The sequence below is a fragment of the Kitasatospora sp. NPDC002965 genome (assembly GCF_040611255.1).
In the GTDB taxonomy this organism is placed as follows: domain Bacteria; phylum Actinomycetota; class Actinomycetes; order Streptomycetales; family Streptomycetaceae; genus Kitasatospora.
This window is the reverse complement of record NZ_JBEXNT010000014.1, coordinates 57146-110001: the sequence shown is the minus strand read 5'-3', so window position 1 is coordinate 110001 and position 52856 is coordinate 57146. Positions and strand designations below refer to the sequence as shown.

At 73.3% G+C, this 52856-nt stretch carries 45 protein-coding genes, 1 tRNA gene and 2 riboswitches (1 of these 48 cut by a window edge); of the genes, 26 read left to right on the top strand and 20 right to left on the bottom strand.

Annotated elements, in window-relative coordinates; all coding sequences use genetic code 11:
• Nucleotides 1–89: 89 nt before the first annotated feature.
• Complete coding sequence (gene cobN, locus ABZY91_RS09100; RefSeq protein ID WP_355400948.1) at nt 90–3716, bottom strand: cobaltochelatase subunit CobN; 3627 nt, start codon at nt 3714–3716, stop codon at nt 90–92.
• Nucleotides 3717–4026: 310 nt separating this feature from the next.
• A riboswitch (cobalamin riboswitch) is annotated at nt 4027–4112 on the bottom strand.
• Nucleotides 4113–4290: 178 nt separating this feature from the next.
• Between cobN and ABZY91_RS09095 the strand changes: the two genes are divergently transcribed.
• The 5 genes from ABZY91_RS09095 to ABZY91_RS09075 all read left to right on the top strand — a co-directional run bounded on the left by ABZY91_RS09095 (nt 4291) and on the right by ABZY91_RS09075 (nt 9849).
• Nucleotides 4291–5646 (top strand): hypothetical protein, encoded by a 1356-nt coding sequence (locus ABZY91_RS09095; protein WP_355400946.1) that lies wholly within the window; start codon nt 4291–4293, stop codon nt 5644–5646.
• A complete protein-coding gene (locus ABZY91_RS09090) occupies nt 5643–6269 on the top strand; it encodes a precorrin-8X methylmutase (RefSeq protein ID WP_329880364.1) in 627 nt (208 codons plus the stop codon). Before ABZY91_RS09095 ends, ABZY91_RS09090 begins: the two co-directional genes overlap by 4 nt.
• Nucleotides 6266–7792: a precorrin-2 C(20)-methyltransferase gene (locus ABZY91_RS09085; RefSeq protein ID WP_355400944.1), complete on the top strand. Its 1527-nt coding sequence runs from the start codon at nt 6266–6268 to the stop codon at nt 7790–7792. The genes ABZY91_RS09090 and ABZY91_RS09085 overlap by 4 nt, the downstream gene beginning before the upstream one ends.
• 131 nt (nt 7793–7923) lie before the next feature.
• Entirely contained in the window at nt 7924–8157 is a 234-nt protein-coding gene (locus ABZY91_RS09080) for a hypothetical protein (protein ID WP_355400942.1), read from the top strand.
• A 162-nt stretch (nt 8158–8319) separates the two neighbouring features.
• Nucleotides 8320–9849 (top strand): UDP-N-acetylglucosamine 1-carboxyvinyltransferase, encoded by a 1530-nt coding sequence (locus ABZY91_RS09075; protein WP_355400940.1) that lies wholly within the window; start codon nt 8320–8322, stop codon nt 9847–9849.
• A 75-nt stretch (nt 9850–9924) separates the two neighbouring features.
• On the opposite strand, the gene ABZY91_RS09070 is transcribed toward ABZY91_RS09075, so the two are convergent.
• From ABZY91_RS09070 to cbiE, 4 genes are all read right to left on the bottom strand, one after another.
• A complete protein-coding gene (locus ABZY91_RS09070) occupies nt 9925–10464 on the bottom strand; it encodes a DinB family protein (RefSeq protein WP_355400938.1) in 540 nt (179 codons plus the stop codon).
• A 61-nt stretch (nt 10465–10525) separates the two neighbouring features.
• Nucleotides 10526–11275, bottom strand: coding sequence for a cobalt-precorrin-6A reductase (locus tag ABZY91_RS09065; RefSeq protein ID WP_355400936.1), 750 nt, complete (start codon nt 11273–11275; stop codon nt 10526–10528).
• Entirely contained in the window at nt 11275–12036 is a 762-nt protein-coding gene (cobM, locus tag ABZY91_RS09060; protein ID WP_329880357.1) for a precorrin-4 C(11)-methyltransferase, read from the bottom strand. Before cobM ends, ABZY91_RS09065 begins: the two co-directional genes overlap by 1 nt.
• On the bottom strand, nt 12033–13286 hold the full coding sequence (gene cbiE / locus ABZY91_RS09055; RefSeq protein ID WP_355400934.1) for a precorrin-6y C5,15-methyltransferase (decarboxylating) subunit CbiE: 1254 nt from the start codon (nt 13284–13286) through the stop codon (nt 12033–12035). The genes cobM and cbiE overlap by 4 nt, the downstream gene beginning before the upstream one ends.
• Before the next feature lie 175 nt (nt 13287–13461).
• On the opposite strand from cbiE, the gene ABZY91_RS09050 reads away from it, so the two are divergent.
• The gene (locus ABZY91_RS09050) at nt 13462–14922 is read left to right on the top strand and encodes a catalase (RefSeq protein WP_355400932.1); all 1461 of its coding nucleotides are present in this window, start codon (nt 13462–13464) and stop codon (nt 14920–14922) included.
• Nucleotides 14923–15000: 78 nt separating this feature from the next.
• Here the strand turns inward: ABZY91_RS09050 and ABZY91_RS09045 are convergent, their stop codons facing one another.
• Nucleotides 15001–15435 carry a gamma-glutamylcyclotransferase family protein gene (locus ABZY91_RS09045; RefSeq protein ID WP_329948838.1) on the bottom strand — a complete coding sequence of 145 codons (435 nt, stop codon included), beginning with the start codon at nt 15433–15435 and terminating at the stop codon, nt 15001–15003.
• A 331-nt stretch (nt 15436–15766) separates the two neighbouring features.
• Here ABZY91_RS09045 and ABZY91_RS09040 point away from each other — a divergent pair, with 331 nt between their 5' ends.
• Entirely contained in the window at nt 15767–16777 is a 1011-nt protein-coding gene (locus ABZY91_RS09040) for an EamA family transporter (protein ID WP_355400930.1), read from the top strand.
• On the opposite strand, the gene ABZY91_RS09035 is transcribed toward ABZY91_RS09040, so the two are convergent.
• The 9 genes from ABZY91_RS09035 to ABZY91_RS08995 all read right to left on the bottom strand — a co-directional run bounded on the left by ABZY91_RS09035 (nt 16755) and on the right by ABZY91_RS08995 (nt 26158).
• Nucleotides 16755–17336 (bottom strand): dihydrofolate reductase family protein, encoded by a 582-nt coding sequence (locus ABZY91_RS09035; protein WP_355400928.1) that lies wholly within the window; start codon nt 17334–17336, stop codon nt 16755–16757. The two genes, ABZY91_RS09040 and ABZY91_RS09035, sit on opposite strands and share 23 nt — an antisense overlap.
• Before the next feature lie 204 nt (nt 17337–17540).
• Complete coding sequence (locus tag ABZY91_RS09030; RefSeq protein ID WP_355400927.1) at nt 17541–18092, bottom strand: AAA family ATPase; 552 nt, start codon at nt 18090–18092, stop codon at nt 17541–17543.
• A gap of 112 nt (nt 18093–18204) precedes the next feature.
• Entirely contained in the window at nt 18205–18837 is a 633-nt protein-coding gene (locus ABZY91_RS09025) for an AAA family ATPase (RefSeq protein WP_329948834.1), read from the bottom strand.
• A gap of 54 nt (nt 18838–18891) precedes the next feature.
• Nucleotides 18892–19455, bottom strand: a complete 564-nt coding sequence (locus ABZY91_RS09020; RefSeq protein WP_329880345.1) for an EF-hand domain-containing protein — start codon at nt 19453–19455, stop codon at nt 18892–18894.
• 239 nt (nt 19456–19694) lie between these two features.
• Nucleotides 19695–20216: a hypothetical protein gene (locus ABZY91_RS09015; RefSeq protein ID WP_355400925.1), complete on the bottom strand. Its 522-nt coding sequence runs from the start codon at nt 20214–20216 to the stop codon at nt 19695–19697.
• Between the two features lie 107 nt (nt 20217–20323).
• A complete protein-coding gene (locus ABZY91_RS09010; RefSeq protein ID WP_355400923.1) occupies nt 20324–22123 on the bottom strand; it encodes an ABC transporter ATP-binding protein in 1800 nt (599 codons plus the stop codon).
• Nucleotides 22124–22154: 31 nt separating this feature from the next.
• Nucleotides 22155–23147 (bottom strand): ABC transporter permease, encoded by a 993-nt coding sequence (locus tag ABZY91_RS09005; protein WP_329880339.1) that lies wholly within the window; start codon nt 23145–23147, stop codon nt 22155–22157.
• A gap of 97 nt (nt 23148–23244) precedes the next feature.
• Nucleotides 23245–24996, bottom strand: coding sequence for an ABC transporter substrate-binding protein (locus ABZY91_RS09000; RefSeq protein WP_355400921.1), 1752 nt, complete (start codon nt 24994–24996; stop codon nt 23245–23247).
• 112 nt (nt 24997–25108) lie between these two features.
• Nucleotides 25109–26158 carry an ABC transporter permease gene (locus tag ABZY91_RS08995; protein ID WP_329948829.1) on the bottom strand — a complete coding sequence of 350 codons (1050 nt, stop codon included), beginning with the start codon at nt 26156–26158 and terminating at the stop codon, nt 25109–25111.
• Nucleotides 26159–26464: 306 nt separating this feature from the next.
• Nucleotides 26465–26561, top strand: a riboswitch (ZMP/ZTP riboswitch).
• A gap of 21 nt (nt 26562–26582) precedes the next feature.
• Between ABZY91_RS08995 and ABZY91_RS08990 the strand changes: the two genes are divergently transcribed.
• Both ABZY91_RS08990 and ABZY91_RS08985 read left to right on the top strand, forming a co-directional pair.
• The gene (locus ABZY91_RS08990) at nt 26583–28040 is read left to right on the top strand and encodes a glycine hydroxymethyltransferase (RefSeq protein WP_329880332.1); all 1458 of its coding nucleotides are present in this window, start codon (nt 26583–26585) and stop codon (nt 28038–28040) included.
• A 409-nt stretch (nt 28041–28449) separates the two neighbouring features.
• Nucleotides 28450–29451: a class I SAM-dependent methyltransferase gene (locus tag ABZY91_RS08985; RefSeq protein ID WP_329948827.1), complete on the top strand. Its 1002-nt coding sequence runs from the start codon at nt 28450–28452 to the stop codon at nt 29449–29451.
• Nucleotides 29452–29584: 133 nt separating this feature from the next.
• Here ABZY91_RS08985 and ABZY91_RS08980 read toward each other — a convergent pair whose 3' ends face one another.
• The gene (locus ABZY91_RS08980; protein ID WP_329880330.1) at nt 29585–31258 is read right to left on the bottom strand and encodes an APC family permease; all 1674 of its coding nucleotides are present in this window, start codon (nt 31256–31258) and stop codon (nt 29585–29587) included.
• A 307-nt stretch (nt 31259–31565) separates the two neighbouring features.
• Nucleotides 31566–31650 (bottom strand) — tRNA-Leu (locus ABZY91_RS08975).
• Between the two features lie 570 nt (nt 31651–32220).
• Between ABZY91_RS08975 and ABZY91_RS08970 the strand changes: the two genes are divergently transcribed.
• Complete coding sequence (locus ABZY91_RS08970; protein ID WP_355400958.1) at nt 32221–32643, top strand: ATP-binding protein; 423 nt, start codon at nt 32221–32223, stop codon at nt 32641–32643.
• Between the two features lie 19 nt (nt 32644–32662).
• On the opposite strand, the gene idi is transcribed toward ABZY91_RS08970, so the two are convergent.
• On the bottom strand, nt 32663–33340 hold the full coding sequence (gene idi, locus ABZY91_RS08965; protein ID WP_355400918.1) for an isopentenyl-diphosphate Delta-isomerase: 678 nt from the start codon (nt 33338–33340) through the stop codon (nt 32663–32665).
• Nucleotides 33341–33798: 458 nt separating this feature from the next.
• Here idi and ABZY91_RS08960 point away from each other — a divergent pair, with 458 nt between their 5' ends.
• The 15 genes from ABZY91_RS08960 (at nt 33799) to ABZY91_RS08890 (ending at nt 51627) form a co-directional block, all read left to right on the top strand.
• Nucleotides 33799–34554, top strand: a complete 756-nt coding sequence (locus tag ABZY91_RS08960; protein WP_355400916.1) for a phosphocholine cytidylyltransferase family protein — start codon at nt 33799–33801, stop codon at nt 34552–34554.
• On the top strand, nt 34542–35603 hold the full coding sequence (locus ABZY91_RS08955) for an iron-containing alcohol dehydrogenase family protein (RefSeq protein ID WP_355400914.1): 1062 nt from the start codon (nt 34542–34544) through the stop codon (nt 35601–35603). The genes ABZY91_RS08960 and ABZY91_RS08955 overlap by 13 nt, the downstream gene beginning before the upstream one ends.
• Nucleotides 35604–35694: 91 nt before the next feature.
• Entirely contained in the window at nt 35695–36432 is a 738-nt protein-coding gene (locus tag ABZY91_RS08950; protein ID WP_329880646.1) for a CDP-alcohol phosphatidyltransferase family protein, read from the top strand.
• 113 nt (nt 36433–36545) lie between these two features.
• Nucleotides 36546–37391: a glycosyltransferase gene (locus ABZY91_RS08945; RefSeq protein WP_329880644.1), complete on the top strand. Its 846-nt coding sequence runs from the start codon at nt 36546–36548 to the stop codon at nt 37389–37391.
• A gap of 187 nt (nt 37392–37578) precedes the next feature.
• Complete coding sequence (locus ABZY91_RS08940; protein WP_329880325.1) at nt 37579–38514, top strand: ABC transporter permease; 936 nt, start codon at nt 37579–37581, stop codon at nt 38512–38514.
• 70 nt (nt 38515–38584) lie between these two features.
• Complete coding sequence (locus tag ABZY91_RS08935; RefSeq protein ID WP_329880642.1) at nt 38585–39361, top strand: ABC transporter ATP-binding protein; 777 nt, start codon at nt 38585–38587, stop codon at nt 39359–39361.
• A 343-nt stretch (nt 39362–39704) separates the two neighbouring features.
• A complete protein-coding gene (hpnC, locus tag ABZY91_RS08930; RefSeq protein ID WP_329880323.1) occupies nt 39705–40634 on the top strand; it encodes a squalene synthase HpnC in 930 nt (309 codons plus the stop codon).
• A 41-nt stretch (nt 40635–40675) separates the two neighbouring features.
• A complete protein-coding gene (hpnD, locus tag ABZY91_RS08925) occupies nt 40676–41533 on the top strand; it encodes a presqualene diphosphate synthase HpnD (RefSeq protein ID WP_329880641.1) in 858 nt (285 codons plus the stop codon).
• Between the two features lie 145 nt (nt 41534–41678).
• Nucleotides 41679–43115, top strand: coding sequence for a hydroxysqualene dehydroxylase HpnE (hpnE, locus tag ABZY91_RS08920; RefSeq protein WP_355400911.1), 1437 nt, complete (start codon nt 41679–41681; stop codon nt 43113–43115).
• A 212-nt stretch (nt 43116–43327) separates the two neighbouring features.
• Entirely contained in the window at nt 43328–44359 is a 1032-nt protein-coding gene (locus ABZY91_RS08915) for a polyprenyl synthetase family protein (RefSeq protein WP_355400955.1), read from the top strand.
• Nucleotides 44360–44366: 7 nt separating this feature from the next.
• Nucleotides 44367–46460 (top strand): squalene--hopene cyclase, encoded by a 2094-nt coding sequence (shc, locus tag ABZY91_RS08910; protein WP_329880320.1) that lies wholly within the window; start codon nt 44367–44369, stop codon nt 46458–46460.
• Nucleotides 46457–47149: a 1-hydroxy-2-methyl-2-butenyl 4-diphosphate reductase gene (locus tag ABZY91_RS08905; RefSeq protein WP_355400909.1), complete on the top strand. Its 693-nt coding sequence runs from the start codon at nt 46457–46459 to the stop codon at nt 47147–47149. The genes shc and ABZY91_RS08905 overlap by 4 nt, the downstream gene beginning before the upstream one ends.
• Nucleotides 47150–47151: 2 nt before the next feature.
• Nucleotides 47152–48177 (top strand): adenosyl-hopene transferase HpnH, encoded by a 1026-nt coding sequence (gene hpnH, locus ABZY91_RS08900; RefSeq protein WP_355400907.1) that lies wholly within the window; start codon nt 47152–47154, stop codon nt 48175–48177.
• A 125-nt stretch (nt 48178–48302) separates the two neighbouring features.
• Nucleotides 48303–50228 (top strand): 1-deoxy-D-xylulose-5-phosphate synthase, encoded by a 1926-nt coding sequence (dxs, locus tag ABZY91_RS08895; protein WP_355400905.1) that lies wholly within the window; start codon nt 48303–48305, stop codon nt 50226–50228.
• Nucleotides 50218–51627, top strand: a complete 1410-nt coding sequence (locus ABZY91_RS08890) for an aspartate aminotransferase family protein (protein WP_329880313.1) — start codon at nt 50218–50220, stop codon at nt 51625–51627. The genes dxs and ABZY91_RS08890 overlap by 11 nt, the downstream gene beginning before the upstream one ends.
• A gap of 166 nt (nt 51628–51793) precedes the next feature.
• Here ABZY91_RS08890 and ABZY91_RS08885 read toward each other — a convergent pair whose 3' ends face one another.
• Entirely contained in the window at nt 51794–52066 is a 273-nt protein-coding gene (locus ABZY91_RS08885; RefSeq protein WP_329948819.1) for a DUF6343 family protein, read from the bottom strand.
• A 120-nt stretch (nt 52067–52186) separates the two neighbouring features.
• On the opposite strand from ABZY91_RS08885, the gene ABZY91_RS08880 reads away from it, so the two are divergent.
• Nucleotides 52187–52375 (top strand): I78 family peptidase inhibitor, encoded by a 189-nt coding sequence (locus ABZY91_RS08880; RefSeq protein ID WP_329948818.1) that lies wholly within the window; start codon nt 52187–52189, stop codon nt 52373–52375.
• On the opposite strand, the gene ABZY91_RS08875 is transcribed toward ABZY91_RS08880, so the two are convergent.
• Nucleotides 52326–52856 carry the 3' portion of a phosphatase PAP2 family protein gene (locus tag ABZY91_RS08875; RefSeq protein WP_355400903.1) on the bottom strand. Its footprint extends 303 nt past the window's final position, so only the last 531 of its 834 coding nucleotides appear in the window; its start codon lies beyond the right edge, outside the window; its stop codon occupies nt 52326–52328. The genes ABZY91_RS08880 and ABZY91_RS08875 overlap by 50 nt on opposite strands.

Below are 52856 nucleotides of genomic sequence, written 5' to 3'. Positions count from 1 at the left end.
GCGGGCCCCCCCCCGGGGGGCCGGGGGGCCGCCGCACGGGGGACACCACCGGACGGTGGGGGCGACGGGCGGGAACCGCCCGGGGCGGATCAGCCCTCCTCGCCCTCCAGGTCACCCTCGGTCTCCAGGAACGCCGCCTGCAGCTGCTCGATCAGCTCCGGGTCCGGCTTCTCCCAGAGCCCGCGGCTCGCCGCCTCCAGCAGGCGCTCGCTGATGCCGTGCAGCGCCCACGGGTTGGCGTCCGCCAGGAACTCCCGGTTGACCGGGTCCAGCACGTACTCCTGGGTGAGCTTCTCGTACATCCAGTCCGCGACCACACCGGTCGTGGCGTCGTACCCGAACAGGTAGTCGACGGTGGCCGCCATCTCGAAGGCGCCCTTGTAGCCGTGGCGGCGCATCGCCTCGATCCAGCGCGGGTTGACCACCCGGGCGCGGAACACCCGGGCCGCCTCCTCGGTGAGGGTCCGGGTGCGGACCGTCTCCGGCCGGGTCGAGTCGCCGATGTACGCGGTCGGCGACTTGCCGGTGAGGGCGCGCACGGTGGCCACCATGCCGCCGTGGTACTGGAAGTAGTCGTCCGAGTCGGCGATGTCGTGCTCGCGGGTGTCGGTGTTCTTGGCGGCGACGGTGATCCGCTTGTACGCGGTCTCCATCTCCTCGCGGGCCGGCCGCCCGTCCAGCCCGCGCCCGTACGCGTAGCCGCCCCAGACCGTGTACACCTCGGCGAGGTCGGCGTCGGTGCGCCAGTCGCGGCTGTCGATCAGCTGGAGCAGGCCCGCGCCGTACGTCCCCGGACGGGAGCCGAAGACGCGGACGGTGGCCTTGCGCTCGTCGCCGTGGACGGCGAGGTCGGCCTGGACGTGCGCGCGGACGTAGTTGTCGGCCTCCGCCTCCTCCTGGGCGGCGGCGAGCCGGACGGCGTCGTCCAGCAGGGCGACCACGTGCGGGAAGGCGTCCCGGAAGAAGCCGGAGATGCGCAGCGTGACGTCGATGCGCGGGCGGCCCAGCTCCTCCAGGGAGATCGGCTCCAGGCCGGTGACCCGGCGTGAGGCGTCGTCCCAGACGGGGCGGACGCCGAGGAGCGCGAAGGCCTCGGCGATGTCGTCGCCGGCGGTGCGCATGGCGCTGGTGCCCCAGAGCGAGAGCCCGACCGACGGCGGGCAGGCGCCGTCGTTGTCGGCCCGGTAGCGCTCGACCAGCGAGGCGGCCAGGGCCTGCCCGGTCTCCCAGGCGAGCTTGCTGGGCACGGCCTTCGGGTCGACGGAGTAGAAGTTGCGGCCGGTCGGCAGCACGTTGACCAGCCCGCGCAGCGGCGAGCCGGACGGCCCGGCCGGGACGAAGCCGCCGCGCAGCGCGTGCAGCACGGCGTCCAGCTCGCCGGTGGTGGCGGCCAGCCGCGGCACCACCTGGGCGGCCGCGAAGTCCAGCACCTCGCGGACCGCCGTACGGACCTGCTCCGGCAGCTCGGCGGTGACCTTCTCGACCGCCTCCGGGGCCCAGTCCTCGGCCTCCATCGCCTCGACCAGCTCGCGCGCCGCGGCCTCGGCCGCGTCGGTGGCACCGAGGGTGAGCGCGGACTCGTCCAGGCCGAGCGCCTCGCGCAGGCCGGGCAGGGCGTTGACGCCGCCCCAGATCTGCCGGGCGCGCAGGATGGCGAGCACGATGTTGACCCGGTCGGTGCCGGCCGGGGCCTGGCCCAGGACGTGCAGGCCGTCCCGGATCTGGGCGTCCTTGATCTCGCAGAGCCAGCCGTCGACGTGCAGCAGGAAGTCGTCGAAGCCGTCGTCCTCGGGGCGCTCGTCCAGGCCGAGGTCGTGGTCGAGCTTGGCGGCCTGGATCAGCGTCCAGATCTGGGCGCGGATCGCGGGCAGCTTGGCCGGGTCCATCGCGGCGATGTTGGCGTGCTCGTCGAGCAGCTGCTCCAGGCGCGCGATGTCGCCGTAGGAGTCGGCGCGGGCCATGGGCGGGACGAGGTGGTCGACCAGGGTGGCGTGGGCGCGACGCTTGGCCTGGGTGCCCTCGCCCGGGTCGTTGACCAGGAAGGGGTAGACCAGCGGCAGGTCGCCGAGGGCGGCGTCGGGGCCGCACTCGGCGGAGAGCGCGGCGGTCTTGCCGGGCAGCCACTCCAGGTTGCCGTGCTTGCCGAGGTGGACCACCGCGTGGGCGCCGAAGCCGCCGTCGGCCTGCTCGGCCGCGATCCAGCGGTAGGCGGCCAGGTAGTGGTGGGACGGCGGGAGGTCCGGGTCGTGGTAGATCGCGACCGGGTTCTCGCCGAACCCGCGCGGGGGCTGGATGAGGACGAGCAGGTTGCCGGAGCGGACGGCGGCGAGCACGATGTCGCCGTCCGGGTTCTGCGAGCGGTCGACGTACAGCTCGCCGGGGGCCGGGCCCCAGTGCTCCTCGACCCGGGTGCGCAGCGCCTCGGGCAGGCCCGCGTACCAGCGGCGGTAGTCGGCGGCCGGGATACGGACGGGGTTGCGGGCCAGCTGGTCCTCGGTGAGCCAGTCCTGGTCGTAACCGCCGGCGGCGATCAGCGCGTGGATGAGGGCGTCGCCCTCGTGCTGGCCCTCGGCCGACTCGTCGAGCCCGGGCAGGCCGGTGCCCAGGTCCATGCCCTCCTCGCGCAGCGCGGTCAGCAGCCGCACCGCGCTGGCCGGGGTGTCCAGGCCGACCGCGTTGCCGACCCGGGCGTGCTTGGTCGGGTAGGCGGAGAGGACGAGCGCGAGCCGGCGCTCGGCGGCCGGGATGTGCCGCAGGCGGGCGTGGGAGACGGCGATGCCGGCGACCCGGGCGGCGCGCTCGGGGTCGGCGGCGTAGACGGTGAGGCCGTCCTCGTCCAGCTCCTTGAAGGAGAACGGGACGGTGATCAGGCGGCCGTCGAACTCGGGCACGGCGATCTGGGTGGCGGTGTCCAGCGGCGAGAGGCCGTCGTCGCTGGCCTCCCACTGGGCGCGCGACCAGGTCAGGCAGAGCGCCTGGAGGATCGGCCGGTCCAGCGCGGCGAGCGCGCCGGCGTCCCAGGCCTCCTCGTCGCCGCCGGCCTGCGCGTCGGCCGGGCGGGTGCCGCCGGCGGCCAGCACGGTGGTGACGAGGGCGTCGGCCTCGCCGAGGGCGGCCAGCAGGTCGTCCTCGGCGCCGCGCAGCGAGGCGCAGTAGTACGCCCGGGCCTGCGCGCCCCGGTCCTCGATCGCCCGGCAGAGCGTCTCGACGAAGGCGGTGTTCCCGCTCATGTGGTGGGCGCGGTAGTAGAGCACGGCGATGACCGGGCCGCTGTCGGTGCGGGCGGTGCGCTCCAGCGGTCCCCAGGCGGGGGCGGAGGCGGGCGGCGCGAAGCCGTGGCCGGTGAGCAGCACGGTGTCGGAGAGGAAGGCGGCCAGCTCGGCGAGGTTGGCCGCGCCGCCGTGCGCCAGGTAGGCGTGGGCCTCGGCGGCGATGCCGGCCGGCACGGTGGACAGCTCCATCAGCTGGGCGTCGGGCGCCTGTTCGCCGGTCAGGACGACGACGGGGCGGGGGCCGGCCAGCAGCGCGTCCAGGCCCTCCTGCCAGGCACGGCGTCCGCCGAGCAGGCGGACCACGACCAGGTCGGTGCCGTCGACCAGGGCGGGCAGGTCCTCGGGCGTGAGCCGGGCCGGGTTGCCGAGCCGGTAGCGCACCGGTCCCTCGGCGGAGCGGGCGCTGAGCAGGTCGGTGTCGGAGGTCGACAGCAGCAGGATCATGCGAAGGCCCTCCCGGCCTCGGAGGCGCCCCGAGCCGAAGGGCACGCCGGCGTGGAATGTGACGAGTGACGAGCGACTGGCGAAGGACGGCGGAACACCGGAGCGGGGGCCCCTCCGGCCCGGCGGCGGGCAGGGAGGGCGTGCGTCAACGGCGGGTCCGGGAGCCCGGCGGATCCCTCCGGCCCGCCTGGGGCAGGGAGGGGGAGCGGCCGAGTCACGGTGGACCGGACCGCGGGAGCGGGCATGCGGCGGCGCATGGCTTTTCGAGCCTTCCTCGGGGTCCGCGCCCCGGGCCGGTGGAGGACGGCAGGAGTTCCTGGCTCCCGCGGTCTCCCGGCGTTCCGGTGGACCGCGGTCACAGTGGCGGGACCGCACCGGGCTCGCACCGGTTTCCTCCCCTGCGCCGTCGCTGGCGTGTGGGCGGCCTGCGGGGACCGCCCGCCAGCATCGTACGGGGTGTGGCTGACCTGGGGGAGTGCCCTTCGGCAAGGCGCTCTTCCGGCACCGGGTCCGGCTCGGTGCTGTGACCTTCGGTACGGCGGCATCCGATCGGATCATCGGTATGCTCGCCGCCATGCCACCGACATCCGACGCCGTCACGCCGGGCGCCGCCGTGCCCGACCGGGGGCGTGCGGACGTCTGTCCGGGGGCGCTTCGTCTGCACACCGCCGACGACGGCGCCCTGGCCAGGGTCCGCCTGCCGGGCGGACTTCTGACGGTCCGTCAGGCCGTGGCGCTGGCCGACGCCGCGGAGGCGCTCGGCGACGGCGCGCTGGAGACCACCTCGCGCGGCAACGTCCAGCTGCGCGGACTGGCTCCGGACTGCGGCGGCGAACTCGGCGAACGGCTGCGCGCCGCCGGCCTGTTGCCCTCGGACACGCACGAGCGGGTGCGCAACATCGTGGCCTCGCCCGGCCCGTCGGACGGCGGTCGCACCGGCGTCGACGTGCACGCCTGGGCCCGCGCGCTGGACGCCGGCCTCTGCGCGAGCCCGTGGGCGACCGGCCTCTCCGGCAAGTTCCTGTTCGCGCTGGACGACGGCCGCGGCGACGTCGCCGCGCTGGACGCCGATGTGACATTGATCGCAGGCCGGGACGGGACCGCCCTGCTGCGCCTCGGCAGGGCCGCCACCGCGCGCGCCGTCCCCGCCGCCCGGGCGGTGGAGGCGGCGCTGGACGCCGCCCGTTCCTTCCTGGAGGCCCTGCGCGTCTCCGGGGCAGGGGCCTGGCACCTGCGTGAGGTCCCCGGCCTGCTGCCGCCCGGCGACGTCCCGCTGCCCGACCTGCCCGGACTGCCGGTGCCGCTCGGCGCGCTGCCCGGCGGGCTCTCCGTCGGACTGCGGTTCGGCCGGGCCACCGCCGCGCAGTGGCGCGTCCTGGCCGCCGCCGCCGAGGGGGAGCTCCGGCTCACCCCGTGGCGCGGTGCCGTCCTGCCGGGTGCCCCGGCCGACCGGCTGCCCGCCCTGACGGCGGCCGGGTACCGTACCGAGCCGGGCTCGGCCTGGGACCGGGCCACGGCCTGCACCGGGCTGCCGGGCTGCGCCAAGTCGCTCGCGGACGTCCGGACGGACGCGGCGCGGGCGCTGGACGCGACGGCGGCTCCGGTCGTCGTGGTGCCGAGCCCCGCGGTGGCGGGCCCCGTGGCGCCGGCCGCCCCGGCCGGTACCGGCGTCCTGCCGGTGCACTGGTCCGGCTGCGAGCGGCGCTGCGGCCACCCGGCGGGACGCTGGGTGGACGTGCTGGCGACCGGGCGGGGCTACCGGGTGAGGGTGTCCGGCACCGCTCCGGAGCCGCCCGGCGGTCCCGCGGGCAGCCCGACGGGCAGCCCTGCGAGCAGTCCCACGAACGACCCGGTGAACGACCCGGTGAACGATCTGACGAACGAGGAGACGGCCGTGGCGGTCGCCGCGGCCAGGAGGACCACCAAGTGATCGAGTACGAGAAGGACGGCGCGTCCATCTACCGCCAGTCCTTTGCCACCATCCGGGCCGAGGCCGACCTCGCCGCGCTCCCCGCGGACGTCTCCCAGGTCGCCGTGCGGATGATCCACGCCTGCGGCATGGTCGACCTGGTCGAGGACCTGGTGTACTCGCCCGGCGTGGTCGCCTCCGCCCGTGCCGCCCTGCGCGCCGGCGCGCCGATCCTCTGCGACGTCAACATGGTCGCCAGCGGCGTCACCCGCAAGCGGCTGCCCGCCGACAACGAGGTGGTCTGCACCCTCACCGACCCGTCCGTGCCCGAGCTGGCACGCGCGATGGGCAACACCCGCAGCGCCGCCGCGATGGAGCTGTGGCTGCCCCGGCTGGAGGGCGCGGTGGTCGCCGTCGGCAACGCGCCGACCTCGCTCTTCCGCCTGCTGGAGATGATCGAGGCCGGCGCCCCGCGCCCGGCGGCGGTGATCGGTGTGCCGGTCGGATTCATCGGCGCGGCCGAGTCCAAGGAGGCCCTGGCCGTGCACCCCGCCGGCCTGGAGCACCTGGTGGTGCGCGGCCGGCGCGGCGGCAGCGCGATGGCCGCCGCTGCGATCAACGCGATTGCGAGCGAAGAAGAGTGACGAACCATCAGGACGACAGCGTGACGACCGGCCGGCTCTACGGGGTCGGCCTGGGCCCCGGTGACCCGTCGCTGGTGACCGTCCGCGCCGCCGAACTCATCGGCAAGGCCGACGTCGTGGCCTACCACAGCGCGCGGCACGGCCGTTCGATCGCCCGGTCCATCGCCGAGCGTTACCTGACGGTCGGTCAGATCGAGGAGAAGCTGGTCTACCCGCTCACGGTGGAGACCACCGACCATCCCGGCGGCTACCGGGGTGCGCTGGACGACTTCTACACGGAGGCCGCCGACCGGCTGGCCGCCCACCTGGACGCCGGCCGCGACGTCGTGGTGCTGGCCGAGGGGGACCCGTTCTTCTACGGCTCCTACCAGCACATGCACAAGCGCCTCGCGGACCGCTACCCGACCGAGGTGGTGCCCGGCGTGACGTCGGTCAGCGCCGCGGCCGCCCGGCTGGGCATGCCGCTCACCGAGGCCGACGAGACGCTCACCGTCATCCCGGGCACGCTGCCCGAGGAGGAGCTGACCGCGCGGATCGCCGCCGCCGACTCCGCCGTCGTCATGAAGCTCGGCCGCACCTTCCCGGCCGTGCGCCGCGCCCTGGAGCGGGCCGGCCGCCTCGACGACGCCCAGTACGTCGAGCGCGCGTTCATGGAGGGCGAGCGGACCGCCCCGCTGGCCTCGGTCGACGCCGGGACCGTCCCCTACTTCGCGGTCGCCGTGCTGCCCAGCAGGGTCGCGCCGCTGGAGCCCCCGGCGCCGGCCCTGGAGGGCCCGGGCAGTGTGACCGTGATCGGCACCGGCCCGGCCGGCCCGCTCTGGCTCACCCCCGAGGCGCGCGGCGCCCTGTCGGCCGCCACCGACCTGGTCGGCTACACCACCTACCTGGACCGGGTGCCGGTGCGCCCCGGTCAGGCGCGGCACGGCTCCGACAACAAGGTGGAGTCCGAGCGCGCCGAGTTCGCCCTCGACCTGGCCCGCCGCGGCCACCGGGTCGCGGTCGTCTCCTCCGGCGACCCGGGCGTCTTCGCGATGGCCACCGCCGTCCTGGAGGTCGCCTGCGAGGAGGCCTACCGCGAGGTGCCGGTCCGGATCGTCCCCGGCATGACCGCCGCGCACGCCGCCGCCTCCCGGGCGGGCGCCCCGCTCGGCCACGACTACGCGGTGGTCTCCCTCTCCGACCGACTCAAGCCCTGGGACGTCGTCGCCCGTCGTCTGCGGGCCGCCGCCGAGGCCGATCTCGTCCTCGCGCTCTACAACCCCGGCTCGCAGTCCCGCACCACCCAGGTCGGCCGTGCCCGCGACCTCCTGCTGGAGTACCGGGCCCCGGAGACCCCGGTGGTCATGGCCCGCGACGTCGGCGGCCCCACCGAGCGCGTCCGCACCGTACGCCTCGCCGACCTGGACCCGGCCGAGGTCGACATGCGCACCGTCCTCCTCGTCGGCTCCTCCCAGACCCGGCACGTCACCCGGTCCCCCCACCCCGACGTCACCTGGACCCCCCGCCGCTACCCCGAGGCCTGACCTCCCGGCCGCGGCCCCTCGGGGTCCGACCCCCGGGCACCCCGCTCCGGCGGGGTGCCCGTCAGTCGCGGTAGATCTCCGAGCGGTGGCCGACCCTGACCGCGAGGACAAGGGGCAGGCCACCGCCGACGGTGGAGATCACCCTCGTCCCGGCGCTCCTCGACGAGGCGCATCAGCTCGCGCTCCTCCCGCTGCCGGTACTCGCGCAGGAGCCCTGTCGGGACGACGGCGGCCACTTCCCGTCCGCGGCGGCCACCGACCGGCGCGCGTTCCCGAATTCCGCGCTGATCGCGTCGGTGCGCGAGTGGCGGTCCGGTTCCACGGTCCGGGTCCGGGGTCGAGCCGGGTCGCGCCGCCGTCGGTGAGCCGTCGGGTCTGCTGACGGCTCCTTCTGTCTCGGTCGTGTCATAAGAACTTCGCTGTGATGTGAAGATCTGACGCTCATACGGGGAGGGAAGCGGACAAATGTCGCGTCACATGGGAGGCCGATCCTGGCGCTATCTCAGTCATGAGATATGGTCTGGCAGGTGACAGGCGACTATCTCACCCGTATCGGCACCCTCATCCGCACCGCGCGTCAGCACCGCGGTTGGTCCCAGGCTCAGCTCGGCGAGGCCCTCGGCACCAGCCAGAGCGCGGTCAACCGCATCGAACAGGGCAAGCAGAACGTCAGCCTTGAGATGATCGCCCGCATCGGCGAAGCGCTCGACAGCGAGATCGTCTCCCTCGGCTACGCCGGCCCGATGCACCTGCGGGTCGCCGGCGGCACCCGGCTCTCCGGCGCGATCGACGTCCGCAGCAGCAAGAACGCCTGCGTGGCCATCCTCTGCGCCTCGCTGCTCACCACCGGCCGCACCACCCTGCGCAGCGTCGCCCGCATCGAGGAGGTCTACCGCATCCTCGAAGTGCTCAACAGCATCGGCGTCAAGAGCCGCTGGACCAACGACGGCCGCGACCTCGAACTCACCCCGCCCGTCGAGCTCGACCTCGACGGCATGGACGTCGAGGCCGCCCGCCGCACCCGCAGCGTGCTGATGTTCCTCGGCCCGCTGATGCACCGCGCCGACCGGTTCGCCATCCCCTACGCCGGCGGCTGCGACCTCGGCACCCGCACCGTCCAGCCCCACCTGACCGCGCTGCGCCGCTTCGGCCTGGAGGTCGCCACCACCGGCGGTGCCTACCACGCCTCCGTCCAGCCCGGCACTCCGCTGGACCGGCCGATCGTGCTGACCGAGCGCGGGGACACGGTCACCGAGAACGCCCTGCTCGCCGCCGCCCGCCACGACGGCGTCAGCGTCATCCGCAACGCCTCGCCCAACTACATGGTCCAGGACCTCTGCTTCTTCCTGGAGAAGCTGGGCGTCAGGATCGAGGGCGTCGGCACCACCACCCTCACCGTCCACGGGGTCCCCGAGATCACCTGCGACGTCGACTACACCCCCGCCGAGGACCCGGTGGAGGCGATGAGCCTGCTGGCCGCCGCCGTCGTGACCGGCTCCGAGCTGACCATCCGCCGGGTGCCGATCGAGTTCCTGGAGATCGAGCTCGCGGTGCTGGAGGGCATGGGCCTCGACTACGACCGCACCGCCGAGTACCCCGCCCACAACGGCCGCACCCGGCTGGTCGACCTCACCGTCCGCCCGTCCAAGCTGACCGCGCCGGTCGACACCATCCACCCGATGCCGTTCCCCGGCATCAACATCGACAACGTGCCGTTCTTCGCCGCGATCGCCGCGGCCGCCCACGGCACCACGATGATCCACGACTGGGTCTACGACAACCGCGCCATCTACCTCACCGAACTCACCCGTCTCGGTGCGGACATCAAGCTGCTCGACCCGCACCGCGTCCTCGTCCAGGGCCCGACCCGCTGGCGCGCCGCCGAGATGGTCTGCCCGCCGGCCCTGCGCCCCGCGGTCGTCATCCTGCTGGCGATGCTCGCCGCCAAGGGCACCTCGGTGCTGCGCAACGTCTACGTCATCAACCGCGGCTACGAGGACCTCGCCGAGCGCCTCAACTCCATCGGCGCGCAGATCGAGACCTTCCGCGACATCTGACGGAGCGCGTCCGTCGGCACGTCGGTTCGGTGCCCGGCCCGGGATCGGAGGATCCCGGGCCGGGCACCGGCGTGTTCACTCGCCGGTGCGGCCGTCGAGGTGTTCGCGGAGGAGGTCGGCGTGGCCGTTGTGGCGGGCGTACTCCTCGATCATGTGGGTGAGGATCCAGCGGAGCGAGTAGGCGTCGTCGCCGTCGGCCCCGGTGCTCCCCCGGTAGTGCCCGACGAAGCCCAACGACTCCGTGGCGGCGACGAGTTGCCGGGCGTGCTCGCACTCGCCGCGCCAGACGGCGAAGGCCTCCTCCGGATCGGCGTCCTCGACGTCGAACTCGCTGAAGCTCCCGTCGGGGCGCTTCCAGTAGCCGGGCACGGCCTCGTCGGCGAGGACGTTGCGGAACCAGCCGCGCTCGACCTCGGCGAGGTGGCGGGCCAGGCCGAGCAGCGAGAGGGCGGAGGGCGCGAGGGGGCGGGCGCGGAGCTGTTCGGTGGTCAGTCCGGCGCACTTCATCACGAAGGTGGCCCGCTGGTGGTCCAGGAAGGTGACCAGGGTGGCACGCTCGTCGGCGGTGCGGAGGGGTTCGGTCCGCGCGGCGTCGGCGCGATCGTAGGCGTCCATCGGATCATGCTCGCAGGGCGGTCGGCCCACGGCACCGGGTTTTCGAGGGGCGGACGCGGGCCTAGGCCCTCGGGCCGAGCCCGGTGATCCACTCCTGCGCGGCTCCGACGGTCTCCACGACCGGGACGCCGGCCGGGAGCGGCGGACGCTCCACGACCACCACGGGCAGGGCCAGCTCACGGGCGGCCGTGAGCTTGGGGGCGGTGGCCGCGCCGCCGCTGTCCTTGGTGACCACGACGTCGATGCGGTGCTCGCGGAGCAGCGCGCGTTCGCCCTCCAGCGTGAACGGGCCGCGGTCCAGCAGGACGTGGAGCGAGGCGGGCACCGGCGGCTCGGGCGGATCGACCGACCGGGCCGTGAAGTGCAGACCGTCGAGGTGGGCGAACGCGCCGATGCCCTGCCGTCCGGTGGTGAGCAGGATCCGTCGGCCGAGCGGGGGAAGCAGCTCCGCCGCGGCGGCGAGGGAGGCGGCCGGGTGCCAGCGGTCGCCCTCCACCGGCGTCCAGCCGGGGCGGCGCAGTGCGAGCAGCGGCACACCGGTCGCGGCGGCGGCCTCGGCGGCGTTGCGGGACATGACGGCGGCGAACGGGTGGGTGGCGTCGACCACGGCGTCCACCCGTTCGGCGCGCAGCCACGCGGCGAGTCCGTCCGGGCCGCCGAAGCCGCCGATCCGGACCTCGCCGACGGGCAGCCGCGGGTCCGCGACCCGCCCGGCGAGGGAGCTGGTGACCCTGAGAGGCGAGCCGGCCAGGGCGGCGGCGAGCGTCCGCGCCTCGGTCGTCCCGCCGAGGACGAGCAGGTGGGGCGCCACTACGACCCGCAGGGCTCGTGCGGGCGCTCGCGGTCCGCCGAGTAGAGGTGGCTGTCGCGGAACTGCTCGGCGGCGAGGGTCCGGCCGACGATGATCACCGCGGTGCGGACCACGCCCGTCTCCTTCAGCTGCCCGGCGATCGAGCCGACGGTGCCGCGCAGCACCAGCTCGTCCGGCCGGCTGGCCATCGCGACGACGGCGGCCGGGCAGTCGGCGCCGTAGTGCGGCAGCAGCTGCTCCACCACGTCGTCGACGTACCCGGCGGCCAGGTGCAGGACGAGCAGGGCGCCGCTGCGGCCGAGGGTGGCGAGGTCCTCGCCCTCCGGCATGGGGGTGGCGCGCTTGGCGATCCGGGTGAGGATGACGGTCTGGCCGACGGTCGGCACCGTCAGCTCGCGCTTGAGGGCGGCGGCCGCGGCGGCGAAGGCCGGCACGCCGGGTACGACCTCGTACGGGACGCCGGCCGCGTCGAGCCGGCGCATCTGCTCGGCGACGGCGCTGAACACGGACGGGTCGCCGGAGTGCAGGCGGGCCACGTCCTGTCCGGCCCGGTGGGCGCGGACCAGCTCCTCGACGATCTGGTCGAGGTTGAGGTTGGCGGTGTCGACCAGGCGGGCGCCCGGCGGGCACTCGTCCAGCAGCTCGCGAGGCACCAGACTGCCCGCGTAGAGGCAGACCTCGGCGCGGGCCAGGATCCGCTGGCCGCGCAGGGTGATCAGGTCGGCGGCGCCGGGGCCGGCCCCGATGAAGTGGACGGTCACGAGGCGTTCTCCCGGGGGGTGAGGGACTGGGCGGCAGGCTTGGCGGCGGACCACTGGGTGACCGGCATGGCCTGGCGCCAGCCGGTGAAGCCGCCGACCGGGACGGCGTGGGCGACGGCGAGCCGCAGCAGCTCGCCGCCGTGCCGCCGGTACCACTCGGTGAGCAGTGCCTCCGACTCCAGGGTCACGGTGTTGGCGACCAGCCGCCCGCCCGGCGCCAGCGCGGTCCAGCAGGCGTCCAGCAGACCGGGCGCGGTGAGCCCGCCGCCGACGAACACCGCGTCGGGGGCGGGCAGCCCGGCGAGCGCGGCGGGTGCGGCGCCGGTGACGACACGCAGCCGGGGGACACCGAGCGCGGCGGCGTTGCGGGCGATCCGCTCGGCCCGGACGGGGTCGCGTTCGACGGTGACGGCCCGGTTGTCGCGGTGCGCCCGCAGCCACTCGATCGCGATCGACCCGGAGCCGCCGCCGACGTCCCAGAGCAGTTCGCCGGGGACGGGCGCGAGGGTGGCCAGGGTGGCGGCACGGACGTGGCGTTTGGTCAGCTGGCCGTCGTTCTCGTACGCGCCGTCGGGCAGGCCGGGGACGACCGGGGTGCGGGGGCCGGTGTCGCCGAGGTCGACCGCGATCAGGTTGAGCCGGTCGCCGGGCGGGTGCGGCCAGCCGTCGGCGGGCCCGTCGAGCTGCCGTTCGGCGGGGCCGCCGAGCTGTTCCAGCACCCGCAGCCGGGCGGCGCCGAAGCCGCTCGCGGTGAGCAGCGCGGCGACGGCACCGGGCCCGTCGGCGTCGGCGCTGAGGACGAGCAGGCGGCGCCCGGGGTTGAGGGCGAGGCGCAGGGCGTCCAGGGGGCGGCCGACCAGGCTGACGACCTCGGTGGACTCCAGCGGCCAGCCGAGCCGGGCACAGGCGTACGTCACGGAGGAGGGGTGCGGCAGGACGCGCAGCCGGTCGGGGCCGGCGATCTCCGCGAGGGTGCGGCCGATGCCGTAGAACATCGGGTCGCCGCTGGCCAGGACGGCGACGCGGCGGTCCGCGTACCGGGCGAGCAGCCCCGGGACGGCCGGGCGCAGCGGGGTCGGCCACGGCACCCGTTCGGCGCAGACCTCGTCCGCGGGGAGGAGGTCGAGCTGCCGGGGGCCGCCGATCACCACCTCGGCCGTCCGCAGCGAGGCCCGCGCGGTGCCGGCGAGGCCGGGCCAGCCGTCCGCCCCGATCCCGACGACGGTGAGCGGGGGTGGCTGCTGGGGCACCGGGGGGCTCCTTGTGGATCTGCGGGGGTGGCTCGGGGCCCGCCGGCCGGGTTTGCGGTTTCGGCCCCGGGGCAGCCTACCTGGCGCTGTCCGTCCGGGGGGTGGCCAGGGTGCATGCCCTGCCGGGCGGGGTTAGCGTCGACCGGGGGGACCTCAGCACGCAACGGAGGGCACCATGTCCGAGTCAGCGGTCCCGTACACCACCAACAACGCCGGGATCCCGGTGCCGAGCGACGACAACTCGCTCACGGTGGGGAGGGACGGCCCGATCCTGCTCCACGACCACTACCTGATCGAGAAGATGGCCCAGTTCAACCGTGAACGGGTGCCGGAGCGGGTGGTGCACGCGAAGGGGTCCGGGGCGTACGGCGTCTTCGAGACGACGGAGGACGTCAGCCGCTACACGAAGGCGACGTTGTTCCAGCCGGGCAAGCGGACGGAGATGCTGGCCCGGTTCTCGACCGTCGCCGGTGAGCAGGGCAGCCCGGACACCTGGCGCGACCCGCGCGGCTTCGCGCTGAAGTTCTACACCGAGGACGGCAACTACGACCTGGTCGGCAACAACACGCCGGTCTTCTTCGTCCGCGACACGATCAAGTTCCAGGACTTCATCCGCTCGCAGAAGCGGCGCACGGACAACGGTCTGCGCGACCACGACATGCAGTGGGACTTCTGGACGCTCTCGCCGGAGTCCGCCCACATGGTCACCTGGCTGATGGGGGACCGCGGCCTTCCGAAGTCGTACCGGCACATGAACGGGTACGGCTCGCACACCTACATGTGGATCAACTCCGGTGGCGAGCGGTTCTGGGTGAAGTACCACTTCAAGACCGACCAGGGCGTCGAGTTCCTCACCCAGGCCGATGCCGACCGGCTGGCCGGCTCCGACCCGGACCTGCACCGCGAGGACCTCTGGCAGGCGATCGACGGGGGCAACCCGCCGTCCTGGACGCTGTACGTGCAGGTGATGCCGTTCGACGAGGCGCCCGGTTACCGGTTCAACCCCTTCGACCTCACCAAGGTCTGGCCGCACGGCGACTACCCCCTGGTCAAGGTCGGCACGATGACCCTGAACCGCAACCCCGAGGACTACTTCGTCCACATCGAGCAGTCCGCCTTCGAACCGGCCAACCTGGTGCCCGGGATCAGCGTCTCGCCGGACAAGATGCTGCTCGGCCGGATCTTCTCCTACCCCGACACCCACCGGTACCGGATCGGTCCCAACTACGCGCAGCTGCCGCCGAACCGGCCGCACGTCCCGGTGCACTCGTACGCCAAGGACGGCCCGATGCGGTTCGACCCGGCCCGTACTGCGGCGCCGTACGCGCCCAACTCCAAGGGCGGGCCGGCCGCGGACCCGAAGGTCTACGACGATCCGTCCGCCGGCTGGCAGACCTCCGGCGACATGGTGCGCGAGGCCTACTCGCTGCACGCCGAGGACGACGACTGGGGTCAGGCGGGCACGATGGTCCGCAAGGTGCTGGACGACGCGGAGCGCGACCGGCTGGTCTCCAACATCGTCGGGCACCTCAAGGGCGGGGTCAGCGATCCGGTGCTGGACCGGGCGGTGCAGTACTGGCGCAACGTCGACAAGGCGCTCGGCGACCGGGTCGCCTCGGGCGTGGGCAAGGGCTGACGCCCGAGGTGCGAGGGCGTGACGGCCTGAGGGCGTGACGGCGAGGGAGGGCGCGGGCCGAGGACGGGGCCCGCGCCCTCAGCGTGCCCGCAGCCAGTCCCCGGACGCGATCAGCGCGGGGTGCGCGCGCAGCCGGGCGGCGACGTCCGGGCCGGCCAGGTACACCCACGCCTCCGCCGTGCCGCCGTCGGCGGTCCGGACGGCCAGCCGCTCCCGGACGTACTCCCCGGTGCCGTCCGTCCGGCAGTCCTCCAGGCGGTCCAGGGCGGTGAGCGCCTCCGGGTACGCGCCCCGGCGGACCGTGACGAGTTCGCCGACGATCCGCCGCCCGGGCGCGGCGTCCGGTACCGCGTAGGGGAACCCCGGTCCCTCGTGCAGGGCCGCTCCTTCCAGGACCGCGCCGCGGACCTCGGCGCACCGGCCCGCCAGGTACACGGCGTGGTTGCGCCCGCCGGGGCGGAGCGTGCCGTAGACGAAGAAGGGGAGGTCGGGGGCGGGCGGGGCGGTGGGCATGGGGCTCTCCTGCGGGACCGGGCGGCCGACGGACGGCGTCGGCGGGTGACAGATTCCAGCACTCGTCGTCCGCCGGGCGCCACCCCCCGGTCGTCGTTCGTGGTCCGGAGTCCGCGCGCCGCCCGTCGGCCTCCGCCCGCAGCCTCGTCTGCAGCCTCGTCCGCTGCTCTGCCGTCACCCCGCCGCCGGCTGCCGTCCGGTGCCTGGTTTGTCCGGATGGGGCTGCTTTCGGTGCCCGGCGGTCGATCGTCCGGTGATACCCACTGGCGTTCAGGTCGGCTGATGCGGTGTCATGGCGGGTGAACGCCAGTACCGTCTTAGGGGGACACCCATGACAGCACCCGTCGCAGGCAAGCCGGGCGCGGCCTCCGCCGCCGCACCCGCCGATGCCCGTCCCGCCGGCGCCGGCCCCGTCGACGCGGGCCCCGCCGGTGCCGGTCCCGCGGCGGCGCGGTTGGGAGGGCAGGTGTGGGTGGCCCTCGGGATCGTGTACGTGGTGTGGGGGTCGACGTACCTGGCGATCCGGATCGCGCTGGAGACGATGCCGTCCTTCCTCTCCGCCGCGGCACGGTTCCTGACCGCCGGCCTGCTGCTCGCCGGGTTCGTCGCGCTCCGCCACGGGCGCGAGGGGCTCCGGGTGGACCTGCGGCAGCTGGGGTCCTCCGCGCTGGTCGGCGGGCTGCTGCTGACCGGCGGGAACGGCCTGGTGGTGCTCGGCGAGAACTCGATCCCGTCCGGTCTGGCCGCGCTGGTGGTGGCCGTGGTGCCGCTGTGGATGGTCCTGTTGACGGCGGCGGACGGCCACCGGCCCAAGCCGGTGGAACTGGCCGGCGTCCTGTTCGGACTGGTCGGGCTGGGGGTGCTCTCGGCGCCCGCGATCGGCGGCGACATCGCGATCGGCGGCGTGATCGCGGTGGTCTGCGGCACGGTCACCTGGGCGTTCGGGTCGTTCGCCGCGAAGCGGATCCGGATGCCCGGCAACGTCTTCGCCGCGAGTGCCTACCAGATGCTCGCCGGCGGGCTCGGCAACCTGCTGATAGGACTGGTGCGCGGTGAGCAGCACGGGCTCGACCTCGGCGAGGTCTCCGGGCGGTCCTGGCTGGCACTCGGGTTCCTGGTCGTGTTCGGCTCGCTGGTCGCCTACACCGCGTACGCGTGGCTGTTGCGCTCGGCGCCGCTGACCCTGGTCGCCACCTACGCCTACGTGAACCCGGTGGTGGCGGTGCTGCTCGGCTGGCTGGTGCTGGCCGAGCCGCTGACCGGCCCCACCCTGCTGGGTGGGGCGATCGTGGTCGTGGGTGTCTGCCTGGTGGTGAGCGTCAGTCGGACTTCGCGTAAGTGAGGACGGCGACCCCGTTGTCGAAGGTGCGGGACGCTTCGAGACGGAAGGTGTGCGGCGCGAAGCCCGCGCGGAACATCGGAATGCCCGAGCCGGTCACGACCGGGTACTGCTTGACGATCAACTCGTCGATCTCGGGGAGGAGTTGTCCGGCCAGATCGGCGCCCCCGCACAGCCAGATGCCGAGGCCGTCCTCCTGCTTGAGTGCGCGGACCCGGGTCAGCGGGTCGGCGGCCGTGACCTCGACCGCAGGGTCGGGGCTCTGCGTCAGGGAGCGGGAGAAGACCAGCTGTCGCAGGTGGGCGTAGGGGTTGGCGAGCCCGAGGGGCAGCCCCGGTTCGTACGTGCCGCGACCCATGAGCACGGTGTCGAAGCGCCTGTTGGGAGCGTCCGCCGCGCCCAGTGCGGTGCGGCCCGGCGTGGGCAGGGTCTCGGGGAACTCGCCGACCATGAAGGAGAGGAAGTCGCCGGAGACGTACTGCATGAGGACCTCGAAGTCGCCGTCCGGCGCGGCGATGAAGCCGTCGAGGGTGGCGCCGACGTAGTAGGTGAGCTTGCGCATGCACGTCCTTGGGTTTCGGTGAGGGCCTCGCGCCCTGACCACGACAGTTATAGTACTCCAGTCGTAGTGGTTGCAAGGGGGATCCGGGAAGGAGCTGGTCTCCGGCCCGTGACCGCGTCCGCCGTCCCGTCCCTCACCTCGTCCGGAACCTCGTCGGTCACCCTGCCCGTCACCCTGCCCGTCACCTCGTCCGGTGGCTCGCCCTCACCGGTGCGGCGCGGTGCGCGCGAGGACCGCCTCGATCAGGTCCGCCCGCTCGGCCACCCCGGCTGCCGGGACGTCGATCAGCCGGTAGCCGTGCGCCCGGTAGGCCCGCTCGTGCAGCCGCTCGAAGGTCAGCGCGTCCTCGAAGGAGATCCGCCGGGCGGCCGTCGGCTCGACGAAGCCGAGGTTGCGGACGAAGAACACCTCGCTCCGGTAGACGTGTTCGTCGCCGATGCGCCGCAGCTCGGCGGTGAGCGCGGGGGACGCGGGGCGGTCGAGGAAGGTGCGCAAGGCCTCGGTGCAGACCGGGGACCGGTCGTGGAACCGGACCTCCCCGGGCGCCGTCGCCGTCGCCGCCCGCTCGCGCTGCAGGGTGGCGACCTCGTCGACGAAACCGGCCCGCGTCCACGGCTCCGGATCCCCGGCGGCCTGCCGGCGGGCGATCACGTCGGTGGCGGCCTCCGCCGTGACGGAGTAGCCGCGGCGGGCCAACTCTGCCAGCAGGGTGGTCTTTCCGGCGCCCGGTGTGCCGGTGAGGATGTAACGACGCACGTCTTCCCCCGTCTTTCCTTGTCCGCTCCGTCCGCGCCGTCCGTGCCGCCGGTGCCGTCCGTGGGGCTCGTGCCGCCGGTCGACCGGCCGCCGCTGCCGGGCCGCCGTCCGCTCAGACGAACCGGATGTGCCGGACCCCGACCAGGGCGCGTCGAAGGCGCCCGCGCAGCGGGCCGTCGGTGTTCGGCGTGAGTGTCAACCCGGCTGCCGCGGCGAGGTGTTCGGCCACCTGGGGCACGGTGAGGCGGTCGGTCCGGACGTGTTCGCCGAACTCGTCGCGGCTGAGGCGGTCCAGGCAGTGGTCGAGCCTCGACACCGCGAAGCTCTCCCGGCGCAGTGGCGCGTCCTTCCCGGCGACCAGCCGCACGGCGTGCCCGGCCCCGCGTTCGCGCAGCCGTCGCAGCACCTCCTCCCGTTCGGCCAGGAGCGCGAAGTGCCGGACGTCGTGGCCTCGTTCGCGCAGCCGGCCCACGGTCTCGGCGAGGTAGGCGGGCTCGGTGACCGTCATCGGCGCGATCACCGTGCCCCGGTGGTGGCCGAGCGTGCGGTCGAGCACCTCGTACACGCCCTGGCGCCAGGCGGGCAGGTCCTGGAAGTCTCCCCGCAGTGGCCGGGGGGTCATCCGGTGCAGCCCGAAGCCGACCTCCTCGGGGTCGCAGACCACGCTGCCGGGCAGCCGTCGCCGCAGTTCGTGCGACACCTGGGTCTTGCCGCCGCCGAACGGGCCGTTGATCCACAGGAGCATGCCGGCCAGCCTACGCCGGGACGCCCGCGCCCCCGGCCGACCCGCCCGGGTCGGTCAGAACAGTGCGGACGGCTTGCCGGCCCACCAGTTGCCGGGCGCGTCGGGGTCGCGACTGGTCCAGAACTCGACGATGCCGGAGACGAATTCGGCAGCGGAGAGCCGCCCGTCACCGTCCAGGTCGAGCCGGCGGAACGCCTCGTCCGCGTCGTCGCGGGAGAGCGCGGAGAAGTGGCCCCGCTGGAAGACGAAGAACTCGCCGGCGTCGACGGTCCCGCTGCCGTCCACGTCGGCGACGGCCAGGAACGCCTCGGCCAGCGTCCCGAAGACGGCCCGTGCGGCGGCCGGGTCGTCGGCGACCGAGAGGGTCGAGGCGGTGAACTGCTCCCGGGTGACCGCCGTGGTGCCCTCCGGCAGGTGGGCGAGGTGCAGGTCGCGCCAGATGGCCAGGTAGGCGCCGACGATCCGTTCCTCCGTCGCCGACCCCTCGGCGTGGCCGAGCGAGCGGGCCACCGCATGCCCCATCAGGACGTGGTCGCGCTCGGTCAGCAGGCCGTCCCCGTCGGCGTCCAGATGGTCGAAGCCGTGGTTGATCTTGGCGACCAGCAGTTCCTCCGACACGGTGCCCCCTCGGTTGGTGATCGCTCCGAAGTCTGCACGCTAACCCGCCGCCGCGCCGTCGCGCAGCCGAAGCCGGCAACCGCCTCCCGCCCCCGCCTCCCGTCCCGGCCTCCCGCCCCGGCCGCCCCTGTCGGACCCGCCGCCCCTGCCGGCCCGGTGGCGGCCGTCGGCGGCGAGCGGCGCGACACGGGTGTGCCGCACGCTCCTCGCCGCCGACCGTCCCGGGCGGGAGAGCGTCCTCAGCCCGCGCTCCGGAGCGCCGCGTCCGCCAGTCGTTCCGCCAGGTCACCGAAGGCGGAGCCGAGTTCCTCGTCGGCGACGCCCCCGGCGTAGGCCTGGAAGGCCAGCGCGGCCTGGGCCTGGACGGCCGGGGTGGCGTACACGGGGTCGATCGGGTAGGGCTCCCCGGGCGGCCAGGGCAGCGGCCAGTGCTTCGGCCACGGGATCCTGCCGTGCGGGGTGCCGCACCAGTCGTCGCCGACCTCGGTGAGGATGTTCCGCACGTTGCCACCGGAGAGGCGGGCGGTGATGGCGGCGTTGGCCACCGCGTTGACGGTGCCGGAGACGGCGAGCCGCAGCTCGGCGGCGCCCGGCGGGATCGGTTGCGGGTTGAGGGTCACGGGCCCGCCGCCGCTGTTGGCGAGGTGCACGTGCCGGGTGGGGCCCAGGACGGGCAGGTGCGGGGTGATGCCGTCGATCGCCTCCGGATGGAGGCGGCCCAACAGGTAGAGGAGGGTGGCGGATTGGCGGACTAGGCTCATCGGAACCCCTTCTTGGGGACGCGCGGGTCACTGTCGGTGATCGATCGTAGACGGAGCGGTACCGGGGTGCCGGAACCGACACGGCGGGAAGGGGCGCCGGCCGGGCCTCAGTGCGCGGCTGCCAGCAGCTCCCGGGTGTACTCGGTGTGCGGGGCGGCGAACAGCTGGTCCCGGTCGGTGGACTCGACCAGCCGGCCCCGGTGCATCACGGCCACCCGGTCGCAGAAGTGCCGGACCACCGCGAGGTCGTGGGAGACGAACAGGAAGGCGACGTCGAGCCGTTCGCGCAGCTCCATCAGCAGGTTGAGCACCTGGGCCTGGACCGAGACGTCCAGTGCGGAGACCGGTTCGTCGGCGATGATCAGCCGGGGTTCGGGGGCGAGCGCGCGGGCGATGCCGATCCGCTGGCGCTGGCCGCCGGAGAACTCGTGCGGGTAGCGGTCCAGGTGCGAGGACGGCAGGCCGACCTGTTCCAGCAGTTCGGCGGACCGGTCGCGGCGTTCCGCCGGGGTCAGCGCGGTGTGCAGGCTCAGCGGGGTGTCCAGGGTCTGGGCGATCGTACGGCGCGGGTTGAGCGAGGCGTACGGATCCTGGAAGACCAGCTGGATCTCCTTGCTGAGGCGCCGCCGGAGTGCCCGGTCCGGGGCGGTGGCGTCCACGCCGTCGTACCGCACGGTCCCGCCGGTGACGGGCTGGAGGCCGGCCAGGACGCGGGAGGTGGTGGACTTGCCGGAGCCGGACTCGCCGACCAGGCCGAGGGTCTCGCCGGGGGCGATCCGCAGGCTGACCCCCTCGACCGCCCGGACGGGTTCGGCCCGGCGGCCGGGGAAGCGGCGGCGGCCGGGGAAGTGCACGGCGAGGTCCTCGACCTCGACCAGCCATCGACCGTCCCGCGCGGCCCCGCCGGGTGAACCGCCGGGAGCGTCCTGGGGAGCACCGGCTCCGGCACCGGCACCGGCACCGGCTCCGGAGCCGTCGCCGTCGCGCCCGGCGAAGGAGAACGAGGGCGACGGGTCGTCGACCGTCGGCAGCGGCGTGCCCGGCACCGTGTCCAGCGTGAGCGCGGCGCCCACCAGGGCCCGGGTGTAGGGCTGCCGGGGGGAGGCGAGCAGCGACGCGGTCGGGGCGGTCTCCACCTGCTCGCCCCCGCGCAGCACCAGAGTCCGGTCCGTCGTGCCCGCGACCACACCCAGGTCGTGGCTGACCAGCAGCACCGCCGTGCCGTGTTCGCGCTGCAACTCCCCGAGCAGGTCGAGGACCTGGCGCTGGACGCGGGCGTCGAGGGCGGTGGTCGGCTCGTCGGCGATCAGCACGTCGGGGTCGTTCATCAGCGCCATCGCGATCATCACGCGCTGTCGCATGCCGCCCGAGAACTGGTGCGGGTAGTCGCGGACCCGGGTGCCCGGGATGCCGACCCGGTCCAGCATCTCGGCCGCCCGCCGCCCGGACTCGGCGCGCCCGGCACCGGGGTGGTGCAGCCGGTACATCTCGGCGAGCTGCGCACCGACCCCGTGGAACGGGCTGAGCGAGGTGAGCGCGTCCTGGAAGACGAGCGCCACCCGGCCGCCGCGCACCTCGCGCAGCACGGACTCCTCGGCGCCCACCAGCTCCTGCCCGCCCAGCCGGATCGAGCCGGTGACGGTGGTGGTGCGCGGGTCGTGCAGACCGAGCACGGCGAGTCCGGTCACGGACTTGCCGGAGCCCGACTCGCCCACCAGGCCGAGCACTTCGCCCCGGGCCAGGTCGAAGGAGAGGCCGCGTACGGCGGCCACGGGGGCGCCGCCGCGCGGGTCGGCGAAGGAGACGGACAGGTCGCGGACGCGGAGCACGGGCTCCTCGGCGGGGGCGGATGCCGACGCGGACGCGGCCGCGGCGGCGGGGTCCGGGGTGGTGGCGGGCTCGGTCATCGGGACAGGCTCCAGGAACGGCGGGGCGGGGTCAGCTGAGGCGGATGCGCGGGTCGAGCCAGGCCACCACGAGGTCGGCCAGCGCGACGAAGAGCACGACGAAGCAGGCGGCCAGCAGCACCGCGCCGACCACGGCCGGCAGGTCCTGCCCCTCGACGGCCTCGATGGCGAACCGGCCGATGCCGTTCAGCCCGAACACCGTCTCGGTGATCACCGCACCGCCGAGCAGCGCGCCCGCCTCCAGGCCGAGCAGCTGCACCAGCGGTCCGGCGGCGCCGCGCGAGGTGTACTTGAGGTGGGCGCGGAGCCGGCCGAGGCCCTTGCCGCGCGCCGTCCGGACGTACTCCTCGTTCATCGTCTCCAGCAGCTGGGAGCGCGAGAGCCGGGCGAACACGGCCGAGTTGACGAAGCCGAGGACGAGCCAGGGGAGCAGCATCCCGCCGGCCCAGGCGGCCGGGTCGGTGGCCGGCGGGGTGTAGGAGGGCAGCGGCAGCAGTCCGCTGGTGTAGACCAGCCCCCACTGTGCGACGTACCCGAGGAAGTAGATCTGCACGCTGGCGCCGACCAGGGTGAAGCCGGAGAGGAGCTTGTCCGTCCGGGTGCCGTGGCGCAGGGCGGCGACGAAGCCGGTGCCGAGCCCGAACAGCAGCAGGAACGCGAAGGCGCCGACGGCCAGCGAGACGGTGACGGGCAGGTGGTCGACCAGAGCCTCGGTGACCGGCTGGTGCAGCCGGTAGGAGTAGCCGAGGCAGGGCGCGTCGCAGTGGATGACCGAACCGTCGACGTCCTTGATGTCCCGGCCGGCGACGACCCCGGCCAGGTAGTCGGTGTACTGGGCGAGGAGCGGCTGGTCCAGGCCCATGCTCGAACGGACCGCCGCGACCTGGCCGGTGTCGCAGCGCGGACCGCAGGCGGCGCGGGCCGGGTCGGCGGGGGCGGCGTAGAAGAGGACGAAGGCGGCGGCGGAGACCGCGGCCAGGACGGCGATCGCCTGGAGGATCCGCCGCAGGGCGAAGGAGAGCATGGTGGCCGGTCCGAATCAGAGGGCGTCGGGGTGGGCGGCCCCGCCCGCGCGTGCGGTGCACGGCGCGGCGGGCGGGGCCGCCGGGGACTTCGGGGCGTCAGGACTTCAGGTAGACCCAGGCCAGGCTGACCGAGCCGTAGATCGGGTGGATGAACGTCCCGCCGACGTTGGCGCCGCGCAGCTGGTTCATGTTCGGGTAGGCGAACGGCAGGACCGGCAGCTCCTTCATCACGGTCTGCTCCAGCGCGTACAGCTCCTTGGCCTTCTGGCGCGGCTCGCCGATCTGGTTGATCCGGTCGATCTCCTTGTCGACCTCGGCGTTGCGGTAGCGGGCGGAGTTGAGGTCGCTGTTGGCGCGGCCGTCGAAGGAGAACGGGATCAGCGTGGAGGGCGTCGGCCAGTCGACCGAGCTGGTCTCCTCCCACAGGTCGTAGGGGGAGTCGGCGCGGTGCGTCTCGTCCAGCAGCGCCTTGGGGTCGATCGGCTTGGGCACGATGGTGATGCCGGCCTTGGCGAAGCCGTCGACCAGGACCTGGGCGACCCGCTGCCCGTTGGGCGTGTTGGCGTACGCGTAGGTGAGCGAGGCGGGGGCCTGCTTGGCCTTGGCGAGGGTGGCCTTGGCGGCGTCCGGGTCGCCCTCCGGCTTGGCCGGGTCCAGGTCGTACTTCTGCCAGTCGACGAGCGCGGGGGAGCTGAGCGTGGTGGCGAGTTCGCCGGCCCGGGTGCCGCCCTGCACCTGGCGGGCCTGCTGGCGCGGGTAGGCGAGGTGGAGGGCCCTGCGGACCTCGACGTCGGCCACCCGCTCGTTGTTGATCACGAGCTGGGTGACGAAGGCGCCCTGCCGGCCCGAGACGACCAGTTCCTTGGCCTTCGGGTCGGTGTCCACGGTCTGGTACAGCTCGGGGGAGAGCTGGGTGGCGACCGTGGTCGCGTCCGCTCCGCCGTCGCGCCCGGAGAGGATCTCCTGGTTGATGTTGAGCGCTTCCTTGCCGAACGTGAAGACGAACTTCTCCGGGTACTGGTTGCGGATCGGGTCGCTCTCCGGCTTCCAGTGCGGGTTGCGCTCCAGGACCAGGCGGGTGTTCTGGACGTGCTCGACGATCCGGTACGGGCCGCTGGAGTACGGCAGCCGGTCGTAGTCCGTGCCGGTGTCCTTGTCCTTGCGCACCGGGGACGAGGAGGACTGGGCGGCCATGTAGGGCACGTCGGCCTGCGGCTGCGGGAAGTGGAAGACGATGGTGCGGTCGTCCGGCGTCTCGATCGCGGCGAGGTCGCCGTCCTGCGGGCCGCCGTACTTCTTGCGGGCGTCGTCGTAGCTCGCCTCGCCGGTGAGCCACTGCGGCCAGTACGGCGGGCCGACCTCGTAGCCCTTGCCGAAGCTGCGCTGGATGCCGTACTTGACCTGCTGGGAGGTGATCGGCTGGCCGTCCTCCCAGGCCACGCCCTCCTTCAGCCTGTACGTCCAGGTGCGGCCGCCGTCGGCGGGGGTGCCGGTGTCGGTGGCGAGGTCGCCGACCAGCTTCGCCTTGCCGTCCACCACCTGGTACTGGGTGAGCTGGCGGCCCCAGAGCAGCGAGGTGTTGTAGGCGGCGCCCGCGTACACCTTCTGCGGGTCGAGGTGGCGGAAGTCGGTCGCGTTGTAGACGTTCACCGTGCCGCCCGCGCGGGCACCGGGCACGGCGGGGGCCGGTCCGGCGCTCTCCTTCTCGGTGCCGAGCGCGGCGGTCAGCGGCGAGGTGTCCTTCGGCGAGGCGGCGGTGCCGGTGGAGGTGGAGCCCGCGCCGGCCGAGCAGGAGGTCGCCAGCAGGGCGGTCGCGACGACGGCGAGGGACGGTCTGATCCAGCGCATGGCGAATCTCTCCTTGCCCCGGGGGCCCGGGGCGGATAGGTGAACGGCGAAAGAAGGGAGGAAGGTCGGGGAGGGCCGGACGGCCGGCGGCGAGCGGTCGGGACCGGCCGCCTCAGCGGGCGCTGCGCGGGTCCAGCGCGTCCCGGACGGCGTCGCCGAGCAGGTTGAAGGCGAGGACGAACAGCAGCAGCGCGATGCCGGGGAAGAACATGTACGTCGGATCGGCCTGGAAGACCTCGGAGCCGCGGGAGATCATCCGGCCCCAGTCCGGGATCGGCTCGTTGATCCCGACACCGAGGAACGACAGCACCGCCTCGGAGGCGACGAACGTCGGCACCGCCATGGTGGCGTGCACCAGCAGCTGCGCCCGGACATTCGGCAGGAGTTCACGGAAGACGATATGGAATCCGCTCGCTCCCATCGCCCGTGCGGACTGCACGAAATCCCTTTCCCGGAGCGACCTGACGGTGGCGCGAAGGGAAAGCGCCAGCGGAATCCAGCCGAACGCGGAGAACACCAGGATGAGGACGAGGAACTGCATCCAGTCGGGTTCCGCGGTGCCGGGATCGACCAGCCGGGACTGGATCACCGGGCTGATCGCGAGCAGCAGGAGCAGCGTCGGGAACGCCAGCAGGACGTTGGAGAGGAAGCCGAACAGCCGGTCGGTGATCCCGCCGAGGTAGCCCACCGCGACCCCGGCCAGCACCCCGAGGGTGGTGGTGACGGCGGCCGCGACGAAGGCGATCAGCAGCGAGGTGCGGATGCCGTAGAGCAGCTGGGTGAGCACGTCGCGGCCGAGCCCGGGCTCCAGGCCGAACCAGAACTCCCCGGAGATGCCGCCGTTGGGCGCGACCGGCAGGCCACCGTCGCTGAGCAGGCCGGGAGTGTTCTGGCCGTAGTGCTCGGTCGGGTTCTTGCCGTACAGCGCGGCGATCAGCGGGGCCGCGACGGCGAGCAGGAGGAAGAGGAGGACGACGGCGAGGGAGACGGCTCCCGTGCGGTCGCGGCAGACGCGCCGCAGCAGGCTCGCGGGGGCGGGCGCCCGGTCCGGCGCCGGGCCGGGATCCTGGGAGCCCGACCGGGTGGGCGCCGTGGGCGCCGTGGGCGGCGTCCGGGGGGCCGGCTCCGCGGCGGGCCCTGCGACTGGTTCGACCACTGCCATGAGAGGCGTACTCCCCGAATTCTCCGCCGCCCCGTGGGTGAGGGTGCGCTGACGTGCATTTCCGGGCGGCCGGTCCGGGGGTTTCCCGGTGGGCCGCCGAGCGCCATCAGATCGGATACCGAGGGAGTTCCGCAAATCATTCCCCGGGCCTGTCGTCGGCTTTGTTGCGGGAATGACAGCGGCTTCATTCCGCCGCAATACTGCCGTAGCAGTAGAACGGACATACGCGGACAAAAGTCATGTCATGTCCGCTGTCGTCCCGCATTTTGAGATCTCCGACACAGGAGCGGCGGCGTTGATACGATTCCGGCGGGCCGCGACTGGCGCGCACGGATGGAATCGACCATCGGGAAGCGGCCCCGTGCCGAATCACGTCAAGTCGCCGAGCGCCTGGGCCCCCCGAACCTCCTTCCAGGAGACCGTCATGGCCCAGCAGCCCCACACGGCCGCCACCCCCTCCGCCAACACGGCGTTCCGATCGGCCCTCGACGTCGTCCGCGAGGTCGAACCGCGGATCGCCGCCGCCATCGGCCAGGAGATCGACGACCAGCGCGCCTCGCTCAAGCTCATCGCCAGCGAGAACTACGCCTCCCCGGCCGTCCTGCTCGCGATGGGCAACTGGCTCAGCGACAAGTACGCCGAGGGCACGGTCGGCCGGCGTTTCTACGCGGGCTGCCGCAACGTCGACACCGTCGAGAGCATCGCCGCCGAGCACGCCCGCGCCCTGTTCGGCGCCGAGCACGCCTACGTCCAGCCGCACTCGGGCATCGACGCCAACCTGACCGCGTTCTGGGCCGTCCTCTCCCAGCGGGTGGAGAGCCCCGCCCTCCGGCGGGCCCAGGTCCGCAACGTCAACGACCTCACCGAGCAGGACTGGGCCCTGCTGCGCCAGGAGCTCGGCAACCAGCGGATGCTCGGCATGTCCCTGGACACCGGCGGTCACCTCACCCACGGCTTCCGTCCCAACATCTCCGGCAAGATGTTCGACCAGCGCAGCTACGGCACCGACCCGGTCACCGGCCTGATCGACTACGACGCGCTGCGCGCCACCGCCCGCGAGTTCCGCCCGCTGATCCTGGTGGCGGGCTACTCCGCCTACCCGCGGCTGGTCAACTTCCGCGTGATGCGCGAGATCGCGGACGAGGTCGGCGCGACCCTGATGGTCGACATGGCGCACTTCGCCGGCCTGGTCGCGGGCAAGGTGCTCACCGGCGACCACGACCCGGTCCCGCACGCCCAGATCGTCACCACCACCACCCACAAGTCGCTGCGGGGCCCGCGCGGCGGCATGGTGCTCTGCACCGCCGAGCTGGCCGAGCACGTCGACCGCGGCTGCCCGCTGGTCCTCGGCGGCCCGCTCTCGCACGTCATGGCGGCCAAGGCGGTCGCGTTCGCCGAGGCCCGCCGCCCGGAGTTCCGGACCTACGCCCGCCAGGTCGTCGACAACGCCCAGGCCCTCGCCGAGGGCCTGCTGCGGCGCGGCGGCACGCTGGTCACCGGTGGCACCGACAACCACCTCGTCCTCGCCGACGTCTCCGGCCACGGCCTGACGGGCCGCCAGGCCGAGGCGGCGCTCCTCGACTCCGGCATCGTCACCAACCGCAACTCCGTCCCGCAGGACCCGAACGGCGCGTGGTACACCTCCGGCGTCCGGATCGGCACGCCCGCGCTCACCACGCGCGGCCTGGGTGTCGCCGAGATGGACGAGATCGCCGCCCTGATCGACACCGTGCTGCGGTCGACCACCCCGGCCACCACCGCCGCGGGCGCCCCCTCCAAGGCCCAGTACGTCCTGGACCCCGCCGTCGCCGACGGCATCGCCAAGCGCGCCGCCGACCTCCTCGCCGGCTTCCCGCTCTACCCGGGCGTCGACCTGGCGTAGTCGCCCCCGCGGGGTGCGGGGGCGACCCCCGCACCCCGCCGCCGCACCCCGCCCCTGGCGCCGTGGGCGGAGATCATCTCCGTGATGATGACAATCGGACACCTGGACGGCAGTATGGATGAACGCTCCTCCGCCCCCCGAACATCTCCGATCAGGTCCTTCCACAGAATCGCCGGGCGGCGAAATACTTTGCTCCGGGCTCTCTCCAACTCCGTTCGGTGACCGGTAGATTGCAGCGAGCTCGGGTACCGGGGCTACCGTTTGCGGCAGGTTGAGCCGCGTTCGCGCGCCCGGTCCGCCGTCCGTCCCGGGCGGTGAACCGGCGGAGACCCGTCACCGACCGGCAGCAGCGCGCCCGGAGACGGGGAGCGCGGCCGACGGTCGGTCGTACCGTGTAAGGAGCCACCTCGTGACCGACACCGCACTCGGCACCGAGCAGCACCCGCTCACCGAGCCCGCCGTGCTCGACGACGTCCCCGGCTGGTTCTGGGACCATGACCGTCATCTCTTCGAGTGGTTCCTCGGCCGGCAGGAAGCCGCAGGTCTCACCGGCGACCTGCTGGAAATGGGCGCCTACCTGGGGCGCAGCGCGATCGTGATCGGCTCCCACCTGCAACCCGGCGAGACGTTCACGGTCTGTGACCTCTTCGATTCGGACGCCCCGGACGTCGAGAACGCCGCCGAGATGGACATGTCCTACCGGCGGTCGCTCACCCGGACCGCGTTCGAGACCAACTACCTGTCCTTCCACGACAGGCTGCCGGAGATCGTCCAGGCGTCCACCTCCGTGCTGGCCGGCGGCCGCCTCCCGGCCGGCACCTTCCGCTTCGTCCACATCGACGCCTCGCACCTCTACGAGCACGCGGCCTCCGACCTCGACGTGGCCCGCACGGCGCTGGCCCCGCACGGGGTGGTGGCCGTCGACGACTACCGCTCGGCGCACACCCCCGGCGTCGCGGCCGCCACCTGGGAGGCCCTGTTCAACCACGGCCTCAAGCCGATCGTGCTCACCGACAGCAAGTTCTACGGCACCTGGGGCGACCCGGAGCCCGCCCGGCTCGACCTGCTCGCCCGGCGCGGCACCCTCCCGCACTGCGCCATCACCAGCGAGGCGCTCGCCGGGCACCGGCTGGTGCGGATAGGCGGCAGCGCGGAGGGCGCCGCCCCGTCCCCGGTCTCGCGCCACCACGCCCGACTCACCGTCGAGGCCGAACGCCGCGAGGCCGAACGGGCCGCGCACCAGGCCCTCCACGAGGCGGAACTGGAGCGCCGGGCGGCCGTGCTGGACCTGACCGAACGCCGGGCCCTCGCCGCCGAACGCCGCCGCCCGGCCAACGTGGCCAAGCGCGTCGCGGGCGACCTCCTCCCGCCGGTCGTCACCTCCGCCATCCGCCGCGCCCGCCGCGGCTGACCGCCGCACTCCGCCGCAGGACCACACCGACGAACCCGGCGCCCCCCGCACAACGGAGCGCGAAAGCGCCGGCCGGAAAGAATCCCGGCCGGCGCTTTCGCGCGGCACACGGGGGCCCGCGGCGCCCGGTGCCTCAGGCCCGGGAGGGCTGGGCCGTTCGGTGCGGCGGTTCGGCTTCGGTTCCCCCGGTCCCGCCGGCCTCCGCCTCGGCGGCGAGTTCGCGCTTCACGGCGTCGAGGGAGGGGTTGGCCCAGGCGCTGCGGACGCCCCAGGCGTAGAAGGTCAGGCCGATCGCGGCGACGACCAGGAGGTCCCAGCCCCCGGGGAGGTAGCCCTCGCCGCCGAACTCGGTGGAGCCGGCCCACGAGACGCCGGCCATCACGAACAGGTAGGCGATCATCCAGGCGCCGGCCTTGAGGTGCGGCTTCAGCTCGGAGAACGGCTTGCGCAGCTCGTACCAGGCCCAGATCGGCAGGCCGGCGGCCATCAGCAGGATGACCTTGCCGGTCAGCGGCCAGCGGGCCCAGTAGAGCACCAGCGAGCCGAAGACCATGGCGACCGGGGCGATCACGGGCATGGCGCGCAGCCGGACGGGGCGGGGCAGCTCGGGGGCCAGGCGGCGCAGCGCCATCACCGCGACCGGGCCGGTGACGTAGGAGATCACGGTGGCCACCGAGACGATCTCGGCGAGCGAGCCCCAGCCGCGGAAGACCGCGAGGAAGGCGAAGGCGACCACGAGGTTGAGCACCAGCGCCGGGCGGGGGATGCCGGTCCTGCGGTCCACCCGCCCGAACAGGGACGGCAGGTGGCCGTTCTCCTGGACGCCGTGGATCATCCGCGAGGTGGTGGCGGCGTAGATCATGCCGGTGCCGCTGGGGGAGACGAAGGCGTCCGCGTACAGCAGCAGCGCGAGCCAGTTGAGGCCCCAGGCGATGGCCAGGTCGGCCAGCGGCGAGGTGTAGCCGAGGTTGCTCCAGCCGTTCGCCAGGTCCGCCGACGGGATGGCGCCGAGGAAGGCGATCTGCAGGGCGACGTAGATGACCAGGGCGATCAGGATCGAGCCGATCACGGCCTTGGGCAGCGACTTGCCGGGGTTGCGGGCCTCGCCGGCGAGGTTGAGCGGGGACTGGAAGCCGTTGAACGCCCAGACGATGCCGGAGACGGCCACCGCCGTGAACACGGCGCTCCAGCCGTTCGGCGCGAAGCCGCCGTGGTCGGTGAAGTGCGCGGTGTCGAAGTGGGCGAGCAGGAGCGCACCGGCGGTGAGTGTCGGGACGACGACCTTGAAGACGGTGATCGCCGTGTTGGTCTTGGCGAACAGCGTGATGGCGAACCAGTTCAGGGCGAAGTAGCCGACCAGCAGGACGCTCGCGAGCGCCACACCGCTGAGGGAGAGTTCCTTCCCGTCGTACAGGTCCTTCGCCCAGCCGAAGTCCCAGGAGCTCATGTACTGCACCGAAGCGGTCGCCTCGCCGGGTATGACCGAGACGATGGCGATCCAGTTCGCCCAGGCGGCCAGGTAGCCGGCCAGCGAGCCGTGCGAGTACTGCCCGTACCGCACCATTCCGCCGGCCTTGGGGAACATCGACCCGAGCTCGCTGTAGGTGAGGGCGATGGTCAGCGCGACGGCGGCTCCGATCACCCACGCGACGATCGACGCCGGCCCGGCCAGCCGGGCGGCCCGCTCGGCGCCGAACAGCCAGCCCGAGCCGATGATCGACCCCAGCCCGACGGCTGTGAGGCTGATGGTGCCGAGCGAGCGGCGGTAGTTCTGATGGGATGCCGTCGTCGACTCGCGCTCACTCAACGTATCGGTCCTCTGTCTCATCTGCTCATCGGGTATACGCACAAACGGACAGCAGCTTATGGGGCGAAATCGGACCAAACCTCAGATCGGCCTCAGATTTACCGCAAATCGTCCGATCGTTGCCGTCCCGTGTCCGGTCGTCGGACATTCGGCGGGGGTCGCACCGGGCTTCCGGCGGGGGTCCCGGCGGGACGGGCAGCCGGAAATCCGGGCCGGAAACGTGGGCCGGAAGTCCGGGCCGTAAACGCACCCGGAAAAAAGAAATTCCCCCGGGGAACTCTTTCGAGTTCCCCGGGGGAATTCACGGTGTCCGAGGGGGGACTTGAACCCCCACGCCCGATAAAGGGCACTAGCACCTCAAGCTAGCGCGTCTGCCATTCCGCCACCCGGACAGGGTGTGTGCTTCGGGGGCTTTCTCGGCGCCCCCTCGGCGACAGAGAGAACATTACCAGGCTCCCGGAGTGCTTCTCACCTGCGTTTCCCCGGTGGGGATGGGCGGGGTGACGGGGACGGGTCGCGGATGTGCGCGAAGCGGTGGTTCGAGGGCGGTAAACGGTCGGTTCAGGGGTGGCGAACGGTCGGAAGCGGGCTGGAGCGATCCGACACGGGCAAGTTGTCGACGGTGCCCCGGTCCCGGGGGCGGCTCTCCTAGCCTCTGTGGATCGAGGGCGCCATGAGCGGAACGCCTGATTCCCGGGGTCGCGGACGAAGGGCGGCTGGACGTGGAGCAGACCAGCGAGGAAGAGACAGGGGCCGGGCCGGAGGTGGAGACCGCGGCGGCCGATGCCGGGAGCGGGCCGGCCTGCGCGGCCGGGACGGTCCGGGACACCGGCGCGGTGCTCGCCACCGCGATCCTGGAGGCCGGAGCGGTCCTCGCCGCCGTGGCGCAGGCGGGAGCGGCCACGGCGGCGCGGGCCGGGGCGGCGGCGAAGGCCCGGGCCCAGGACGGGCCCGCCGAGGGGGTGTGGCGGTTCACCGTGCCGGCCGAGCAGGCCTCGGTGCCGCGGACCCGGCACGCGGTGCGGGACCGGCTGCTGGCCCAGGGCATGGCGGAGATCCGCTACCAGGAGCTGGTGGACGACGTCCTGCTGATCGTCTCCGAGCTGGTCGGCAACGCGGTGACGCACGCCGCGGAACTGTCACCGGAGGTCACCACCGAACTGGCCGTCCAGGACGGCTGGGTGCGGGTCTCCGTCGAGGACGGCGACCCGTACCGGCCGAAGGCGCTGGAGACCGACACCGGCCGGACCGGCGGGCGCGGCCTGCTGCTGGTGAAGAGCATCACGCTGCAGGCCGGCGGGGTGTGCGACGTCGAGCAGGCGGGGGAGGGCGGCAAGGTGATCTGGGCCTCGCTGCCGCTCCCCCGGAGGGACCCGGAGCGCTGAGGCGGGCCGGGCGTCCGTCCTACCAGTCGTTCCCGGCGATCTCCCGGATCCCCGGCAGCGCGGCCTCGAAGACGGTCCGGAACCACACCGAGAACGGCCGGTCCGCCTCCAGCTCGCGCAGCTCCGCGGCGGTGACGAAGGCGTAGTCGTCCACCTCGTCGGGGTTCGGCCGGACCGGCTCGGTGACCAGGCCGACGAACAGGTGGTTCCACTCGCGCTCGATCAGCCCGGACGCCTCGTCCGGCAGGTCGTAGCGGACCGTGCCCGCCTCGCAGAGCAGTGCCGGGGCGACCCCCAGCTCCTCCGCGGTCCGCCGGGCGGCGGCCACGAACGGCGGCTCGTCGGGGTACGGGTGGCCGCAGCAGGTGTTCGACCAGACGCCGGGGGAGTGGTACTTGCCGAGGGCCCGGCGCTGGAGCAGCAGCCGGCCCTGGCGGTCGAAGAGGAACACCGAGAACGCGCGGTGCAGCCGTCCCGGCTCCTGGTGGGCCCAGAGCTTCTCGGCGGTGCCGATGGTCACGCCTTCGTCGTCGACCAGCTCCAGCAGGATCTCGGCGGGGGCACCGACGGCCTCCGCGCCGGTCGCCACGTCGGTCTCCACATCGAGACCGGTGTCGAGGCCGGTGTCGAGACCGGTCCCGATCTCCGTGGTGTCCGAGGCGAAGCGCGTCGGATCGGTCGGCAGACTCTGGGGCATGAGGCCTCTTTCGGAAGCTTCGGGAGCAATGGGAGCAACCACGGCACCGGTGGCGTCGCGGTCAAGTCTGCCGTACGGGTGGCACTCCCAAGGGGGTCCCACGCACAACCGGCCGGATCAGGACCGCCCCCGACCCGTTCCGGGCCGCCTGAGGGCATGGGAATAGCAGAGTCGTTCGGAACCTGTTCGACTCTCGTTCGATCAGGTGGCCCGGCCGTACGGGAACGCGCACCTGGGCGTCACCCCTTCTTCACCGCGTCCCGCGCGGCACCCGCGCACCGTGCCGCACAGCCCCCCGGCCGCGTTCGGGCTGGTCGTCGCGGTCGCCTACCATCACATAGGACACGGCGGCCGCACCTCGGCGGCCCCGGGCGCGCCACCCGAAGGGGCCGGCCCCGCCGTCCCGCGGACCGGTAACCGGCGCGGCAGCGCACAGCACGACGGATCAGGAGAACCGCATGATCGGCCTCGTTCTGGCAGCCGGCGCCGGCCGCCGGCTGCGCCCGTACACCGACACCCTGCCGAAGGCACTGGTTCCGGTCGACGGGGAGCGGACCGTCCTGGACCTCACCCTCGGGAACTTCGCCGAGATCGGCCTGCGCGACGCCGCGATCGTCGTCGGCTACCGCAAGGAGGCGGTCCTCGACCGCAAGGCGGACCTGGAGCGGAAGTACGGCGTCAGGCTCACCCTGGTCGAGAACGACAAGGCCGAGGAGTGGAACAACGCCTACTCGCTCTGGTGCGCCCGCGACCTCTTCGCCGAGGGCCTGCTGCTCGCCAACGGCGACACCGTCCACCCGGTCTCGGTGCAGCGCACCATGCTGGAGGGCAACGAGCGGCTGACCGCCGAGGGCCGCGCCCCGGGCATCCTGCTCGCCCTCGACACGGTGAAGAAGCTCGCCGACGAGGAGATGAAGGTCGTCGTCGACCCGGCCACCGGCGTGCGCCGGATCACCAAGCTGATGGACCCGGCCGAGGCCACCGGTGAGTACATCGGCGTCACCGTCATCAACCCGGCCGCCGCCGCCGACCTCACCGACGCGCTGCGCGCCACCTACGAGCGCGACCCGCAGCTCTACTACGAGGACGGCTACCAGGAGATGGTCGACCGCGGCCTGCGGATCGACGTCCAGCCGATCGGCGACGTGTCCTGGGTCGAGGTCGACAACCACGACGACCTGGCCAAGGCGCGGGAGATCGCGTGCCAGTACTGACCCGGCTGGTGCCGTCGCCGGTCTTCGTCGAGATCCGCCCGGGTGCGCTCGGTGCGCTCGGCGGCATCCTCGCCGACCAGCGCCTCTCCGCCTCGGGCCGGATCGCGGTGGCGATCAGCAACGGCTCGGGCACGGTGCTGCGCACCCGGCTGGAGCCGGCGCTGCCCGGTGCCGACTGGTACCACGTCGACGACGGCAGCATCGACAGTGCGGTGCGGCTGGCGGACGCGATGCGCGGCGGTCACTACGACACCATCGTGGCCCTGGGCGGTGGCAAGATCATCGACGCCGCCAAGTACGCCGCGGCCCGGGTCGGCCTGCCGCTGGTCTCGGTCCCCACCAACCTGGCCCACGACGGCATCTGCTCGCCCGTCTCCACCCTCGACAACGACGCCGGGCGGGGCTCCTACGGGGTGCCCAGCCCGATCGGCATCGTGATCGACCTGGACGTGATCCGGGACGCCCCGCCACGGTTCGTCGCGGCCGGCATCGGCGACGTCGTCTCCAACATCTCGGCCTGCGCCGACTGGGAGCTGTCGCACGTCGAGACCGGTGAGCCGGTCGACGGACTGGCCGTCGCGATGGCCCGCTCGGCCGGTGAGAACCTGCTGCGGCACCCAGGAAACCTCCAGGATCAGGACCTCCTCACCGCGCTGGCCGAGGCACTGGTACTGTCCGGCATCGCGATGAACATCGCCGGCAGTACCCGGCCCTCGTCGGGCGCCTGCCACGAGATCTCGCATGCCCTGGACGTGCTGTATCCCAAGCGGTCCGCCCAGCACGGCGAGCAGGTCGGCCTCGGCGCCGCCTTCGCCAGCTTCCTGCGGGGCGAGCGCGAGCTGACCGGTCTGATCGTGGAGCGCCTGGCGCACCACGGACTGCCGGTGACCGCCGCTCAGATCGGCTTCACCGAGGCGGAGTTCACCGAAGCGGTGCACTACGCTCCGAACACCCGCCCGGGCCGCTTCACCATCCTTGAGCACCTCGACCTCTCCCCTTCCGCAATCAGGGACGCGTACGCCGACTATGTCCAAGCCGTCAACAGCTGACCGCTCCGCCGCCGGGTCCACGCCGCCGCCGGTGGACCTGACCCGCCGCCCCTCGATCGAGGAGCTGCGCGCGGTGATCCACCCGGAGGGCATGCTCCAGCGCCGCAGCGCGGAGCACTGGGCCGGCCGGCTCTACATGCGGAGCATCTCGCTGCGGATCACCCGCGTGCTCTCCACCGTGACGGCGATCACGCCCAACGGGCTGACCTACCTGATGATGCTCACGGGCGTCCTCGCCGGTGCCGCGCTGGTCCTCCCGGGGCTGGCCGGCGCGGTGCTGGCCGCCGTGCTCATCCAGGTCTACCTGCTGCTGGACTGCGTGGACGGCGAGGTGGCCCGCTGGCGCCGGCAGACCTCGCTCACCGGCGTCTACCTGGACCGGGTCGGCCACTACATGTCCGAGGCCGCCCTGCTGACGGGCCTCGGCCTGCGCGGCACCGACCTGCTGCACCGGGAGGGCCCGGCCTCGCACTGGGAGTGGGCGTTCCTCGGCACGCTGGCGGCGCTCGGCGCGATCCTGATCAAGTCGGAGACCGACCTGGTCGACGTGGCCCGGGCCCGCAGCGGCCTGACGGCGGTCGAGGACAGCGCCGCGGTGCCGCGCTCGTCCGGTGTCGCCAAGGCCCGCCGGGCCGCCTCCCTCCTGAAGTTCCACCGGCTGGTGGGCGCGGTCGAGGCCTCGCTGTTCATCCTCGCCGCGGGTGTCGCGGACGCCGTCCACGGCGGGCTCTTCTTCACCCGGCTCGCGGTCGTCGTGCTGGCCTCGATCGCCATGCTGCAGACCGTGCTGCACCTGCTCAGCATCGTCCTGTCGAACAGGCTCCGGTGAGCGCCGTGAACGTGGACCGGGACACCCCGAACACCCGCGACGTCCAGGGCGCCCCGGAGGGCCCCGGCGCGAGCGCCGCGGACGCCTTCCGGCTCGGTGCGGTCATCATCACCATGGGCAACCGCCCGGCCGAACTGAACGCCCTGATCGAGTCGGTCCGCGCCCAGCAGGGCCCGGCCGTCGAGCTGGCCGTGGTCGCCAACGGCGCCCCGCTGCCCCCGCTCCCCGCGGGCGTGCGCTCCGTCGAGCTGCCGGAGAACCTCGGCATCCCGGGCGGCCGCAACGTCGGCATCGAGCTCTTCGGCCGCAACGGCCGGGACGTCGACGCGGTGCTGTTCCTGGACGACGACGGCCGGCTGCCCGGCACCGACTCGGCCCGCCTGCTGCGCGAGGCCTTCACCGGTGACCCGGAGCTCGGCATCGTGAGCTTCCGGATCGCCGACCCGGACACCGGCGTCACCCAGCGCCGGCACGTGCCCCGGCTGCGCGCCAGCGACCCGCTGCGCTCGTCCCGGGTGACCACCTTCCTGGGCGGTGCCAGCGCGGTGCGCTGCGCGGTCTTCGACAAGGCGGGCCAGCTGCCCGCCGAGTTCTTCTACGCCCACGAGGAGACCGACCTCGCCTGGCGTGCGGTGGACGCCGGCTGGGCCATCGACTACCGGGCCGACGTGGTGCTGCACCACCCCACCACCTCGCCCGCGCGGCACGCCTCCTACTTCCACAACGTGGCCCGGAACAGGGTTTGGCTCGCGAGACGGAACCTTCCGGGCCTGTTGGTGCCTCTCTATCTGGGAACCTGGTTCCTGCTGACCGTGGCCCGCCGCCCCTCCCCCGAGGCGCTGAAGGCCTGGCTCGGCGGGTTCCGGGCGGGCTGGCGCGAACCCTGCGGTACGCGGCGGCCCATGCGATGGCGTACCGTTTGGCGACTGACCAGGCTGGGCCGACCCCCGGTCATCTGATCTGTCCGATGACCGTACGGTAGACGGATCGGATGGTCGTACAGCTGTACGGCAGGCCGATCGCCGCGGCCGGTGTCACGCACCGGCCGGACTCCCCCCGAGATCCGAGTGGATCCCCCTCGGCGGAAGGCCGGCGGACCCCCCGCCGACCGGCTCGCCCCGACCCGATCCCGCGCGAAGGACGAATGTGTCGACAGTGAGTGAACCCGTCAGCCTCTCAGCCCCTAGGGGGGCGGACACGGGCCTGACCCCCAAGCAGCTGGCGGACAAGTACGGCCTGACGGTCAGCGGCAGACGGCCCGGCCTGTTCGCGTACTCCAAGCAGCTCTGGGCCCGGCGCCACTTCATCTGGGCCTTCGCCACCGCGCGTCTGGTGGCCCAGTACACCGACGCCAAGCTCGGGCAGGTCTGGCAGGTCGTGACGCCGCTGCTCAACTGCGCGGTGTTCTACCTGGTGTTCGGCGAGATCCTGGCCAACAAGGACGACAACCCGTACTACGTGCCGTGGCTCTGCATCGGCGTCTTCATCTTCCAGTTCACGCAGAACGCGGTGCAGTCCGGCACCCGGGCGATCGCGGACAACCTCGGGCTGATCCGGGCGCTGCACTTCCCGCGCGCCTCGATGCCCATCTCGTTCACCCTGATCCAGCTCCAGCAGCTGATGATCTCGATGGTCGTGCTGTTCGTCGTGGTGCTGGCGAGCGGCGTCTCGCCCGGCCGCACCTGGGTGCTGGTGATCCCCGCCCTGCTGCTGCAGTCGATGTTCAACACCGGTGTCGCCCTGATCTTCGCCCGGATCGGCGCCAGGACCAGCGACATCTCCCAGCTGATCCCGTTCGCGATGCGCGCCTGGCTGTTCCTGTCCGGCGTCATGTACAGCATCCAGGACAAGATCAAGGAATGGCCGCCGTTCTGGCAGACGGTGATGGAGATCAACCCCGCCTCCGTCTACATCGACCTGGTCCGCCACGCGCTGGCGCCGGTCATCTACAACAAGCACGAAGCGGTGTTCCTGGAGTTCCCGCCGCACCAGTGGAAGTACGGCATCGCCTGGGGTGTCGGCATGCTGGTCATCGGATACGTCTTCTTCTGGAAGGCCGAGGAGGAGTACGGCCGTGGCTGACACCGACCTGCGCAAGAGCGCGCCGGGCAAGGGCGCACTGGGCAAGAACGACCTGCCCAAGACCCGTCCGATCTTCGACGCCGACGTGGCCCGCGAGCCCACCGTCGTCGTCGACGACGTCCACATCGTCTACCGGGTGCACGGCGCCGGTTCCGGCAAGGGCAGCGCGACGTCCGCGCTGAGCCGGATCATCAGCCGCAAGCGCTCCGCCGGCGTGCGCGAGGTGCACGCCGTGCGCGGCATCAGCTTCACCGCGTACAAGGGCGAGGCGATCGGCCTGATCGGCTCCAACGGCTCCGGCAAGTCCACCATGCTGGCGGCCATCGCGGGCCTGCTGCCGACCGAGCACGGCGGCATCTACACCAACGGCCAGCCCTCGCTGCTCGGCGTGAACGCGGCCCTGATGAACGAGCTCACCGGTGAGCGCAACGTCGTCCTCGGCTGCCTGGCGATGGGCATGTCGCCGGCCGACGTGAAGAGCCGCTACCAGGAGATCGTCGACTTCTCGGGCATCAACGAGAAGGGCGACTTCATCTCGCTGCCGATGCGCACCTACTCCTCCGGCATGGGCGCCCGGCTCCGGTTCGCGATCGCCGCGGCCAAGACCCACGACGTGCTGCTGATCGACGAGGCGCTGGCCACCGGTGACCAGGCCTTCCAGGCGCGCAGCAAGAAGCGGATCAAGGAGCTGCGCGACGCCGCGGGCACGGTCTTCCTGGTCAGCCACGACAACGCCTCGATCCGCGAGACCTGCGAGCGGACCATCTGGATCGAGCACGGCGAGCTGGTCATGGACGGGCCGACCGAGCTGGTCGTCGGCTGCTACGAGCGGGGCGAGCGCCCGTAGCACCGCACACCCGACCGTGAGGGAGGGCCGGCCGCCGGAGGTGATCCGGGGGCCGGCCCTCCTGCCGTTCGTGCGCCCCGGATCCGCCCGTCGTGCCCCGGGTGGCCCGCCGCCGCCCGGGTGAGCGCCCCGTGCGCCGGGCGAGGCGCTCTTCTCCGGCGCGGCCGATGGTGTCAGGCTGTAGGCGCGGGGGTGGTGTGCCGGACGTGACTCCCGTGGTCGGACGCGTGTCCGACTCGGGCCGATCAGCGGAGCGGTGTAGAACGGGGGAGTGACAGCAGTGTCGGCTTCGGCCCAGCCCAGTAGTGAGTCCCGCCCCGGTGGCGCCCCGGCGGAGAGCCCCGTGGGGGCGACCCTGGACAAGGCGGGCGCGGAGAACTTCCCGGTCGCCCCGTTCTTCCTGCCCGCCGCGTGGCGCGACGACCTGATGGCCGTCTACGGATTCGCCCGGCTGGTGGACGACGCCGGCGACGGCGACCTCGCCGACCCGGCCGGCACCGCCGCACTGCTCGGGGTGGCCGGACCGCCCGCCGCCGTGACCCGTTCGGCGCAGCCCGGTCCGGCCGAGACCGCGTTCCGGCTGGCCCTCCTGGACGGGCTGGAACACGACCTCGACCGGGCGTTCGAGAGCGCCCTGCACCCCCGGACCGCCGAGGCCCCGCGGCACCCCCTGATGCGCTCCCTCGTCCCGCTGCTGGACCGGCACGGGCTGACCCCGGAGCCGTTCCGCCGGCTGATCGAGGCCAACCGGGTCGACCAGACCACCGCCCGGTACGCCCGCTACGAGGACCTGATCGAGTACTGCACACTCTCCGCCGACCCGGTGGGCCGCATGGTGCTCGCCCTCGCCGACGTCGCCACCCCCGAACGGATCGCGCTCTCCGACGCCGTCTGCAGCGGCCTCCAGATCGTCGAGCACATCCAGGACGTCGCCGAGGACCTCGCCCGCGGGCGGATCTACCTGCCGGCCGAGGACCTCGCCCGGTTCGGCGTGACCGAGGCCGACCTCGCCGCGCCGACCGCCGGCGGCCCGGTCCGCGAGCTGATCGCCTTCGAGGCGGAGCGGGCCCGGACCCTGCTCGACCGGGGCGCGCCCCTGGTGGGTACGGTTCGGGGGAGGCTTCGACTGCTCCTGGCGGGATTCACCGCCGGCGGCTACGCGGCCCTGGCGGCCGTCGAGGCCGCCGGGTACGACGTACTCGCCCAGCAGGCGAAGCCTGACAAGCGCCGCCTCGCAGTGAAGGCGGCGGCCATCTTCGCGAAGGGAAGGTGAACGCCCGCGTGGCGGCATCACCACTGGCGTCGGCGCCGGTCATGGCGGCGTACCGGTACTGCGAGGCAGTGACCGGGCTGCAGGCCCGCAACTTCAGCTACGGGATCCGGCTCCTGCCGGAGCCGAAACGGCTGGCCATGTCGGCCCTCTACGCGCTGGCGCGCCGGGTGGACGACATCGGCGACGGCGACCTCCCGGCCGACCGCAAGGCCGAGGCCCTGCTGCGCACCCGCGAGCTGCTGGACGAGGTCCGGGCCGGCTCGGTGGCGGAGGACGACACCGACCCGATCAAGGTGGCCCTGGCGGACACCGCGCGGCGCTTCCCGATCCCGCTCGGCGGCTTCGACGAGCTGATCGACGGGGTCGAGATGGACCTCAAGGGCGCCGAGTACCAGACGTACGAGGAGCTCAAGGTCTACTGCCGGTGCGTGGCCGGGGCGATCGGCCGGCTCTCGCTCGGCGTCTACGGCTGCGACGACCCCGAGCGCGGGGCCCGCTACGCGGACACCCTCGGCCTGGCGCTCCAGCTCACCAACATCCTCCGTGACCTGCGCGAGGACGCCCTGAACGGCCGGACCTACCTGCCCGCCGAGGACCTGGTCCGGTTCGGCTGCCAGGAGGGCTTCGCCCTGTCCCGGCCGCCGGTCGGTGCCGACTTCACCGGCCTGATCGCCTTCGAGGCCGCCCGGGCCCAGGCCGCCTTCGAGGAGGGCCTGCGGCTGCTGCCGATGCTCGACCGCCGCAGCCGGGCGTGCACGGCCGCGATGGCGGGCATCTACCACCGGCTGCTCGGCCGGATCGCGGCGGACCCGGAGTCCGTCCTGCGCGGCCGGGTCTCGCTGCCGGGCTGGGAGAAGGCGTACGTCGCGCTTTCCGGGCTCGCCGGGGGGCGTTCTTGATTCTTGCCACAGTTCTGTCACGCTGTGTCAGCGGGGAATCACTTATGGGTAGAGCCGTGTTGACCGCTGTGTTGGGCACGACCGTACTGATCACGGGCGCACCGGCCACGAACGGGCCGCGCGTCGGACACGAGGGGGAGGGCCGATGACCGGGCGAGCCGATGCCGCGCGCCCGGCAGCCGTGGTGGTCGGCGGCGGTCTGGCCGGCATCACCGTGGCGTTGCGGCTGGCCGAGGCCGGCCACCGGGTCACCCTGGCCGAGGGCCGCCCCCGGCTCGGCGGCCTGGCCTTCTCCTTCCAGCGCGGCGAGCTGACCGTCGACAACGGCCAGCACGTCTACCTGCGCTGCTGCACCGCCTACCGGGGCCTGCTGGACCGGCTCGGCGCCGGCCGGCTGGTCCACCTCCAGGACCGGCTCGACGTCCCCGTGCTGGGCGTCTCCGGGCCCGCCGACGCCCCGGTCCGCACGCTCGGCCGGCTCGGCCGCGCCGCCCTGCCCGTCCCGCTGCACCTGGCCGGCAGCCTGGCCCGGTACCCGCACCTGGGCCCGCTCGACCGGGCCCGGGTGGTCCGCGGCGCGCTCGCGCTCCAGCGGCTGGACCTCGCCGACCCGGCGCTCGACGCCGTCTCCTTCGGTGACTGGCTGCGCAGCCAGGGGCAGAACGAGCGGACCCTGGCCGCCCTCTGGGACCTGGTCGGCGTCGCCACCCTGAACGCGCGGGCCGACCAGGTGTCGCTGGCCCTGGCCGCGATGGTGTTCAAGACCGGGCTGCTGTCCGACCCGGGCGCCTCCGACATCGGCACGGCCACCGTCCCGCTCGGCACGATCCACCACGACCGGGCGCTCGCCGAACTGGAGCGGGCCGGGGTGAAGGTCCTGCTGCGCGCCCGCGTGGCGGAGCTCAAGCCGGCCGCGCCGCAGCACGCCGTCCGGCTGGAGGGCGACGGCGAGCCGCTCGCCGCCGACACCGTGGTGCTGGCCGGCGCCCAGGACACGGCCGCCGCCCTGCTGCCGCCCGACGCGATCCCCGGACAGTCCCGGCTGGCGGAGTTCGGCACCGCGCCGATCCTCAACGTGCACGTGGTCTACGACCGCAAGGTGCTGCGCAAGCCGTTCTTCGCCGCACTCGGCTCGCCGGTCCAGTGGGTCTTCGACCGCACCGCGCACTCCGGTCTGGCCGGCACCGAACTCGGCCGGGCCCACCCCGGCGCCCAGTACCTGGCGCTCTCGCAGTCCGCCGTGCAGGACGAGATCGACCTGCCGGTCGCGGAGCTGCGCGACCGGTACCTCCCCGAGCTGGCCCGGCTGCTCCCCGCCGCGGGCGGGGCCGAGGTGCTGGACTTCTTCGTCACCCGCGAGCGCACCGCCACCTTCGACCCGGCTCCCGGGACGGCGGCGCTGCGCCCCGGTCCGCGCACCGGGGTCCCCGGCCTGCTGCTGGCCGGCGCGTGGACGGCCACCGGCTGGCCCGCGACCATGGAGGGCGCCGTGCGCAGCGGCCATGCCGCCGCCGACGCCGTGCTCGCCGCCGACGGCCACCGCCTTCCGGCGGACCGCGGCGACGGGAGGTGGCCCAGGTGACCCGGGGCCCGCTCGGCGGCGACCCCGGCGACCCCGCCAGACCCGGCGGTCACGCCCAAGGTTCCGGCGGCCCCACCGGTCCGACCGGCCGCATCGACATCGCCAGCGCCCGGCCGTCCCACGCGGCCCGGCACCACCAGGGAGAGGGAACGCACGTGGAGTCACGCACCGGCACTGCCGTCGGAGGCACGGCGCACGCCGAACCGGTCTCGGTGCCGGAGCTGCTCGCCCGCAGCCGCACGCTCTGTACCCCGCCGCTGCGGGCCGCCGTCGCCCGTCTGGCGGCGCCGATGGACACCGTCGCGGCGTACCACTTCGGCTGGATCGACCGGGACGGCACGCCGGCCGCGGGGGACGGCGGCAAGGCCGTCCGCCCCGCCCTGGCACTGCTCTCCGCCCGGGCCACGGGGGCTCCGGCGGAGACCGGTGTGCCGGGCGGTGTCGCTGTTGAACTGGTGCACAACTTCTCCCTGCTCCATGATGATCTGATGGACGGTGACGAGACCAGACGCCACCGGGCCACCGCCTGGACGGTCTTCGGTCCGGCCCAGGCGATCCTGGTCGGTGACGCTCTGGCCACGCTCGGTACGGAGGTGCTGCTCGACGCCGCGACCGCGGGCGGCGCGAGCCCCGCCGATGCCGCGCGCGCCGTCCGGCTGCTCACCACCGCGACCCGTCGGCTCATCGACGGGCAGGCGATGGACGTCGCCTTCGAGCAGCGGGACAGCGTCACCGTCGCCGAGTGCCTGGAGATGGAGGGCGGCAAGACCGCCGCCCTGCTCGCCGCCGCCTCGGCGATCGGCGCCGTCCTGGCCGGCGCCGACGACCGGGTCTCGGACGCCCTCCAGCGGTACGGCCACCACCTGGGCCTGGCCTTCCAGGCGGTGGACGACGTGCTCGGCATCTGGGGTGCCACCGAGGTGACCGGCAAGCCGCACTGGGGCGACCTGCGCCAGCGCAAGAAGTCCCTGCCGGTCGCCGCCGCGCTCGCCGAGGGCGGCGCCGCCTCGCGCGAACTGGCCGAGCAGCTCGCCGACCCCAAGGGGCGCGGCGAGGAGAGCGAGGCCGAGCTGGCCGCCCGTGCCGCGCTGATCGAGCAGGCCGGCGGGCGGGACTGGACCCGGGAGGAGGCCCGCCGCCAGCACACGACTGCCCTCGCCGCCCTGGACGAGGTGCCCATGCCCGACGGGGTGCGCGAGCACTTCGTCGCACTCGCCGAATTCGTGGTGGTACGAGAGAGGTGACGTTACGTTGACAGCAACCGCGGACGGCCGGCTCGACCCTGAGTACGATTCCGAGCCGGTCGCGGTGGGGGGCCTCCCCCCGGCGCTGCTGAGCGCCGGGCGGCGGCAGCCCGAGGGGTCCGCGCCGGCCCGCCAGGCCGGCCGGACCGAACAACAACAGGAACAGCCCGCCTCCGCCGAGGAGGCCCTGGCCCGCGCCACCACCCACCTGCTCTCCCTACAGAGCTCCGAGGGGTGGTGGAAAGGCGACCTGGAGACCAACGTCACCATGGACGCGGAGGACTTACTGCTCCGGCAGTTCCTCGGCATCCGGACGGAGGAGCAGACCAAGGCCACCGCCGAGTGGATCCGCTCCCAGCAACGGGAGGACGGCACCTGGTCCACCTTCCACGGCGGGCCCGCCGAGATCTCCACCACCGTCGAGGCCTACGTCGCCCTCAAACTGGCCGGCGACGACCCCAACGCACCGCACATGCTGGCCGCCGCCCGCTGGATCCGCTCCGCCGGAGGCATCGCCGGGGCCCGGGTCTTCACCCGGATCTGGCTGGCGCTCTTCGGCTGGTGGCCGTGGGAGCGGCTGCCCGAGATGCCGCCGGAGATCATCTTCCTGCCGAAGTGGCTCCCGCTGAACATCTACGCCTTCGGGTGCTGGGCACGGCAGACCATCGTCCCGCTGACCGTGGTCTCCGCGCACCGGCCGGTGCGTCCGGCCCCCTTCCCGCTCACCGAGCTGCACACCGACCCGGACGACCCGTACCCGGTCAGGCCGCTCGCCCGAGCCACCACCTGGGACGGCGTCTTCGAACGCCTGGACAAGGTGCTGCACGCCTACCACCGCCGGGCCCTGCGCCCACTGCGCAAGCTCGCCGTCGCCCAGGCCTGCCGCTGGATCGTCGAGCGCCAGGAGGCCGACGGCTGCTGGGGCGGCATCCAGCCGCCGGCCGTCTACTCGCTGATCGCCCTGCACCTGGAGGGCTACGAACTGGACCACCCGGTGATGCGGGCCGGACTCTCCTCCTTCGACCGGTTCACCGTCCACACCGAGGACGGCCGGCGCTGGCTGGAGGCCTGCCAGTCGCCGGTCTGGGACACCTGCCTGGCGACCGTCGCGCTGGCCGACGCGGGTCTGCCGCCCGACCACCCCGCGCTGGTCTCCGCCGTCGACTGGATGATCGGCGAGGAGATCACCAGGCGCGGTGACTGGTCGGTCCAGCGGCCCTCGCTGGCCCCCGGCGGCTGGGCCTTCGAGTTCGAGAACGACACCTACCCGGACATCGACGACACCGCGGAGGTGGTGCTCGCGCTCTGCCGGGTCGCCCACCCCGACCCGGCCAAGGTCGGCGGCTCGATCGACCGGGGCGTCCGGTGGAACCTCGGCATGCAGTCCAAGAACGGCGCCTGGGGCGCGTTCGACGTCGACAACACCAGCACCCTGCCGAACAAGCTGCCGTTCTGCGACTTCGGCGAGGTGGTCGACCCGCCGTCCGCGGACGTCACCGCACACGTGGTGGAGATGCTCGCCGAGGTCGGCAAGGCCCGGGACCCGCGCACCCGGCGCGGCGTCGAGTGGCTGCTGCGCAACCAGGAGGCCGACGGCTCCTGGTTCGGCCGCTGGGGCACCAACTACATCTACGGGACCGGCTCGGTGCTGCCCGCGCTGGTCGCCGCCGGTGTGCCCGCCGAGCACCCGGCGATCCGCCGGGCCGTCCGCTGGCTGGAGGACCGGCAGAACACCGACGGCGGCTGGGGCGAGGACATGCGCTCCTACGAGGACCCGGCGCGCTGGGCCGGGCGCGGCGACTCCACCGCCTCGCAGACCGCCTGGGCGCTGATGGCGCTGCTCGCGGCCGGCGAGGGACCGGACGGCCACGCCAACCCGGCCGTCGAACGCGGGGTCGACTGGCTGGTCCGCACCCAGTTGCCCGAGGGGACCTGGGACGAACCGCAGTTCACCGGCACCGGCTTCCCGTGGGACTTCTCCATCAACTACCACCTGTACCGGCTGGTCTTCCCGGTCACCGCGTTGGGCCGCTACCTGCACGGCAGCCCCGCCACCGGCCGGTTCGCCCCCGGTACCCCGACGATCGGGGCGTCCCGGTGAAGCCCGCCCCGCTGCTGGTCCTCTGCGCGCTCGGCCCCGAGGTGTGGGCCCTGCGCGGAGGGGACTGGCGAGGCTCGGCCGGCGGCCCGCCGGTCCTGGTCCGCACCGGTGTCGGCCGGCGCCGGGCCTCGCTCACCGTCAGGCGACTGCTCACCGCGGCGCCCGGCGGCTACGGCGCCGTCGTGGTGGCCGGCTTCGGAGCGGCCGTCGCACCCGGGGTGACGCCCGGGGACGTGATCGTCGCGGACGGGGTGCGCGACGCCGAGGGGAACCACTTCGCCGTCGACTCCGGCCCGACACTGACCCGCGCCCTCAGGGAGCGGGGCCTGACCGCCCACACCGGCGTGCACCACACCGCCGACCACGTGGTGCGCGGGCTCGAACGGCGCGCCCTGCACCTTCAGGGAGCACTCGCCGTCGACATGGAGGCGGCCGCGGTACTGGCCGCGCTCCGCGAGCTGCGCCCCGCCCTGCCCGCCGCCGTGCTGCGGGTCGTGGTCGACACCCCCGAGCGCGAGCTGCTGCGCCCGGGCACCCTGCCGGCCGGCGTCCGCGCCTGGCGGACCCTGCGGGCGACGGTGCCCGCGCTGGTCGACTGGCACCACCGGAACCGGCAGGACCGGGACCGACCGTCACCCGGCACCCTCAACCACCCCACACCCTCGACGCTCCCTCAGGAGGCGAGCTAGCCATGGCCATGCCGTTGCGCCAGACCGTGCGGGTCGGCACCTACCTGATGCAACAGAAGCTCAAGCGGCGCGACAAATTCCCGCTGATCGTCGAACTGGAACCGCTCTTCGCCTGCAACCTGGCCTGCGAGGGGTGCGGCAAGATCCAGCATCCGGCAGGTGTGCTGAAGCAGCGGATGCCGGTCGCCCAGGCGGTCGGCGCGGTGCTGGAGTCGGGGGCCCCGATGGTCTCGATCGCCGGCGGCGAGCCGCTGATGCACCCGCAGATCGACGAGATCGTCCGGCAGCTGGTCGAACGCCGGAAGTACGTCTTCCTCTGCACCAACGCGCTGCTGATGCGCAAGAAGCTCGACAAGTTCACGCCCTCGCCGTACTTCACCTTCACCGTGCACATCGACGGCCTGCGGGAACGGCACGACGCCTCGGTGGCCAAGGAGGGCACCTTCGACGAGGCGGTGGAGGCGATCAAGGAGGCCAAGCGGCGCGGCTTCCGCGTCACCACCAACAGCACCTTCTTCAACACCGACACCCCGCAGACCATCATCGACGTGCTCGACTACCTCAACGACGACCTCAAGGTCGACGAGATGATGATCTCCCCGGCCTTCGCCTACGAGAAGGCGCCCGACCAGGAGCACTTCCTCGGCGTCGAGCAGACCCGGGAGCTGTTCCGCAAGACCTTCGCCGGTGGGAACCGGCGGCGCTGGCGCCTCAACCACAGCCCGCTCTTCCTGGACTTCCTGGAGGGCAAGGTCGACTTCGAGTGCACCGCCTGGGGCATTCCGAACTACTCGCTGTTCGGCTGGCAACGGCCCTGCTACCTGATGGCCGACGGGTACGTGCCGACCTACCGCGAACTGATCGAGAAGACCGACTGGGACAAGTACGGCCGCGGCAAGGACGCCCGCTGCGCCAACTGCATGGCGCACTGCGGCTACGAGCCGACCGCCGTCCTCGCCACCATGGGCTCGCTCAAGGAGTCGCTGCGGGCGATGACCGAGACCGTCGGCTCCGGCCGGAGCCGCTGAGCGCACACCGTCGGCGGGCGGCGCGACCGCCGTACCGCCCCGCCCGGCCCGGGCCTCCGCGCCCGGGCCGGGCCACCCCGCCAGGCGGGGTACCACCGCACCGCTCCGAGTCGTGAGGTGAACCCATGTCACTGCTCTCCAGCGTCACTTGCCCGGCGGACCTGCGAAGACTCCCGGCCGCCGAACTGCCCCGGCTCGCCGACGAGATCCGCGACTTCCTGATCGACGCCGTCACCAGGACCGGCGGCCACCTCGGCCCGAACCTCGGGGTGGTCGAACTGACGATCGCCCTCCACCGGGCCTTCGACTCCCCGTACGACCGGATCGTCTGGGACACCGGCCACCAGAGCTATGTCCACAAACTGCTCACCGGTCGCCAGGACTTCTCGAAACTCCGCTCCAGGGGCGGACTCTCCGGTTACCCCTCGCGGGCCGAATCCGAACACGACCTGGTCGAGAACTCGCACGCCTCGACCGCCCTCTCCTACGCCGACGGCCTCGCCAAGGCCGCCCAGCTGCTCGGCGAGCACGACCGGAGCACCGTCGCGGTCATCGGCGACGGCGCCCTCACCGGCGGCCTCGCCTGGGAGGCGCTCAACAACATCGCCGACGCCAAGGACCGGCCGCTGGTCATCGTCGTCAACGACAACGAGCGCTCCTACGCGCGCACCATCGGCGGCCTCGCCAACCACCTCGCCACGCTGCGCACCACGCAGGGCTACGAGCGGTTCCTCTCCTGGGGCAAGGACGCGCTGCAGCGCACCCCGGTCGTGGGCCAGCCGATCTTCGACGCGCTGCACGGCGCCAAGAAGGGGTTCAAGGACGCCTTCGCGCCGCAGGGCATGTTCGAGGACCTCGGGCTCAAGTACCTCGGCCCGATCGACGGCCACGACCTGGCGGCCCTGGAGTCGGCCTTCACCAAGGCCCGCGGCTTCGGCGGCCCCGTGATCGTGCACTGCCTGACGGTCAAGGGCCGCGGCTACCGGCCCGCCGAACAGGACGAGGCGGACCGCTTCCACGCGGTCAACCCGATCGACCCCTACACCTGCCTGCCGATCTCGCCCAGCGGCGGGGTCTCCTGGACGTCCGTCTTCGGCGAGGAGATGCTCGCCATCGGCGCGGAGCGTCCGGACGTGGTGGCGATCACCGCCGCCATGCTCCAGCCGGTCGGGCTGGCCAAGTTCGCCAAGGCCCACCCGGAGCGGACCTTCGACGTCGGCATCGCCGAGCAGCACGCCGTCACCAGCGCCGCCGGCCTGGCCACCGGCGGGCTCCACCCGGTGGTGGCGGTGTACGCGACCTTCCTGAACCGCGCCTTCGACCAGGTGCTGATGGACGTCGCCCTGCACCGGCTGGGCGTCACCTTCGTGCTGGACCGCTCCGGGGTGACCGGGCCGGACGGCGCCTCGCACAACGGCATGTGGGACATGTCGATCCTCCAGGTCGTCCCCGGCCTTCGGCTCGCCGCCCCGCGCGACGCCGACGAACTCCGCGTCCAGCTGCGCGAGGCGGTCGAGGTCGCGGACGCCCCGACCGTGGTCCGCTTCCCGAAGGGGACCGTCGGTCCGGCCGTCCCGGCGGTCGAGCGGATCGGCGGCGTGGACGTCCTGCTGCGGACCGCCGAGCAGCCGGAGATCCTGCTGGTCGCGGTCGGCACCACGGCCGCCGCCGTACTGGACGCCGCCCGGCTGCTGCTCGCCGAGGGGTTCACCGCGACCGTGGTCGACCCGCGCTGGGTCAAGCCGGTCGACCCGGCGTTGCCGGCCCTCGCCGCCGGGCACCGGCTGGTCGTCACCGTCGAGGACAACGGGCGCACCGGAGGGGTCGGCACGGCCGTCGCCCAGGCACTGCGCGACGCCGACGTGGACGTCCCGGTCCGGGTCCTCGGACTGCCGCAGGAGTTCCTCGGGCACGCCGCCCGCGGCGAGATCCTGGAGGAGACCGGCCTGACCGGTACCGGGGTCGCCGCCCAGACCGCCGCCTTCGCCAAGAACCTGCTACGGGCCAGAGGACTACCGAACCGAGGAGCGAACCAGCACCATGCCGGCTGACCCCGACGACCGCACCGAAGCGCGCTTCGACCTCGCCGCCCTGCTCGCCGAGCGCGGCGGCGAGCGGTACGAGCTGCAGAGCCGCTACCTCAATCCGCAGCTGTCGCGGATGCTGCACACCATCGGCTTCGACAAGTTCTACGAGCGTGCCAAGGGACAGTACTTCTACGACGCCGAGGGCAACGAGTACCTCGACATGCTCGCCGGCTTCGGCATCTTCGCGCTCGGCCGGCACCACCCGGTGGTCCGCTCGGCGATCCAGCAGGTGATGGACCTCGACCTGCCCGACCTGGTCCGTTTCGACTGCTCGCCGCTGCCCGGTCTGCTGGCCGAGCGGCTGTTGTCCCACACGCCCGGACTGGACCGGGTCTTCTTCGGCAACAGCGGCACCGAAGCGGTGGAGACGGCGCTCAAGTTCGCCCGGTACGCCACTGGCCGGAAACGGGTCCTCTTCGCCGACCACGCCTTTCACGGGCTGACCACGGGTTCACTCTCGGTCAACGGCGAGGGTGGCTTCCGCAAGGGCTTCGACCCGCTGCTCCCGGACACGGCCGTCCCGCTCGGGGACCTGGGGGCGCTGGCCAAGGAGCTGAAGCGGGGCGACGTCGCGGCCCTGATCGTCGAGCCGATCCAGGGCAAGGGCGTGCAGGCGCCCCCGCCCGGCTGGCTCCGCGCGGCGCAGGAGCTGCTGCACGAGCACAAGGCGCTGCTGATCTGCGACGAGGTGCAGACCGGCATCGGGCGCACCGGCGACTTCTTCGCCTACCAGTACGAGGAGGGCGTGCTGCCCGACCTGGTCTGCGCGGCCAAGGCGCTCTCCGGCGGCTACGTGCCGGTCGGCGCGACGCTCGGCAAGAGCTGGATCTTCGAGAAGGTGTACTCCTCGATGGACCGGGTGCTGGTCCACTCGGCCAGCTTCGGGTCCAACGCGCAGGCGATGGCGGCCGGGTTGGCGACCCTGGAGGTCGTCCGGGACGAGCAGGTGGTGGAGAACGCCGCCAAGGTGGGCGAGTACTTCCGGGAGCGGCTGACGGCGCTCGTCGACACGTACGAGCTGCTCGCCGAGGTGCGCGGGCGCGGTCTGATGATCGGCATCGAGTTCGGCCGACCGAAGTCGCTGAAGCTGCGGACCGGCTGGACGGCGCTGCAGGCGGCCCGCAAGGGGCTGTTCGCCCAGATGGTGGTCGTGCCGCTGCTGCAGCGGCACCGGATCCTCACCCAGGTGTCCGGCGACCACCTGGAGGTGATCAAGCTGATCCCGCCGCTGATCATCACCGAACGGGACGTCGACCGCTTCATGGACGCGTTCACCGAGGTGATGGACGACGCGCACCGGGGGAGCGGTCTGATGTGGGACTTCGGGCGGACCCTGGTGAAGCAGGCGGTCTCCAACCGCTGAGCGGTCCGGCCGGTCCGCGTGGCCGGTCCTGGCAGTGGGCCCGTGCGGCCGGTCCGTGCGGCCGGCCCGTGCTGCCGGTCCGCGCGGCCGGGGAGGTCGGGCGCCGGGGTGTGGGGGGATCGGGAGGCCGGGCGTGCCGGCTTCCCACTCCGTGGGAGACACCGCGTCAGAGCTCGGTCCGGCGGCGCCGGATCACGACGACGAGATCGACGACGGCGAACAGCGTGAGGACTCCGCAGGCCACGGCGAACCCGGTCAGGGTGGACCGGCTCGGCGCGCCGAACTCCGGGGCGTTCGCGGCCCAGACCGCGAAGCCCACGGTGGCCAGGGCGAACAACGGGGTGAAGGTCAGCGAGAGCAGGTAGCGCAGCCGGAGGGCACTGCGGGCGGTGGCGGGCTCGGTGCCGCTGCGCCACCGGCGCGGGGCGGTGGTGGGCATCCGCGGTCACCTCCCGGGTCGGCCGCCGGTGCCGGCCACCGGCGCCTGCCGTCGGTACGGGTCCTCGTACGGCGGTCTACGATTCCAGCGTACGTCCGGGATGCGAGCCGGGGAGGGGCGATGACGGACGCCGACGCGGAGGGTTACGCGGGGCTGCGGGTGGAACGGGCCGAGGAACTGGCCCGGAGGCACGGATGGGCCTCGGTGCGGGTCATGGCGCAGGGAGCGGCTATGACCATGGACTACCGGGAGGGGCGGCTCAACCTCGCGGTGCGCGACGGGGTGGTGGTGCGCAGCTGGGAGGGGTAGCCGGGGCGCTCGCCGGGACGTCCCGGCCGGGCCCGGTCCTCGCCGGCGGCCGGCCGAGGCGTCGCTCGACGGCGAGGACCAGCGGTTCCAGCAGGGGGAGCGAGAGCAGGACGAGCAGGCCGGCCGCCCAGCCGGCCAGCACGTCGGTCACCCAGTGGGTCCCCAGGTAGACGGTGGTGAGCCCGACCGAGCAGGCGGTGGCGCCGGCGAGCACCGCCCCGGTGCGGCGCCACCGGCCCGCGAGGTAGGCGAGCACGCCCCAGGTGACCACGGCGTTGGCGGTGTGTCCGGAGGGGAATATGGTGCCGCCGGAGAAGAGCTCGGGCGAACCGACGTAGTGGGCGTAGTGCGGGCCCAGCCGGCCCGTGACGATCTTGACCGTGCCGACCGTGAGGTTGAGCAGCAGCAGCGCGGCGCCCGTCACCAGCAGCGGGCGGATCCGGCCGAGCCGGCGGGCGCGCCAGCCGATCCAGACGAGTAC

Coding starts and splice junctions, on each gene's coding strand:
- cobN (WP_355400948.1), bottom strand. CDS start 3,716: ATGATCCTGCTGCTGTCGACCTCCGACACCGACCTGCTCAGCGCCCGC.
- ABZY91_RS09095 (WP_355400946.1), top strand. CDS start 4,291: ATGCCACCGACATCCGACGCCGTCACGCCGGGCGCCGCCGTGCCCGAC.
- ABZY91_RS09070 (WP_355400938.1), bottom strand. CDS start 10,464: ATGGACGCCTACGATCGCGCCGACGCCGCGCGGACCGAACCCCTCCGC.
- ABZY91_RS09050 (WP_355400932.1), top strand. CDS start 13,462: ATGTCCGAGTCAGCGGTCCCGTACACCACCAACAACGCCGGGATCCCG.
- ABZY91_RS09045 (WP_329948838.1), bottom strand. CDS start 15,435: ATGCCCACCGCCCCGCCCGCCCCCGACCTCCCCTTCTTCGTCTACGGC.
- ABZY91_RS09040 (WP_355400930.1), top strand. CDS start 15,767: ATGACAGCACCCGTCGCAGGCAAGCCGGGCGCGGCCTCCGCCGCCGCA.
- ABZY91_RS09035 (WP_355400928.1), bottom strand. CDS start 17,336: ATGCGCAAGCTCACCTACTACGTCGGCGCCACCCTCGACGGCTTCATC.
- ABZY91_RS09025 (WP_329948834.1), bottom strand. CDS start 18,837: ATGCTCCTGTGGATCAACGGCCCGTTCGGCGGCGGCAAGACCCAGGTG.
- ABZY91_RS09015 (WP_355400925.1), bottom strand. CDS start 20,216: ATGAGCCTAGTCCGCCAATCCGCCACCCTCCTCTACCTGTTGGGCCGC.
- ABZY91_RS09010 (WP_355400923.1), bottom strand. CDS start 22,123: ATGACCGAGCCCGCCACCACCCCGGACCCCGCCGCCGCGGCCGCGTCC.
- ABZY91_RS09005 (WP_329880339.1), bottom strand. CDS start 23,147: ATGCTCTCCTTCGCCCTGCGGCGGATCCTCCAGGCGATCGCCGTCCTG.
- ABZY91_RS09000 (WP_355400921.1), bottom strand. CDS start 24,996: ATGCGCTGGATCAGACCGTCCCTCGCCGTCGTCGCGACCGCCCTGCTG.
- ABZY91_RS08995 (WP_329948829.1), bottom strand. CDS start 26,158: ATGGCAGTGGTCGAACCAGTCGCAGGGCCCGCCGCGGAGCCGGCCCCC.
- ABZY91_RS08990 (WP_329880332.1), top strand. CDS start 26,583: ATGGCCCAGCAGCCCCACACGGCCGCCACCCCCTCCGCCAACACGGCG.
- idi (WP_355400918.1), bottom strand. CDS start 33,340: ATGCCCCAGAGTCTGCCGACCGATCCGACGCGCTTCGCCTCGGACACC.
- ABZY91_RS08960 (WP_355400916.1), top strand. CDS start 33,799: ATGATCGGCCTCGTTCTGGCAGCCGGCGCCGGCCGCCGGCTGCGCCCG.
- ABZY91_RS08950 (WP_329880646.1), top strand. CDS start 35,695: ATGCTCCAGCGCCGCAGCGCGGAGCACTGGGCCGGCCGGCTCTACATG.
- ABZY91_RS08945 (WP_329880644.1), top strand. CDS start 36,546: ATGGGCAACCGCCCGGCCGAACTGAACGCCCTGATCGAGTCGGTCCGC.
- hpnD (WP_329880641.1), top strand. CDS start 40,676: ATGGCGGCGTACCGGTACTGCGAGGCAGTGACCGGGCTGCAGGCCCGC.
- hpnE (WP_355400911.1), top strand. CDS start 41,679: ATGACCGGGCGAGCCGATGCCGCGCGCCCGGCAGCCGTGGTGGTCGGC.
- hpnH (WP_355400907.1), top strand. CDS start 47,152: ATGGCCATGCCGTTGCGCCAGACCGTGCGGGTCGGCACCTACCTGATG.
- dxs (WP_355400905.1), top strand. CDS start 48,303: ATGTCACTGCTCTCCAGCGTCACTTGCCCGGCGGACCTGCGAAGACTC.
- ABZY91_RS08890 (WP_329880313.1), top strand. CDS start 50,218: ATGCCGGCTGACCCCGACGACCGCACCGAAGCGCGCTTCGACCTCGCC.
- ABZY91_RS08885 (WP_329948819.1), bottom strand. CDS start 52,066: ATGCCCACCACCGCCCCGCGCCGGTGGCGCAGCGGCACCGAGCCCGCC.
- ABZY91_RS08880 (WP_329948818.1), top strand. CDS start 52,187: ATGACGGACGCCGACGCGGAGGGTTACGCGGGGCTGCGGGTGGAACGG.